The sequence below is a fragment of the Amycolatopsis sp. NPDC051716 genome (assembly GCF_040681595.1).
Classification (GTDB): domain Bacteria; phylum Actinomycetota; class Actinomycetes; order Mycobacteriales; family Pseudonocardiaceae; genus Amycolatopsis.
Window position 1 is genome coordinate 57,672 of sequence record NZ_JBFAZA010000038.1, and the last position, 50,655, is coordinate 108,326.

The 50,655-nt window shown below is 71.9% G+C and carries 51 protein-coding genes (1 of these 51 cut by a window edge); 26 read left to right on the forward strand and 25 right to left on the reverse strand.

The window, feature by feature from the left end:
- On the reverse strand, positions 1 to 405 hold the beginning of the coding sequence (locus AB0M30_RS38235; RefSeq protein ID WP_364594728.1) for a LacI family DNA-binding transcriptional regulator. 591 nt of this gene lie to the left of the window's left edge; 405 of the gene's 996 nt are visible here — the first part of the coding sequence; it begins with the start codon at positions 403 to 405; its stop codon lies off the left edge, out of view.
- A 249-nt stretch (positions 406 to 654) separates the two neighbouring features.
- Between AB0M30_RS38235 and AB0M30_RS38240 the strand changes: the two genes are divergently transcribed.
- The 6 genes from AB0M30_RS38240 to AB0M30_RS38265 all read left to right on the forward strand — a co-directional run bounded on the left by AB0M30_RS38240 (position 655) and on the right by AB0M30_RS38265 (position 7,458).
- Positions 655 to 1,959 carry an ABC transporter substrate-binding protein gene (locus tag AB0M30_RS38240; protein ID WP_364594604.1) on the forward strand — a complete coding sequence of 435 codons (1,305 nt, stop codon included), beginning with the start codon at positions 655 to 657 and terminating at the stop codon, positions 1,957 to 1,959.
- 4 nt (positions 1,960 to 1,963) lie between these two features.
- The gene (locus AB0M30_RS38245) at positions 1,964 to 2,959 is read left to right on the forward strand and encodes a sugar ABC transporter permease (protein WP_364594607.1); all 996 of its coding nucleotides are present in this window, start codon (positions 1,964 to 1,966) and stop codon (positions 2,957 to 2,959) included.
- On the forward strand, positions 2,956 to 3,828 hold the full coding sequence (locus tag AB0M30_RS38250; protein ID WP_364594610.1) for a carbohydrate ABC transporter permease: 873 nt from the start codon (positions 2,956 to 2,958) through the stop codon (positions 3,826 to 3,828). Before AB0M30_RS38245 ends, AB0M30_RS38250 begins: the two co-directional genes overlap by 4 nt.
- Positions 3,825 to 5,237: a GH1 family beta-glucosidase gene (locus AB0M30_RS38255; RefSeq protein WP_364594613.1), complete on the forward strand. Its 1,413-nt coding sequence runs from the start codon at positions 3,825 to 3,827 to the stop codon at positions 5,235 to 5,237. Before AB0M30_RS38250 ends, AB0M30_RS38255 begins: the two co-directional genes overlap by 4 nt.
- 87 nt (positions 5,238 to 5,324) lie before the next feature.
- Positions 5,325 to 7,091, forward strand: coding sequence for an IlvD/Edd family dehydratase (locus AB0M30_RS38260; RefSeq protein WP_364594616.1), 1,767 nt, complete (start codon positions 5,325 to 5,327; stop codon positions 7,089 to 7,091).
- A gap of 64 nt (positions 7,092 to 7,155) precedes the next feature.
- Positions 7,156 to 7,458, forward strand: coding sequence for a DUF3040 domain-containing protein (locus AB0M30_RS38265; RefSeq protein ID WP_364594619.1), 303 nt, complete (start codon positions 7,156 to 7,158; stop codon positions 7,456 to 7,458).
- A gap of 87 nt (positions 7,459 to 7,545) precedes the next feature.
- On the opposite strand, the gene AB0M30_RS38270 is transcribed toward AB0M30_RS38265, so the two are convergent.
- Positions 7,546 to 7,962: a CBS domain-containing protein gene (locus AB0M30_RS38270; RefSeq protein ID WP_364594622.1), complete on the reverse strand. Its 417-nt coding sequence runs from the start codon at positions 7,960 to 7,962 to the stop codon at positions 7,546 to 7,548.
- Positions 7,963 to 8,049: 87 nt separating this feature from the next.
- Here AB0M30_RS38270 and AB0M30_RS38275 point away from each other — a divergent pair, with 87 nt between their 5' ends.
- Positions 8,050 to 8,682 (forward strand): UdgX family uracil-DNA binding protein, encoded by a 633-nt coding sequence (locus AB0M30_RS38275; RefSeq protein ID WP_364594625.1) that lies wholly within the window; start codon positions 8,050 to 8,052, stop codon positions 8,680 to 8,682.
- Positions 8,683 to 8,689: 7 nt separating this feature from the next.
- Here the strand turns inward: AB0M30_RS38275 and ligD (AB0M30_RS38280) are convergent, their stop codons facing one another.
- The 4 genes from ligD (AB0M30_RS38280) to AB0M30_RS38295 are packed head-to-tail and all read right to left on the reverse strand — an operon-like array spanning position 8,690 to position 11,638.
- Positions 8,690 to 9,553 carry a non-homologous end-joining DNA ligase gene (gene ligD, locus AB0M30_RS38280; protein WP_364594628.1) on the reverse strand — a complete coding sequence of 288 codons (864 nt, stop codon included), beginning with the start codon at positions 9,551 to 9,553 and terminating at the stop codon, positions 8,690 to 8,692.
- Positions 9,550 to 10,494, reverse strand: coding sequence for a non-homologous end-joining DNA ligase (gene ligD / locus AB0M30_RS38285; protein WP_364594631.1), 945 nt, complete (start codon positions 10,492 to 10,494; stop codon positions 9,550 to 9,552). Before ligD (AB0M30_RS38285) ends, ligD (AB0M30_RS38280) begins: the two co-directional genes overlap by 4 nt.
- Complete coding sequence (locus AB0M30_RS38290; protein WP_364594634.1) at positions 10,491 to 11,423, reverse strand: Ku protein; 933 nt, start codon at positions 11,421 to 11,423, stop codon at positions 10,491 to 10,493. Before AB0M30_RS38290 ends, ligD (AB0M30_RS38285) begins: the two co-directional genes overlap by 4 nt.
- A 17-nt stretch (positions 11,424 to 11,440) precedes the next feature.
- Positions 11,441 to 11,638 carry a hypothetical protein gene (locus tag AB0M30_RS38295; protein ID WP_364594637.1) on the reverse strand — a complete coding sequence of 66 codons (198 nt, stop codon included), beginning with the start codon at positions 11,636 to 11,638 and terminating at the stop codon, positions 11,441 to 11,443.
- A 179-nt stretch (positions 11,639 to 11,817) separates the two neighbouring features.
- Here AB0M30_RS38295 and AB0M30_RS38300 point away from each other — a divergent pair, with 179 nt between their 5' ends.
- Positions 11,818 to 12,030 carry a hypothetical protein gene (locus AB0M30_RS38300; RefSeq protein ID WP_103343933.1) on the forward strand — a complete coding sequence of 71 codons (213 nt, stop codon included), beginning with the start codon at positions 11,818 to 11,820 and terminating at the stop codon, positions 12,028 to 12,030.
- Between the two features lie 40 nt (positions 12,031 to 12,070).
- Here AB0M30_RS38300 and AB0M30_RS38305 read toward each other — a convergent pair whose 3' ends face one another.
- Positions 12,071 to 12,802, reverse strand: a complete 732-nt coding sequence (locus tag AB0M30_RS38305; RefSeq protein ID WP_364594639.1) for a GAF and ANTAR domain-containing protein — start codon at positions 12,800 to 12,802, stop codon at positions 12,071 to 12,073.
- A gap of 292 nt (positions 12,803 to 13,094) precedes the next feature.
- Between AB0M30_RS38305 and AB0M30_RS38310 the strand changes: the two genes are divergently transcribed.
- The gene (locus AB0M30_RS38310; RefSeq protein WP_364594641.1) at positions 13,095 to 13,460 is read left to right on the forward strand and encodes an STAS domain-containing protein; all 366 of its coding nucleotides are present in this window, start codon (positions 13,095 to 13,097) and stop codon (positions 13,458 to 13,460) included.
- Positions 13,461 to 13,489: 29 nt separating this feature from the next.
- Here AB0M30_RS38310 and AB0M30_RS38315 read toward each other — a convergent pair whose 3' ends face one another.
- Positions 13,490 to 14,455: a TIGR03557 family F420-dependent LLM class oxidoreductase gene (locus tag AB0M30_RS38315; protein WP_364594643.1), complete on the reverse strand. Its 966-nt coding sequence runs from the start codon at positions 14,453 to 14,455 to the stop codon at positions 13,490 to 13,492.
- A gap of 180 nt (positions 14,456 to 14,635) precedes the next feature.
- Here AB0M30_RS38315 and AB0M30_RS38320 point away from each other — a divergent pair, with 180 nt between their 5' ends.
- The 3 genes from AB0M30_RS38320 to AB0M30_RS38330 all read left to right on the forward strand — a co-directional run bounded on the left by AB0M30_RS38320 (position 14,636) and on the right by AB0M30_RS38330 (position 16,265).
- Positions 14,636 to 14,965, forward strand: coding sequence for a plasmid stabilization protein (locus AB0M30_RS38320; protein WP_364594646.1), 330 nt, complete (start codon positions 14,636 to 14,638; stop codon positions 14,963 to 14,965).
- A gap of 62 nt (positions 14,966 to 15,027) precedes the next feature.
- On the forward strand, positions 15,028 to 15,477 hold the full coding sequence (locus AB0M30_RS38325; protein WP_103343929.1) for an ATP-binding protein: 450 nt from the start codon (positions 15,028 to 15,030) through the stop codon (positions 15,475 to 15,477).
- Positions 15,474 to 16,265, forward strand: coding sequence for a SigB/SigF/SigG family RNA polymerase sigma factor (locus tag AB0M30_RS38330; protein ID WP_360181009.1), 792 nt, complete (start codon positions 15,474 to 15,476; stop codon positions 16,263 to 16,265). The genes AB0M30_RS38325 and AB0M30_RS38330 overlap by 4 nt, the downstream gene beginning before the upstream one ends.
- A gap of 225 nt (positions 16,266 to 16,490) precedes the next feature.
- Here the strand turns inward: AB0M30_RS38330 and AB0M30_RS38335 are convergent, their stop codons facing one another.
- Complete coding sequence (locus AB0M30_RS38335) at positions 16,491 to 18,008, reverse strand: CYTH and CHAD domain-containing protein (protein ID WP_364594650.1); 1,518 nt, start codon at positions 18,006 to 18,008, stop codon at positions 16,491 to 16,493.
- Positions 18,009 to 18,132: 124 nt separating this feature from the next.
- Between AB0M30_RS38335 and AB0M30_RS38340 the strand changes: the two genes are divergently transcribed.
- Both AB0M30_RS38340 and AB0M30_RS38345 read left to right on the forward strand, forming a co-directional pair.
- Entirely contained in the window at positions 18,133 to 18,654 is a 522-nt protein-coding gene (locus AB0M30_RS38340; RefSeq protein WP_364594653.1) for a hemerythrin domain-containing protein, read from the forward strand.
- Positions 18,655 to 18,695: 41 nt separating this feature from the next.
- Positions 18,696 to 19,496 carry a GAF and ANTAR domain-containing protein gene (locus tag AB0M30_RS38345; RefSeq protein ID WP_364594656.1) on the forward strand — a complete coding sequence of 267 codons (801 nt, stop codon included), beginning with the start codon at positions 18,696 to 18,698 and terminating at the stop codon, positions 19,494 to 19,496.
- 57 nt (positions 19,497 to 19,553) lie between these two features.
- On the opposite strand, the gene AB0M30_RS38350 is transcribed toward AB0M30_RS38345, so the two are convergent.
- The 3 genes from AB0M30_RS38350 to AB0M30_RS38360 all read right to left on the reverse strand — a co-directional run bounded on the left by AB0M30_RS38350 (position 19,554) and on the right by AB0M30_RS38360 (position 21,491).
- Positions 19,554 to 20,021, reverse strand: a complete 468-nt coding sequence (locus tag AB0M30_RS38350) for a hypothetical protein (RefSeq protein WP_364594659.1) — start codon at positions 20,019 to 20,021, stop codon at positions 19,554 to 19,556.
- A gap of 69 nt (positions 20,022 to 20,090) precedes the next feature.
- A complete protein-coding gene (locus tag AB0M30_RS38355) occupies positions 20,091 to 20,930 on the reverse strand; it encodes an aldo/keto reductase (protein ID WP_364594662.1) in 840 nt (279 codons plus the stop codon).
- A gap of 99 nt (positions 20,931 to 21,029) precedes the next feature.
- Complete coding sequence (locus AB0M30_RS38360; RefSeq protein ID WP_364594665.1) at positions 21,030 to 21,491, reverse strand: SRPBCC family protein; 462 nt, start codon at positions 21,489 to 21,491, stop codon at positions 21,030 to 21,032.
- Between the two features lie 121 nt (positions 21,492 to 21,612).
- On the opposite strand from AB0M30_RS38360, the gene AB0M30_RS38365 reads away from it, so the two are divergent.
- The 3 genes from AB0M30_RS38365 to AB0M30_RS38375 are packed head-to-tail and all read left to right on the forward strand — an operon-like array spanning position 21,613 to position 22,591.
- Entirely contained in the window at positions 21,613 to 22,026 is a 414-nt protein-coding gene (locus tag AB0M30_RS38365) for a phage holin family protein (protein WP_360180995.1), read from the forward strand.
- A complete protein-coding gene (locus AB0M30_RS38370; protein WP_013227044.1) occupies positions 22,023 to 22,328 on the forward strand; it encodes a DUF3618 domain-containing protein in 306 nt (101 codons plus the stop codon). Before AB0M30_RS38365 ends, AB0M30_RS38370 begins: the two co-directional genes overlap by 4 nt.
- Entirely contained in the window at positions 22,325 to 22,591 is a 267-nt protein-coding gene (locus tag AB0M30_RS38375) for a DUF4235 domain-containing protein (protein WP_086853791.1), read from the forward strand. The genes AB0M30_RS38370 and AB0M30_RS38375 overlap by 4 nt, the downstream gene beginning before the upstream one ends.
- Before the next feature lie 64 nt (positions 22,592 to 22,655).
- On the opposite strand, the gene AB0M30_RS38380 is transcribed toward AB0M30_RS38375, so the two are convergent.
- Positions 22,656 to 23,024, reverse strand: coding sequence for an STAS domain-containing protein (locus tag AB0M30_RS38380; protein WP_364594668.1), 369 nt, complete (start codon positions 23,022 to 23,024; stop codon positions 22,656 to 22,658).
- A 168-nt stretch (positions 23,025 to 23,192) separates the two neighbouring features.
- Here AB0M30_RS38380 and AB0M30_RS38385 point away from each other — a divergent pair, with 168 nt between their 5' ends.
- Both AB0M30_RS38385 and AB0M30_RS38390 read left to right on the forward strand, forming a co-directional pair.
- Positions 23,193 to 24,482 carry an NAD(P)/FAD-dependent oxidoreductase gene (locus AB0M30_RS38385; protein WP_364594671.1) on the forward strand — a complete coding sequence of 430 codons (1,290 nt, stop codon included), beginning with the start codon at positions 23,193 to 23,195 and terminating at the stop codon, positions 24,480 to 24,482.
- 26 nt (positions 24,483 to 24,508) lie between these two features.
- Entirely contained in the window at positions 24,509 to 25,063 is a 555-nt protein-coding gene (locus tag AB0M30_RS38390) for a hypothetical protein (RefSeq protein WP_364594674.1), read from the forward strand.
- Here AB0M30_RS38390 and AB0M30_RS38395 read toward each other — a convergent pair.
- Positions 25,060 to 25,938, reverse strand: a complete 879-nt coding sequence (locus AB0M30_RS38395) for a LysR substrate-binding domain-containing protein (protein WP_364594677.1) — start codon at positions 25,936 to 25,938, stop codon at positions 25,060 to 25,062. The genes AB0M30_RS38390 and AB0M30_RS38395 overlap by 4 nt on opposite strands.
- A gap of 82 nt (positions 25,939 to 26,020) precedes the next feature.
- Here AB0M30_RS38395 and AB0M30_RS38400 point away from each other — a divergent pair, with 82 nt between their 5' ends.
- The 4 genes from AB0M30_RS38400 to AB0M30_RS38415 all read left to right on the forward strand — a co-directional run bounded on the left by AB0M30_RS38400 (position 26,021) and on the right by AB0M30_RS38415 (position 32,152).
- The gene (locus tag AB0M30_RS38400; RefSeq protein WP_364594680.1) at positions 26,021 to 27,349 is read left to right on the forward strand and encodes a diaminopimelate decarboxylase; all 1,329 of its coding nucleotides are present in this window, start codon (positions 26,021 to 26,023) and stop codon (positions 27,347 to 27,349) included.
- Positions 27,350 to 27,390: 41 nt separating this feature from the next.
- The gene (locus AB0M30_RS38405; protein ID WP_364594683.1) at positions 27,391 to 28,884 is read left to right on the forward strand and encodes a glycosyltransferase family 39 protein; all 1,494 of its coding nucleotides are present in this window, start codon (positions 27,391 to 27,393) and stop codon (positions 28,882 to 28,884) included.
- 33 nt (positions 28,885 to 28,917) lie between these two features.
- Positions 28,918 to 30,102: a 4-hydroxybenzoate 3-monooxygenase gene (locus AB0M30_RS38410; RefSeq protein WP_364594686.1), complete on the forward strand. Its 1,185-nt coding sequence runs from the start codon at positions 28,918 to 28,920 to the stop codon at positions 30,100 to 30,102.
- Positions 30,103 to 30,169: 67 nt separating this feature from the next.
- On the forward strand, positions 30,170 to 32,152 hold the full coding sequence (locus tag AB0M30_RS38415) for a UvrD-helicase domain-containing protein (RefSeq protein WP_364594689.1): 1,983 nt from the start codon (positions 30,170 to 30,172) through the stop codon (positions 32,150 to 32,152).
- Here AB0M30_RS38415 and AB0M30_RS38420 read toward each other — a convergent pair.
- Positions 32,133 to 34,484: an alpha-L-fucosidase gene (locus AB0M30_RS38420; RefSeq protein ID WP_364594692.1), complete on the reverse strand. Its 2,352-nt coding sequence runs from the start codon at positions 34,482 to 34,484 to the stop codon at positions 32,133 to 32,135. The two genes, AB0M30_RS38415 and AB0M30_RS38420, sit on opposite strands and share 20 nt — an antisense overlap.
- A gap of 237 nt (positions 34,485 to 34,721) precedes the next feature.
- Here AB0M30_RS38420 and AB0M30_RS38425 point away from each other — a divergent pair, with 237 nt between their 5' ends.
- The gene (locus AB0M30_RS38425) at positions 34,722 to 34,988 is read left to right on the forward strand and encodes a hypothetical protein (RefSeq protein WP_013227053.1); all 267 of its coding nucleotides are present in this window, start codon (positions 34,722 to 34,724) and stop codon (positions 34,986 to 34,988) included.
- Between the two features lie 395 nt (positions 34,989 to 35,383).
- Positions 35,384 to 36,604, forward strand: a complete 1,221-nt coding sequence (locus AB0M30_RS38430; protein ID WP_364594695.1) for an SGNH/GDSL hydrolase family protein — start codon at positions 35,384 to 35,386, stop codon at positions 36,602 to 36,604.
- On the opposite strand, the gene AB0M30_RS38435 is transcribed toward AB0M30_RS38430, so the two are convergent.
- The 9 genes from AB0M30_RS38435 to AB0M30_RS38475 are packed head-to-tail and all read right to left on the reverse strand — an operon-like array spanning position 36,562 to position 48,051.
- On the reverse strand, positions 36,562 to 37,869 hold the full coding sequence (locus AB0M30_RS38435; protein ID WP_364594698.1) for an MFS transporter: 1,308 nt from the start codon (positions 37,867 to 37,869) through the stop codon (positions 36,562 to 36,564). The genes AB0M30_RS38430 and AB0M30_RS38435 overlap by 43 nt on opposite strands.
- Positions 37,866 to 38,408 (reverse strand): GNAT family protein, encoded by a 543-nt coding sequence (locus AB0M30_RS38440; RefSeq protein ID WP_103343908.1) that lies wholly within the window; start codon positions 38,406 to 38,408, stop codon positions 37,866 to 37,868. Before AB0M30_RS38440 ends, AB0M30_RS38435 begins: the two co-directional genes overlap by 4 nt.
- Before the next feature lie 53 nt (positions 38,409 to 38,461).
- Complete coding sequence (locus tag AB0M30_RS38445) at positions 38,462 to 38,938, reverse strand: hypothetical protein (RefSeq protein WP_364594701.1); 477 nt, start codon at positions 38,936 to 38,938, stop codon at positions 38,462 to 38,464.
- 3 nt (positions 38,939 to 38,941) lie between these two features.
- Positions 38,942 to 43,810 (reverse strand): RHS repeat-associated core domain-containing protein, encoded by a 4,869-nt coding sequence (locus AB0M30_RS38450; protein WP_364594704.1) that lies wholly within the window; start codon positions 43,808 to 43,810, stop codon positions 38,942 to 38,944.
- Positions 43,804 to 44,352: a YbaB/EbfC family nucleoid-associated protein gene (locus tag AB0M30_RS38455; RefSeq protein ID WP_364594707.1), complete on the reverse strand. Its 549-nt coding sequence runs from the start codon at positions 44,350 to 44,352 to the stop codon at positions 43,804 to 43,806. Before AB0M30_RS38455 ends, AB0M30_RS38450 begins: the two co-directional genes overlap by 7 nt.
- A complete protein-coding gene (locus AB0M30_RS38460) occupies positions 44,349 to 44,693 on the reverse strand; it encodes a type VII secretion target (protein WP_364594710.1) in 345 nt (114 codons plus the stop codon). Before AB0M30_RS38460 ends, AB0M30_RS38455 begins: the two co-directional genes overlap by 4 nt.
- A gap of 4 nt (positions 44,694 to 44,697) precedes the next feature.
- The gene (locus AB0M30_RS38465) at positions 44,698 to 46,713 is read right to left on the reverse strand and encodes a hypothetical protein (RefSeq protein ID WP_364594713.1); all 2,016 of its coding nucleotides are present in this window, start codon (positions 46,711 to 46,713) and stop codon (positions 44,698 to 44,700) included.
- An 8-nt stretch (positions 46,714 to 46,721) separates the two neighbouring features.
- Entirely contained in the window at positions 46,722 to 47,189 is a 468-nt protein-coding gene (locus AB0M30_RS38470) for a hypothetical protein (RefSeq protein ID WP_103338234.1), read from the reverse strand.
- Positions 47,190 to 47,208: 19 nt separating this feature from the next.
- On the reverse strand, positions 47,209 to 48,051 hold the full coding sequence (locus AB0M30_RS38475; protein ID WP_103338233.1) for an ESX secretion-associated protein EspG: 843 nt from the start codon (positions 48,049 to 48,051) through the stop codon (positions 47,209 to 47,211).
- A 187-nt stretch (positions 48,052 to 48,238) separates the two neighbouring features.
- On the opposite strand from AB0M30_RS38475, the gene AB0M30_RS38480 reads away from it, so the two are divergent.
- Complete coding sequence (locus AB0M30_RS38480) at positions 48,239 to 48,667, forward strand: hypothetical protein (protein WP_364594717.1); 429 nt, start codon at positions 48,239 to 48,241, stop codon at positions 48,665 to 48,667.
- A 619-nt stretch (positions 48,668 to 49,286) separates the two neighbouring features.
- Here the strand turns inward: AB0M30_RS38480 and AB0M30_RS38485 are convergent.
- The gene (locus AB0M30_RS38485; protein ID WP_364594719.1) at positions 49,287 to 50,516 is read right to left on the reverse strand and encodes a DUF222 domain-containing protein; all 1,230 of its coding nucleotides are present in this window, start codon (positions 50,514 to 50,516) and stop codon (positions 49,287 to 49,289) included.
- Between the last annotated feature and the right edge of the window lie 139 nt (positions 50,517 to 50,655).

A 50,655-nucleotide genomic window follows, 5' to 3' on the forward strand; every position in this document is an offset into this window, starting at 1 on the left:
CAGCGCCTTGGGCAGCGGGTCGGCCCGGTGCGGCGCGAACACCAGCGCGCCGTCGACGTGGCCGCCTTCGAGGAACCGGACCGTCCGGCTCAGGTCCTCGCGGATGTCGCTGAAGATCAGCACCATCTGCCGGCCGACGTCGGCGAGCTCCCGGTATCCGGCGCGCATGACGGCCGCCCGGTACGGGTCGTCGAGCAGCCGCGACTCCGGCTCCGACAGCACCACCGCGATCGCGCCGGTGCGGCGCGTGACCAGCGACCGCGCCGCCTGGTTCGGGGAATAGCCCAGGTCACGGGCGGCGGCCAGCACCTTCTCCCGCGCCGCCGCACTGACGTACGCGTCGTCGTTCAACGCACGTGACGCCGTCGACCGCGACACGCCGGCGAACGCCGCGACGTCCTCCAGTGTCGGCCGTTCTTCATCCCCTGCTCGAGGCCCCACGGCACCGCCCTCGCTCACCACAACCACCCGGACCTGGACAGCTTAACGGTCACGCTGGGCAATGTCCGGGAGCGCTCCTCGCAGGAAACACTCCGGTTACGACCTCTTGACACCGGTGAAGGGCCCCAGCAGACTCTGCCACACCTGGGAGCGCTCCCAGATCGGCTCCCAGCAGTGAGAGCGCTCATTCCCGTCAACAAGGTGGTTGGACACGTGAGAACGATCCGGAACGGCCTGGTCCTGGCACTGGGCATCACGATGACGGCGCTCGGCGCCTCGGCCTGCAGCGGGGGCGGTGAACAGCAGCCTCCGGCCGCGGCGAACCCGAACGAGCACGTCGACCTGACGCTGGCGACGTTCACCGAGTTCGGCTACGAGGACCTCATCCCGGAATACGAGCGGCTGCACCCCAACATCAAGATCACCCACCGCAAGACCGGCCAGGGCGGCCCCTACCACGAGGACCTGGTCACCAAGCTGGCCGCGGGCTCGGGCCTCGCCGACGTGACGGCGCTCGAAGAGGGCCACCTCTCGGACTTCCTCGACAAGGGTTCGAAGTTCAACGACCTGACCAAGATCGGGCCGGCCGACGTCACCCCCGACCGCTGGCTCAGCTGGAAGTACGACGCCGCCAAGACCAAGGACGGCAAGCTCATCGGCTACGGCACCGACATCGGGCCGCTCGCCATGTGCTACCGCAAGGACATGTTCAAGGACGCCGGCCTGCCGGACGACCCCGAAGCGGTCAAGCCGCTGTTCGCCACCTGGGACAGCTACTTCGCCGCCGGCGCGGACTTCGTGAAGAAGAGCAACGGCAAGGCGTGGTTCGACTCGGCCTCGCAGAACTTCAACGCCATGGTCAACCAGCTGCCCGAGGGCTACATCGGCACCGACGACAAGCTGGCCGTCGAGAAGAACCAGGGCCTCAAGGACGCGTGGACCAAGGTCACCGACGCGGTCGCCAAGGGCGAGTCGGCGAAGCTCACGGCGTTCAGCCCCGAGTGGGAAGCCAGCTTCAAGCAGAGCGCGTTCGCCACGAAGGTGTGCCCGGCCTGGATGCTCGGCGTGATCAAGGAGCACGCCGGCCCGGAGCTCCAGGGCAAGTGGGCGGTCACCGCGGCGTTCCCCGGCGGCGGCGGCAACTGGGGCGGCTCGTACCTGACCGTCCCGACGCAGTCGAAGCACCCGAGGGAGGCCGCCGAACTCGCGGCCTGGCTGACCGCGCCCGAGCAGCAGATCAAGGCGTTCCAGGCCAAGGGCACCTTCCCCAGCCAGGTCAAGGCGCTCACGGACCCGGCGCTGCTGAGCTACACCAACCCCTACTTCGGCGACACGAAGGTCGGCCAGCTGTACGCCGAGCAGGCCAAGAAGGTCCAGAAGCCGCAGTACAAGGGTCCCGGCGACGGCCAGATCCAGGAAAACGCGTCCAGCCCGGCCCTGCAGGCGGTCGAACAGGGCAAGCCGGCAGCGGACGCGTGGAACCAGATGGTCGAAGCCGCGAAGAAGATCACGCGCTGAGCCGATGACCGTCCTCGACAAGGTCGCGCCAGAAGGGAGTAAGGCCGGGGAGCGCGTGTCTCCCCGGCCCACCTTCCGTCACCGGTTGAGCCGGTGGGACGTCAAGGTCTCGCCGTACCTCTACATCGCGCCGTTCTTCGTCCTCTTCGGGATCGTCGGCCTGTTCCCGCTGCTCTACACCGCGTACGTCTCGATGTTCAAGTGGGAGGCCGGGGCCGACCACCCCGACTTCCTCGGCATCGGCAACTACACGGAGCTGTTCGCCGACACGCAGTTCTGGAACGCGCTGGTCAACACGATCAGCATCTTCCTGCTCTCCAGCATCCCGCAGCTCGTCATCGCGATCCTGCTGGCGGCACTGCTCGGCGCCCGGCTGCGCGGCGCGACCGGCTGGCGCGTGGGCATCCTGCTCCCGTACGCGGCCAGTCTCGTCGCCATCGGCATCATCTTCGCCAACCTGTTCGGCCCGAAGTACGGGCTGATCAACGGCGTGCTGCAGACCTTGGGGCTGGACCCGATCCAATGGCAGGCCAACCGGTTCGCCAGCCACGTCGCGATCGCGATCATGGTGAACTGGCGCTGGACCGGCTACAACGCCCTGATCGTGCTGGCGGCCATGCAGGCCATTCCGAAGGAACTGCACGAGGCGGCGGTGATCGACGGGGCCGGCACGTGGCGCCGCTTCTGGAACGTCACCCTGCCGCTGCTCCGGCCGACGCTGATCTTCATCACCATCACCTCGACGATCGGTGGCCTGCAGATCTTCACCGAGCCGAAGCTGTTCGACGCCATGCCGGGGTCGAACAACGGCGGTTCCACCAACCAGTTCCAGACCGTGACGCTGTACCTCTACCAGACGGCGTTCCAGAACGCCGACCTCGGCTACGCCTCGGCGATCGCCTGGGTGCTGTTCCTGATCATCGTGCTCATCGCGCTGGCGAACTACTTCCTCACCAGCCGGATCGCCAGCACCCCGGCGGTGAAGGTGAAGAAGAAATGACGACACTCCAGAGTAACTCCCCGAAAACGGGACTGCGCAAGAGCGTCGCCACGCTCGGCAAGCCGCGCAAGGCGACCTACGTCGTGCTGGCGATCTTCGTGCTCGGTTCGCTGTTCCCGTTCTACTGGTCGTTCCTGGTGGCCAGCCGCGACAACGGGATGCTCACCGAGCGCATCCCGCCGTTCTTGCCCGGCGGCAACTTCTTCGCCAACGCCGCGCGGGTGTTCGACTCCGTGCCGTTCTGGAAGGCGCTGGCCAACAGCGTCATCGTGTCCGGCACGGTGACGCTGACGACGGTGCTGTTCTCCTCACTGGCCGGGTTCGCCTTCGCGAAACTGCGGTTCCGGGGGCGCAACAAGGCATTCGTGTTCATCGTCGTCACGCTCGCGGTGCCCACCCAGCTGGGCATCATCCCGCTGTTCATCGCCATGTCCGAACTGGGCTGGACGGGAAGCCTGGCGGCGGTGATCGTGCCCAACCTGGTCACCGCCTTCGGCGTGTTCTGGATGCGGCAGTACACGCTGGACGCGCTGCCGTACGAGCTCGTCGAGGCCGCGCGCGTCGACGGCTGCAGCATGATCCGGATCTTCTGGAACGTCTGCATGCCCGCGGTGCGCCCGGCCGCGGCGATCCTCGCGATGTTCACGTTCATGATGTCGTGGAACGACTTCCTGTGGCCGCTCGTCGTGCTGGACGCCGGCAACCCCACCGTCCAGGTGGCCCTGGAAAAGCTGCAGAGCGGCTACTACGTCGACTATTCGCTCGTCCTGGCCGGCACGACCCTGGCCACCATTCCCATCCTCATCGTCTTCGTCCTCCTCGGCCGCCAGATCGTGGCCGGGATCATGCAAGGTGCCGTGAAAGGGTGAACATGTCCGTACATCCCGACAGCGTTCGGGCGGAGACCGCGTTGATGTTCCCGCCTGGCTTCGTCTGGGGCGCCGCCACCGCGGCGTTCCAGGTGGAAGGAGCCACGACGGCCGACGGGCGCACCGACTCGGTCTGGGACGTCTTCGCCCGCCGCCCGGGTGCGGTCCGGGGCGGCGACAACGGCGAACCGGCGGCCGACCACTACCGGCGGTACTCCGAAGACGTCGGGCTGATGCGCCGGCTCAACCTCGGTGCCTACCGCTTCTCGCTGGCCTGGCCGCGGGTGCGGCCGGACGGCGGCGAGGCGAACACCGCCGGGCTCGGCTTCTACGACCGGCTGGTCGACTGCCTGCTCGAGTCCGGGATCCAGCCGTGGGCCACGCTGTACCACTGGGACCTGCCGCAGGCCCTGGAGGAGCAGGGCGGCTGGACCAACCGGGACACGGCCTACCGGTTCGCCGAGTACGCCGAGACCGTGCTGGAGAGGCTGGGCGACCGGGTCGCCAGCTGGTCGACGCTCAACGAGCCGTGGTGCGCGGCGATGCTCGGCTACGCGGGCGGCATCCACGCGCCCGGCCGCGCCGACCACCCGGCGGCCGTGGCGGCCACGCACCACCTGCTGCTGGGCCACGGCCTGGCGATGGACGTCATCCGGCGGCACGCCCCGGAGACCGCCGCCGGCATCACGCTGAACCTGTACCCGGTCGTCCCGCACGACCCGGCGAACGTCGCCGACGTCGCCGCGGCCCGGCGGATCGACGGCCTGCAGAACCGGTTGTTCCTCGACCCGGTGCTGCGCGGCGGCTACCCGGACGACCTGGTCGCCGACCTCGAGCCGTTCGGGCTCGGCTCGGTCGTGCGCGACGAAGACGCCGCGGTCATCGCCGCGCACGTCGACTGGCTGGGCGTGAACTACTACCGCGACTACCGGGTCGCGGGCCGTCCGGTGGCGGGCAGCGAGCCGGCGGGGCCCGAGTGGGTCGGCGCCGCCGACGTGCACTTCGTCCCGGACCCGGCGGCGCCCCGCACCGACTCCGGCTGGGAGGTCCAGCCGGCCGGGCTGACCGAGTCGCTGCTGCAGGTGCACCGCGGTTACCGGCCGGTGCCGCTGTACATCACGGAGAACGGCGCGGCCTACCCCGACGTCGTCTCCGACGGCGGTGACATCGTCGACACCGACCGCGTCGCGTTCCTCGACTCGCACCTGCGGGCCGCGCACGAGGCCATCGAAGCCGGCGTCGACCTGCGCGGGTACTTCTACTGGTCGCTGCTGGACAACTTCGAGTGGGCCGAGGGCTACGCGAAGCGGTTCGGCCTGGTCCACGTCGACTACGAGACGCAGCGGCGGACGCCGAAGCAGAGTGCCCACTGGTACTCCCGCGTGATCGGCCTGAACGGGCTCGGCTGAGCGAAGTCCGTGAGGGCCACCGGCGCGGGTGGCCCTCACGGACTTCGGGGCGTGCATTCCGCGGGGCGCGTTGCCAGACTGGCCGGTATGGGACTGCGCAGCGAAGCTTGGTTCGACAACCCCGCCGACCCCGGGATGACCGCCCTCTACCTCGAGCGGTACATGAACTGGGGCATCACCCGGGAGGAACTGCAGTCCGGCAAGCCGGTGATCGGCATCGCGCAGACCGGCTCCGACCTCACGCCCTGCAACCGCCACCACCTGCAGCTGGCCGACCGGACGCGGGAGGGCATCCGCGAGGCCGGCGGGATCGCGATCGAGTTCCCGGTGCACCCGATCCAGGAGACCGGCAAGCGCCCGACCGCCGCCCTCGACCGGAACCTCGCCTACCTCGGCCTGGTCGAGACGCTCTACGGCTACCCCATCGACGGTGTCGTGCTCACCACCGGCTGTGACAAGACCACCCCGGCGTGCCTGATGGCCGCCGCGACCGTCGACATCCCCGCGATCGTGCTCTCCGGCGGCCCGATGCTCAACGGCTGGTTCAACGGCGAGCGCACCGGGTCCGGCACGATCATCTGGAAGGCGCGTGAGCTGCTCGCCGCCGGCGAGATCGACGACGCCGGGTTCATGGAACTCGTCGCGTCGTCCGCGCCGTCGCCGGGGCACTGCAACACGATGGGCACGGCGTCCACGATGAACGCGCTCGCCGAGACGCTCGGGATGAGCCTGCCCGGCTGCGCGGCCATCCCGGCCCCGCACCGCGACCGGGCGCGGATGGCCTACCGGACCGGGCTGCGGATCGTCGAACTGGTCCGCGAGGACCTCAAGCCGTCGGACATCCTGACGCGCGAGGCGTTCGAGAACGCCATCGTGGTGAGCTCCGCGATCGGCGGCTCGACCAACGCCCCCATCCACATCGGCGCGATCGCCCTCCACATCGGCGTCGACCTGCCCCTCGACGACTGGCAGCGGCTCGGCCACGGCGTCCCGCTGCTGGTCGACCTGCAGCCGGCGGGCAAGTACCTCGGCGAGGAGTTCCACCGCGCGGGCGGTGTCCCGGCCGTGGTGCACGAGCTGATGCGCCACGGGCTGATCCACGAGGACGCGCCCACCGTCAACGGCCGCACCCTCGGCGACAACTGCCGCGACGCCGAAGCCGGCGACCGGGACGTCATCCGCACCTTCGACACCGCCCTCACCCCCGACGCCGGGTTCCTGGTGCTGAAGGGCAACCTCTTCGACGCGGCCATCATGAAGTCCAGCGTCATCTCGCCGGAGTTCCGGCAGCGGTACCTGGCCGGGGGCGTCTACGAAGGCACCGCGGTCGTCTTCGACGGCCCCGAGGACTACCACGCCCGCATCGACGAACCGGACCTCGGCGTCGACGAGCACTCGCTGCTGGTGATGCGCGGCACCGGCCCGCTCGGCTACCCCGGGTCGGCGGAGGTGGTCAACATGCGCCCGCCCGCGGAGCTGATCAAGCGGGGCGTGCACGAGCTGCCGTGCCTCGGCGACGGCCGCCAGTCGGGCACGTCCGGGTTGCCGTCGATCCTCAACGCCTCCCCCGAAGCCGCGGCGGGCGGCGGTCTCGCCGTGCTGCGGACCGGGGACCGGGTCCGGATCGACCTGGGCGCCGGCACCGCGGACGTGCTGATCTCCGACGAGGAACTCGCGCGGCGCCACCGGGCGCTGGCCGAGGCCGGCGGCTACCCGGTTCCGGAGTCGCAGACGCCGTGGCAGGAGATCCAGCGGTCGATGGTCGACCAGCTGTGCGACGGCATGGTGCTGCGCCCCGCCGTGGCGTACCAGCGCATCGCGGCGACCAAGGGAATCCCCCGCGACAACCACTGATTCCGGCGCTTCGCCCGGGTGGAAAACGGGTATCCCCAGCGGTAGCCGAGGCGAGGAGGCCCCCATGCTCCCGGATCGAGAACGCCACGCCCTACGCGAAATCGAGGCGGAGCTGCGCGCGAGTGACCCCGCGTTCGCCGCCGCCTTCAGCGGCCGCGAATTACGCTCGCCCAAGCGCTGGAGCCTGCTGCTGGTGCTCTGCGACGTCACCGCGCTGGTGATGCTGTTCGTCGGGCTGTTCGCCCGCGACGCGGCGCTCGTGCTCTGGGGCACGGTGAGCGCGGGCGCGCTGGTGGCCTGGCACATCGCCCGCGCCGAATCGATCCGCGAGTCCACTGAGGACGGTGCAACGGCCGGCTCGTCCTGATCCCCCCGACGCGGTACGGCCGCCCCCGGAACTCGCGCCGGGGGCGGCCGTACCGCGTCGGAGCGTCACTCGGTCGTAGGACAGGGCTCAATCGTAGGACAGGGCCTCGACCAGCTCGCCGGCGCTCGGGTTCGACAGCGCCCGGGCCACGTCGGCCTGGGCGACGATCCCGACCAGGTCGTGCCCGTCGATCACCGGCAGCCGGCGGACGCGGTGCTCGGACATCGTGCGCAGGATCTCCTGGGCGTCGTCGTCCGCGCCGATCGTCACCACCTCGCCCCGGGCGAGCTCGCCGACGTGGACCGCCCGGGGGTCCTTGCCCTCGGCCAGGACCTTCACCACGATGTCGCGGTCGGTGATCATGCCCTTCAGCCGGTTGTCCTCGCCGCAGATCGGCAGGGCACCGACGCCCTTGCGCGCCATGATGACCGCGGCGTCGTGCACGGTGTCGGACTCCCGCGCGCAGGTCGCGTCCGACGTCATGATGTCGCGTGCGGTGGTCATCGTGAACTCCTTTCTCCGGTTGGTGGCGTCTCGGCTACCCGCCCGGGGCAGGTTTACCCGTGCCCCGGGCGGGGAATTTCCGGGCACATGCCGGATTCCCGCGGTGCCGAGCCGCCGGACACCACCGACCTCGACCGGTTGCGGTCGGCGGCGTCCGGCTGCCAGGGCTGCCACCTCCACCAGGACGCCACCCGGACCGTCTTCGGCGAGGGCTCGGCCGGGGCGAAGGTCTTCGTCGTCGGCGAGCAGCCGGGCGACAAGGAGGACCTCGCGGGCGAGCCGTTCGTGGGGCCCGCCGGGAAGCTCTTGGACCGCGCCTTCGAAGAAGCGGGCTTCGACCGGCGGTCGCTGTACGTCACCAACGCGGTCAAGCACTTCAAGTTCAAGCGCGACGAACGCGGGAAGCGCCGGATCCACCAGAAACCCGGCCGCACCGAGGTGGTCGCCTGCCGCCCGTGGCTGCTGGCGGAACTGCGCGCCGTGCGCCCGGAGCTGGTGCTGCTGCTGGGCGCGACGGCCGCGCAGTCGTTGCTGGGCCCGAAGTTCCGGCTGACCGCGCACCGGGGCGAACCGCTCGAACCGCCGGCGGAGCTGGCCGAGCTGGTGCCCTCGGCGATGGCGACGGTGCACCCGTCGGCCGTGCTGCGCGCGCCGGACCGGGACGACGCCTACGCCGGCTTCGTCGCCGATCTGCGGGCCGCGGCGAAGCTGCTCGGCTGAAGCCCGCTCAACTCAGCTGCTTCAGCGCCGCCTCGGCCGAACCCGCGTGCTCGTCCAGCTCGCGCCAGGGATCCTGCTTGCGGGCCAGCCGCTGCTTTTCCTTGCGCGGCCCCCAGCCGGCCGGCTCCGCCTTCCCCAGCTCGCGCCAGTCCAGCGGGGTCGCGGCGGCCGCACCCGGGCGGGCGCGCAGCGAGTACGGCGCCACGAACGTCTGCGCGTACCCGTTGCGGTTGGCGTCCAGGAAGATCCGGTCGCCGCGCTTGTCCTTGCGCTGGGCCGTGGTCAGCCGATCCGGGTCGTCGCCGGCGACCCGGTCGGCGAGGGCGCGCGACAGCTCCAGCACCACCTCCGTGTCCGACTTCGCGTCCAGCGGCGCGAGCACGTGGAAGCCGCGGCCGCCGGTGGCCTGGACGAACGCCGTCAAGCCCACCCGCTCGTAGTGGTCGCGGATGCGCCGGGCGACCGCCCGCAGCTCGGCGACCGGGGTGCCGTCCGGCGGATCGAGGTCGAGCACCAGCCGGTCCGGCCGCTCGGGGGCGTCTACGGTGGACAGCCAGACGTGGAACTCCACCGTTCCCTGGTTCGCCAGGTATTCGAGCGTCGCGGCGTCCTCGCAGACGACGTAGTCGTCCGTGCCGCCGTCGCGGCGGGGAACGCGCTCGACGCGGATCGAGTCCGGGAAGTGCTCCCCCGGGTGCTTCTGGAACCAGCCCGGCTTCCCGATGCCGTCGGGGAAGCGCCGCAGCGTCAGCGGGCGGCCGCGCAGGTGCGGCAGCATGACGTCCGCGACAGCGCGGTAGTACTCGACGACGTCGCCCTTGGTGAGCCCGTCTTCGGGGTAGAACACCTTGTCCGGGTGGGAAGTCTTCACGCGCGCTCCCGTACGACGTCCGCGGCCTTCTTGTCCTCGCGCAGCCCGGCGAACCGCGGGTGCCGCAGCCGCCCGTCGCGCGTCCACTCGGAGAAGCCGATCTGCGCCACCAGCTCCGGCCGCACCCAGTGCGCGCCGGGTTCCCGCACCGGTCCGGCGAACGGCGACCGGGCCGTCTCCCGCTCCCGCAGCCGCGCGTGCAGCGACGTCAGCAGCTGCTCGCCGAAGCCGGTGCCGACCTTGCCGGCGTACTTCAGCACGCCGTCTTCGTGGTAGCCGAGCAGGAGCGCGCCGAAGCCGTGGCGGGCGCCCTGGGGATCGGTGAAGCCGCCGATGACGAGCTCCTGGCCCTGCGCGCACTTGAACTTCAGCCAGTCGGGTGACCGGCCGTGGTGGTACGGCGCGTCCGCCCGCTTGGCGATGACGCCCTCCCAGCCGCGCCGGCACGCCTCCTCGAAGAACTTCTCCCCTTCGGCGTTGCGGTGCGACGACAGCCGGAGCGGGTCCGCGAAGCCGAACGCCTCCCGCAGCAACGCCTTCCGCCGCCGCAGCGGCAGCCCGGTCGTGTCCTGGTCGCCGAGGTACAGCAGGTCGAACAGGTAGTAGTAGACGCGCACGCCGGTCGCGCGGGCCCGATCCGGGTCGCTGACGTGGATCCGGGGCTGCAACGCGGCGAAGCTGGTTTGGGCGCCGTCGAACGCCACGATCTCGCCGTCCGCGACGAACCGCGGGCCGCCCTGGGCGGCGAGGGCCTCGACGATCTCCGGGTAGGCGGCGTCCATCACCTTGTGGTTGCGCGAGTACAGCGTCGGCGGGCCGGCGTCGCGCACGCAGATCGCGCGGACGCCGTCCAGCTTGCGCTCGAAGATCCAGTCCTCGTCGGAGAACCGGCGGCCGGTGAGCGTGGCCAGGGTCGGCTCGCGCCAGCCGGGGCCGGTCACGACGCCTTCAGGGCCTTCTCGAGTTCGGCGCGCGTCATCTTCGACCGGCCCTTCACGCCCTGCTCGCGGGCCAGCTTGTCGAGGTCCGCCTTCGGGAGCTCGGACAGGTCGGGCTTCTTCGCGGCCTTCTTCTTAGGCTGCTTGCCGCCGCTCTTGCGGCTCTTCACGCTGCGCGAGAGCGCCTCGAACAGGTCCACCACGTCGGCCGAGGGCGCCGGCTCCTCTTCGTGGGCGATCTCCTTGCCAGCCTCCTTGGCCTTGATCAGCTCTTCGACGCGCTTCGAGTACTCGTCGCGGTAGTCCTCGGGCTTCCACGGGGCGGTCATCTCGTCGACCAGCGCGAGCGCCATGTCGAGTTCCTTGGGCCGCGGTTTCGGCAGGGCCGGCAGCTTGCCCATGACGTCCTTGGGCTTGCGCAGGTCCGCGACGAAGTGCAGCGTGTTGAGCACCATGACGTCCTCGCCGGCGCGAACGGCGGCGAGGTACTCCTTGCCGCGCAGCACGAACTTCGCGACGCCGGCCTTCTCGCTGCGGTCCATCGCCCGCAGCAGCAGCCCGTACGCCTTGGCGAAGTCCTCTTTGGCGGGTTTGAGCCAGTAGGTCTTGTCGAAGAACCACGGGTCGATCTCGTCGAGCTCCACGAACTGCTCGATGTCGATCCGGCGCGACCGCTCGGGCGCGATCTCGTCTAGTTCGTCCGGTTCCACCAGCACGTGGTCGCCGCCGCCGACGTCGTAGCCCTTGACGATCTCGTCCTGGGTGACCTCGTCGCCGGTCCGCTCGTTGACGCGGCGGTTGCGGATCCGGTCCGACGTGCCGCGTTCGAACTGGTGGAAGTGGATCGTGTGGTCCGCCACCGCGGGGTACAGCTCCACCGGCACGGTGACCAGCCCCAGGCTCAGCGCGCCGCTCCACACCGGTCGTGCCATGTCGTCCTCCCCGGCCTTCAGGCGACGTCGCTGCTGCGCCGGCCGGCCCGGTGCAGCCCCAGCATGTCCAGCAGCCGCGCGCAGTCCTCGGGGTCCTTGGCCCGCGCCGCCACGGCCAGTGCCGCCTTGTGCCGCGTGCGCTCCAGCTCCGCCGAGTCCCCGCCGTCGACGAGGAGGTCCGCCACCGGCCGCAGGTCGTTCCGCTTGTCTCGCATGTTCGCTCCCCTCCGGCAATCCCGTTCGCGGGCGGGTTACCCAGGATCACCGCGCGCGACACAGCCGGCACCGAGAGAGCCACGGACAACCCGCTCCACTGCGCCGAACGAGTGAATTCAGCGGGCATCGGCCGGGAACACGGCAAGGTGGTGAGACTCACGTCACAGCAGGAGGCCGGATGGGCACCCAGATCCGCATCAGCCGGGAGGACGGCTCACTGCCCTGCGAGGTCTGCGGCTTCCCGACGATGCACGTGGCCCAGGTCGTCGCCGACGACGGCACGGTGCTGGGCCGCACGCTGGTCTGCACGACGTGCCAGCGCAGCAAGCACCGCCCGGAACCGGCGCCCGTCGAGTCCCAGGCGCCCCCGGACGAAGTCCCGGCCGGCTGAGCCACGGCCACTGGAACACCCCGGCCGGGAGACGGCCGGCTCACGCTTTCGTCGTCGCCACCGCCGCCACGAACTCCGCCGCCACCTCGTGGAGCTTCCGGTTGCCGTCCTGCGACCGCTTGACCAGGCGCTGGAAGGCTTCCTCCGCGGTGATCCGGTGCGCCGCCATCAGGATGCCCTTGGCCTGGTCGATCACCGCGCGGGTCTCCAGCGCGCGGTTGAGCTGGTCGACCAGTTCGCGGGCCGCGAAATACCGCCGCGCGCTGCGCAGGCCGATGACCACCGTCGCCGTGTACAGCTCGAGGATCTTGGTGCCCAGCTCGCTGAAGCCGTGCTCGCCGAACCCGAAGAGGTTCACCGCACCGGACATGTCCTCGTCCACCGTCAGCGGCGCGGCGAGGAAACTGGCCACGCCCAGCTGCTCGGCCGCCGTGACGAACTGCGGCCAGATGTCCCCGACCGCGCCGACGCCGACGCGCACCGGCTGGCCCGTCTCGGCGGCGCGCAGGCACGGCCCGTCCCCGATGCGGTACTGCTCGCGGTCGAAGTTCACCGCCCGCTGGTCGGTGCTGGCCACCGTCTCCGGCACCCCCTCGCGCACCAGGGTGATGCTGGCCATGTCGGCCCCCGGCACCACCTGCACGGCGTGGTCGCACACCGCTTGGAGCATCTGCCCGAGGTCGAGTTCGCTGTCCAGCATCGCGGTCAGCGACTCCATCGCGAGCGTGACTTCGTCCAGCCGCGCGGTCAGCTGCTCATGGCCGCCCGTCATCCTGGTGACGCCCCTCCTTCTTCCGACAGGGCGCTCTCAACCAGGGAGGACCCGGGCGCGCGCCACTAGTGGGCCGCTAGCGCTTTAACGGGTCCAGCGCGAGATTACTGCATCCCGCCGGGGCCGGGCACGAGCGGTCACCGCGGCGGCGTGCCGCACGCCCGTTCGGAGCAACGGCGGTTGCGAGCCGTGGGCACGGGGTTAGGCTCGGTGCCACGGTTCAACCAGCAGCCGCTCGAACCCCCAGGGCGCGGCGCTGCGGCCGCGCCGCACCAGGACGGCGGCGAACGGCATGAACCTTCCCCGGCCACGGCACCCCAACCTCCGGCTGCGCACGGCGTGGCCCGCCCCGCACGCGGTCCTCGTCACCGCGCGCGGTGACCTCGACAGCGCGACGGCGGCCGACCTGGCCTCGCTGCTCTCCGACCGCCTGTGGGCGACGCCGGAGCAGCTGGTCGTCGACTTGTCCGAAGTGGACTTCCTCGGCGTGGCCGGGGTCCGGGTGCTGCTGCACGCGGCCCTGCAGGCCGGCCACGGCGGCACCGAGCTGCTCGTGGTCACCGGGGCCAACGCGGGGGTGCGGCGGGCCCTGCGGGTGACCGGGGCGGACCGGAGCCTCGCGCTGGCCGAACGCCGGCCCGCCCCCGCACCGGCCTGACCGGCGTCGTGCCGTCAGCCGTGCGGCACTTATCCGCGCAGGGCCGGGAGCAGCTCCTTCTCGGCGAAGTCGAGGAAGTCCTCCTGCTGGTCACCGCCGATCTGCACCAGCGCCACGTCGGTGAAGCCCGCCTTCTCGAACTCCCGCACCGCCTCGGCGATCGGCTCGGCGTCCGGGCCGCACGGGATCGAGCCGGCGACGTCGTCCTCGCGGACGAACTGCGTCGCCCCGGCGAACCCGGCCGGCCCCGGCAGCTCGGCGTTGACCTTCCAGCCGCCGGCGAACCACCGGAACTGCTCGTGCGCGCGCTTCACGGCGGCGTCGCGGTCGGTGCCCCATGACACGGGCAGCTGCCCGATCTTGCGGCTCGGCGCCCCGCCCAGCTTCGTCGCGTCCCACTCCTGGGAGAGCTCCGCCTTCGGCTCGACGGCGATCATCGCGTCGGCGACCGGGGCGAACCGCCGGACCGACTGCGAGCCGGACACCGCTACGCCGATCGGCGTGCGCTTCTCCGGCAGGTCCCACAGCTTCGCCGAGTCGACGCGGAAGTGCTTGCCGTCGTAGTCGAAGTAGCCGCCGTCGAACAGGCCGCTGATGATCTGCACGGCCTCGGAGAGCATCTCGTGCCGGACGTTGGCCGGCGGCCAGCCGCGGCCGATGACGTGCTCGTTGAGGTTCTCCCCCGCACCGAGGCCGAGGGTGAACCGGCCGCCGGAGAGCGCCTGCACGGTCGCCGCCTTCTGCGCCACCACCGCCGGGTGGTAGCGCATGGTCGGGCAGGTCACGTAGGTCATCAGCTCGGCGCGCTCGGTCACCTGGGTGACCGCGCCCAGCACGGCCCAGGCGTAGGGCGCGTGGCCCTGTTCGTCCAGCCAGGGCGAGTAGTGGTCGCTCATGACCTCGAAGTCGAAGCCGGCCCGTTCCGCTCCGGCGGCGAACCGGACCAGGTCGTTCGGGCCGGCCTGCTCGGTCATCAAGGTGTAGCCGATCCGCATCGGCGCCTCCTCTCGCTCGGCTGCACGGGGGTTCCGGGTGGCGGAGCCCCCGGCCCGGGGCGGAGCCCCGGTTGTCACAGCTCTCCGCGTACCCGGGGGCCGCGGCGGGTAACCACCCCGACCGGGACGTTTACCCCGTGATCAACCGGGTACCCACCGCGCGAGACGAAGGGAGCGGGTATGCCTCAGTCGTGGAGCGGAAAGCGCGAACGCCAGTACGAGCACGTCAAGGACTCGGCCGAGGACCGCGGTGCGAGCACTAAACGGGCCAAGGAGATCGCGGCCCGCACGGTGAACAAGAACCGCGCCCAGGCGGGTGAGTCCCGGCAGGCGAGCAAGACGTCGCTGAAGGACAAGTCGCCGCAGCAGCGCGGTGGCGAACGGTCCGGCAACCGCAAGGGCCCGGGCGGCCCGACGAAGGACCAGCTCTACAACGAAGCGAAGAAGAAGAACATCGACGGGCGCTCGAAGATGACCAAGAAGGAACTCGAACGGGCGCTGGGCCGGTGACGAAACCCGAAATCCCTGATCACGAAGTGTCAGCATTACACCGGATGGGTAGTACCTCCCGCATGGAAGAAACTCGAAGCGACAGCTCGTTCGGCGGCAAGCCGACCGTCGACGAGCTGCTCGACGAACTCGTCGAGCTGCGGCTCCCCGCCATGGCGGAGCAGATCCCCCTGGTCCGGATGCTCACGCACGGCGTGGTCTCGCGCGCGGACTTCGGGCTGGACGCCATCGCCGACGCCAAGATGGCCGTCGACGAGGCGTGCGCGCAGCTCGTCCAGCTGGCCGAACTGGGCTCGCAGCTGCAGTGCCGCTTCCGGCTCGCCCCCGACGGCTTGCACGTCATCGTTTCGACCCGGTCGAGTGACCCGCGACCCCCGAGCGATCGCACGTTCGGGTGGCACGTCTTGACGACCCTGAGCAAGTCGGTGACCGCGCACTGCGACGCGCTTCCCGGTGGGGGTGCGGGCATCGTCACGATCGAGCTGGTGCTCAACCCGGGAACGAGCGCGTGAGCAGCGAGCGGAAAACCCTCCTCCACCGCCCGGACGAATATGCCCACTGCGAACCGCTGTTCAAGGAACTGGACGGCCTCGAAGCCGACGACCCGCGCCGGGAGGGCATCCGGAGCAAGCTCGTCACCGAGCTGCTCCCGCTGGCCGAGCACATCGCGACCCGGTTCTCCGGCCGCGGGGAGCCGCGGGAGGACCTGGTCCAGGTGGCGCGGATCGGCCTGATCAACGCCGTCGACCGGTTCGACCCCGCCCGGGGGCACGACTTCCTGTCCTTCGCGGTGCCGACGATCATGGGCGAGGTCCGCCGGCACTTCCGCGACACCGGCTGGTCCGTCCGCGTCCCCCGGCGGCTCAAGGAGCTGCACCTTTCACTGAGCCAGGGCTCGGCGGTGCTCTCCCAGCGCCTGGGCCGCGCCCCCACGCCGACCGAGCTGGCGGAGCACCTGAACCTCGACATCGACGAGGTCCGCGAAGGTCTGCTCGCGGGCAACGCCTACCAGGCGCTCTCGGTCGACAAGCCGGTGCACGACGACGCCGAGGCGTTGTCGCTGGCGGACACCATGGGGGAACCGGACCACGAGATGGCCATGGTCGAGAACCACGAGGCCCTCCAGCCCCTGCTGCAGGAACTGCCGAAGCGCGAGCGCGCGATCCTGGTGATGCGGTTCTTCGGCGGGCTCACGCAGACCCAGATCGCCGACCGCGTCGGGATCTCCCAGATGCACGTCTCCCGGCTGCTGTCGCAGACCTTGGAGCAGTTGCGCGGGAAGCTGACCGGCGAAGGCTAGCCGGCCCGGCCCCGAGGACGAACCGCCGGGGCCCGCGGCCTCGACCGCCACCTCCTGGCCCATCCGGATCGAGGGCGGCACTGCCCAGGCGAGGTGCGCCGGCCGGCCGGAGTGAGCCGGGCCGGCGCCCGAGACCGGCGAAGAACCGCGCCACGCGGGCTGCCGAGGCCGTCCCGCCCCGGCTGCCCGCGAGCGCAGCTCCCGGAAGTTGGTGCGGGGGCGGGCTCAGGCCAGCCAGCCGGGACGCCCGCCCTTCCGCAGCCGCCGCCACTCCCGCGCGAACGTCTCGCGCAGCTGCGCCGCCCGCGCCGCGTCCTGGGCGTGGAGCAGCCCGAAGGTGAAGGTGTTCTGCCCCTCGCCGTGGCCGGCGATGGCGAGGTGGTGCAGGACGTCCCGGCCGACCACGGTGTCCTGGTGCTCGCCCAGCGTGCTCTGGACGGCCTTGACGTTCTTGCGCCACTCCCGCAGCTTCTTCCCGTACACCGGCTTCACGGTGTCGGCCGCGTAGCGGGCCCGCTTGGCCTTCTTGCGGACGTCGTGCAGGGCTGTCTCCAGCTCGTCGCCCGTCAGGCCGCGGGCTGCCGCTCGGGCGCGGCTGAGCTTCTTCGCGGCCTTTCGCAGCGGCTTGCGCAGACCGGCCTTCGCGGGCTTGCGTGCCTTCGCGGTCAGCGGCGGCTCGTCCAGCAGGGCGTCCAGTTCGCGCAGCAGCTGCAGGTAGCGCTTGCCGGTCAGCACGGCCAGCGCGCGAGTCCGCCCTTCCTCGGCCTCCCGGGCGAAATGGCGGGTGAGGAACTGGCGCAGCGGTCCGAACACGAGCTCCGAAGGCACTTCGCCGAGCTGTTCGCGCAGCCGCTCCTCGGTGACCTCGGTGTCCCTGGCCGGCGACAACTGGCGGCCGAGCCACTGCAGCTCGGCCACGAGGGGCGCCGTCCGCTTCTCGTCGATGAGAGAGCCGAAGGTGCGGAACGTGCTTCGCAGCTTCCGGATCGCGACGCGCATCTGGTGCACCGAATCCTCGGCGTCGAGCCGCACCCCGACGTCCGCACGGCGCAACCGGCCGTAGTGCTCGCGCACGGCCGCCAGCACGACGTCGCCGGCGGACGGCTTCTTGCCGGGCCGACGCGGCGCCGAGACGCGGTCACCGACGAGGCGGCGCAGTTTCGACGGCCACGGCGCCACCGAGGCACCGGCCTCGGTCAGCGCGCGGTCGAACTCCCCGAGCAGCGCCGGTTCGGCCGCGGGGTCCAGCTCGAGTTCCAGTTCGCGCCATTCGTCGAGCCTTGCGGTCGCGCCGCCGGCTTCCCCGGTCACGTGGTCGTCGGTGAGGGTCGCGATGGTGCGGCCGCCCGGGCCGGCGAGCCGGTGGGCGAAGCGGTCGGTGCGCAGGTGCGCGATCGGCACCAGCTTCTCCCCCAGCGTGTACGCCCGCACCAGGCGCCGCAGCCGGCCGGGCACCTTGTGCGGGTCGCCGCCCAGCGGCAGCTGCAGCTCCTGCCGCTCGTCGGCCGACACCGGGAGCTTGAGGTGCCAGCCGGCGTCGGGGCCGCCGACGCGCCGCCGCAGCGTGATGCCGCCGCGGGCCAGCCGGAACGTCTCGGTGTCGTAGTAAGACGCGTCCAGGACGTGCTCGACGGGGTCGTCCTGCGTTTCGACACCTCCGACGCCGACCAGGCGGGGCACCCCGCTGCCGGCGACGATCTCGTACTTGCGTTCGCGCTCGGTCACGCGCGACGGCGCTGCCATGGTTCGTCCTCCTCGGGGGCCGGTTTCCCGGTGAATACCCGGGAGGCGCCCGGCCGACACGGGATTCGGCGCCGGAGCAGCGGGTATCCCATGCTGCGAACCCGAGCCCGGACCAGGAGAGTGCATGAACGGCAAGCAGTCCGCAACCGACCTGACGACCGTCCTCGCCGGCGACCACCGCGAGCTCGACCGGCTCTGCACCGAGCTCGAGCTCGGCCAGGGCAGTCCGGAGAACCGCAAGGACCTCGCCGATCACCTGATCGCGGAGCTGGTCCGGCACGCCGTCGCCGAAGAGCCCTACCTCGACGGCGACGGCGACCTCGCCGAAGCGGACCGCCTGATGCGGGAGCTCGAAGGCGCCGGGCCGCAGGAGACGCGGTTCGAACGCCTGCTGGGCGGGCTGATCCGCGCCGTCCGGCGGCACGTCCGCGAGGAGGGGCCCGCGGCCGTGCGCGAGATCCGGCGCACCTGCTCCGCCGACCGGCAGGCCGAACTGGGCCGCGAAGTTCTCGAGACCCGGGAAGCCGCGCCGCGGCTCCCGCATCCCGACCTCGCCGACCGGATGCCCCAGGCCGACCAGCTGTGGCCGGGGCTGGGCTTCGTCGACCGGGCCCGTGCCGCCCTGCGCGCCCCGGCATCGGGTTGAATGGGCAGCCTGTACCTCGATCCGGAAGACAGTGAGGACCCATGAGCGTCGGCGAAGAGGAGTGGGCCCGGGAACGGGCCTGGTTCGGGCGGGACGGTGAACCGGAGCCGGGGCCGCTGGCCCGGCAGTTCGCCGACCTCACGCGGACCCTGCTCGACGTGACGCCGACCGTCGCCGGCGTGCTCAAGCTCGTCGTCGGGGCGGCGATCGCGCTCATCCCGGACGCCCACCTGGTCAGCGTCACCCTGCGGGACACCGACGGGACGTTCCACACCCCCGTCGAGACGGACCCGGTCACCGAGCGGCTCGACCAGGTGCAGTACGACCACGGCGAGGGCCCGTGCGTGGAGTCGGCCCGCCCGGACGGCCCGGCCATCGGCTGGTCGCGGAACCTGGGCAGCGACCCCCGCTGGCCGGCGTTCGGCCCGGCCGCCGCCCGGCACGGCTACCACTCGGTGCTGGCCACCGCCCTGCTCCCGGACGCCCGCCCGCCCCGGCTGTCGGGCGCGCTCAACATCTATTCGCGGACGCCGGGCGCGTTCGACACCGCGGCGATCGACACCGCGCTGCTGCTGGCGACGCACGCTTCCCTCGCGCTGGCCCACACCGAAGCCGTGGCTTCGGCCGAGCTGGAGTCGGCGCACCTGCGCCGGGCCCTGGACAGCCGCGATGTCATCGGCCAGGCGAAGGGCATCCTGATGCAGCGCCGCGGCATCACCGCCGACGAGGCCTTCGACGTGCTGCGCCGCGCGTCGCAGGACCTCAACGTCAAGCTCGCCGATCTGGCGACGGCGCTCGCCTCGCGGCACACCGAAGTGGATCTGCCGGCCTCCGAAGCGTGACACACAGCGAGGGCGGCACCTTCCCGGGAAGGTGCCGCCCTCGCTGTGGTGCCGCCGTTACTGGGCGGAGTACGGGGACCGGTTCTCCAGCGTCGGGCTGGCGGCCGGGTACCGGCCGTCCTGGCCCGGCACCGGGGTGACCGTCGTGCCCTGCTGCTCCATGTCCGCCCGCGGCCGGGGGCCGCGCTGGACGACCGCCTCGACCTCCTGCTCACCGCGGATGCGGGCCAGGACGCCGAGGGTGATCGCGTGGGCCAGCGCGAGGATCAGCAGCAGCACGCCGATCCGCCCCACCACGCCGGGCAGGTCGCTGCCGCCCATCTCGATGGTCGAGATCAGCGCCAGCACCCCCAGCGTCGCGAGGTGGAACAGCACCGTGACCAGGCGGGTCATCGAAGCGCCGGCCGCCGGGTCGCCGTAGGAGTTCTCCAGGTAGCGGCGGCCGCTGCGGTAGATGATCTGCCCGTCTATCAGGACCAGCGCAACGCCGATCGCGAGGAACGACAGGTACGCGTTCGTGGTCATGCCGGACGCTCCTTCCTGGGGGACCTTGCGGGAGGAATACCCGGCAGGTCGCGCAGGGAAACGCCCCCGTCACGCGGTGAAGGTGTCCGGGTCCGGCCCGGTGCGGCGGCCTTCGTCCAGCCGGCCGATTTCCGCCATGTCCTCGTCGTCGAGTGCGAAGCCGAACACGTCGATGTTCCGGCGCATCCGGCCGGGTGACGCCGACTTGGGGAAGACGATGTTCCCGAGCTGGACGTGCCAGCGCAGCACGACCTGCGCCGGCGTCCGCCCGTGCTTCTCCGCCAGGCCGCGGAGCACCGGGTCGTCGAGCACGCCGGCCTGCGCCAGCGGGCTCCACGCCTGGGTGGCGATGCCGTGCGCCCGGTGGTACTCGCGCAGCTCCGCCTGCTGCAGTGCCGGGTGCAGCTCGATCTGGTTGACCGCGGGCACCAGGGACGTCTCCTCGATCAGGCGGTCGAGGTGGGCGGGCTGGAAGTTCGACACGCCGACGGCGCGGGCCTTGCCCGCCCGGAGGATGTCTTCGAAGCCCTGCCACGTCCGGACGAACGTGTCCTTGGCCGGCAACGGCCAGTGGATCAGGTAGAGGTCGACGTAGTCGAAGCCGAGCCGGCGCAGGCTGCCTTCGAGCGCGGTGATCGCGTTGTCGTGCCCGTGCGCGTCGTTCGCCAGCTTCGTCGTGACGAACACGTCCTCGCGCGCCACCCCGGACTCCGCGATCCCGGCGGCGACACCGGCCTCGTTGCGGTAGGCCTGCGCGGTGTCGATGTGGCGGTACCCCGTTTCCAGGGCCGTCCGCACGGCTTGGGCCGTTTCCTCGGGCGGGATCCGGAAAACGCCGAACCCGACCTGCGGGATCCGCACGCCGTTGTTCAATTCCAAGGTGGGAACGCCGGCTGTGGTGGTCGTCATGAGTCCGGCCTACCCGGCGGTCCCCGGACGTGAAACGCGGCGGGGCGGATGATCCCGCCCCGCCGCGACAACTCACCCCGAACGGGTGACTCGCGGGTCTTACTGCCCCGGGCGGTCCACGTCACCGCGCCAGCCGCCGGTCTCCCGGCCGCGCTGCTCGATGAACTCCTTGAACCGCTTCAGATCGCCCTTCACGCGGCGGCCGAGCACGCCGAGCTTGTCGGCGACGTTCTCGGCGAAGCCCTCCGGGTCGATGTCCATCTGCGCGGTCACCCGGGTGTGCGAGTCGTCCAGCCGGTGGAAGGTGATGACGCCGGCGTGGTCCGGCCCGGAGTCCGAGGTCCAGGCGACCCGCTCGTCGGGGTGCTGCTCGGTGATCGTCGCGTCGAATTCGCGCGTCACGCCACCGAACCGCGTCACCCAGTGGGTGTGGGTGGCGTCGACCTGGCGGATTTCCTCGACGCCCTCCATGAACTGCGGGAATTCCTCGAACTGCGTCCACTGGTTGTACGCGGTCGAAACGGGGACTTCCACGTCCACGATTTCGGTGATCGTGCTCATGCACTCCTCCTCCTCGTCGATGGTGGGTACAAATCGGCTACCCGGTGCACCGGAGGTCAAACGCGGCGCGATTGACGCACGGCCGAGCCGGGTATACGGCGACCAGGCAAGGAGGTGTTCGGTGATCGAAGAGGTGAACAAGAAGCCGGCTTCCGACCGCTCGGTCGGCGAACTGGTGACGGACCTGACCGACGAGGTCAAGCGGCTCGTCCGGGACGAGATGCGGCTCGCGGCCTTCGAGCTGCAGCGCAAGGGCAAGAAGATGGGCCTCGGCGCCGGGTTGTTCGGCGCGGCGGGCCTGTTCGCGTTCCTCGGCGCCGGCACGCTGGTCGCGGCGGCCGTGCTGGCGCTCGCGCTGGTCGTGCCCGGCTGGCTGGCGGCGGTGATCGTCGCGGTCGCGCTGTTCGTCGTGGCCGGGATCGCGGCGCTGGTCGGGAAGAAGGAAGTGGCGCAAGGGGTGCCGCCGGTGCCCGAGGAAGCGATCAGCGGCGTCCGCGAAGACGTGGACACCGTGAAGCAGGGAGTGCGGACATGAGCGGGGACTTCCCGAAGAACGCCGAAGAGGCGCGCCTCGACCGGGACGCCACCCGGGAGGAGCTCACCGAAACCCTGGAGGCGCTCGGCCAGAAGCTCGACGTCAAGGCCAGGGTCAAGGAAAACGTCGACGAGAAGCTCGACCAGGCGACCGCGAAGGTCGCCGACGTCACGAACGAGCCGACCGCGGTCAAGTTCCGCCAGGGCGCCGACGCCGTCCGCGCCAACCCGCTGCCGGTCTTCGCCGGCGTGCTGGGCCTGCTGATCCTGATCCGCCTGATCCTGCGCCGGAGGAACTCGTGAACAAAGCGCTCTACAAGCCGCTGAGCTGGGTGGTGGGTGCCCTGGGCGGCATCCTCGCCGGCCAGGTGTTCAAGCAGGTCTGGAGCCGCGTGGCCGGGGAGGACGACGCCCCCGACGCCACCGACCGCGACTACACCTGGCGTCAGGTGGTCATCGCGGCGGCGGTGCAGGGGGCGATCTTCGGTGCCGTCAAGGCCGCCACCGAACGAGCCGGCGCCGTCGGTTACCGCAAGGCGACCGGCGACTGGCCCGGAGACGACTGAACAGCAAGCGTTGTCGAAGACCTGAAGTACACAGTGGACGGCGGGAGGCGTGTCCGGCGAGCGGTCACGCCTCCCGGCCGGGCTCGAGGGCCAAGCCGGCGAGCGCGGCACCGACGCGGGGGTGGATCTTCAGCAGCAGGTCGGCGCCGGTGGCTTCGAGCGAACGGGTGACCGCGTGGCCGCCGAGCACGAGGGCGAGTTCGGTGCGGGCGTTCGCCTGCAGGAGCGCGCGGACCCCGGCGCAGCTCAGGAAGGCGACCCGGGTCAGGTCGACGACCAGCCGCTCGCCGGTGACGAGGGCTTCGTCGAGGATGCCGACCGTGGCGGCGTCGATGTCGCCGACCAGGGTGAGGACGGTGATCCCACCCGGTCGTTCGGTTGTGGTGACGGTCAGGCCGGACGGTTCGTAGAGCGTGCGGAAACAGTCGTACATGGCGCTCCCTATTTCAAGCGGTGCAGGGGCGCTGACCGGAGCACGTGTCTGAACAACAGCCAACCCCCTGACCGTACGCCCCTGGGCGGTGAGGTCAACCCCGCGGGTTTCCCGGCTCCGACCTCGGGTAATCCGTTCGGGACGGATATCCGCCCCGGAAGGAGCTCCATGCGTGTCGTGATCGTCGGCGGCGGTTTCGCCGGTTACCACGCGGCGAAGAGCCTGCGGAAGGAAGCCGGCGAAGACGTCGAAGTGGTCGTCCTGAATCCCACGGATTATTTCCTCTACCTGCCGTTGCTGCCCGAAGTGGCGGCCGGGATCCTCGACCCGCGGCGCGTCGCGGTGTCGATCCCCGAGACGCTGCGCGGAGTCCGGCTGGTGCTCGGGGTGGCCACCGGTGTCGACTTCGATGCCCGCCACGTCACCTACACCGATCCCGAAGACAACGAACACCGGATCGGGTACGACCGGCTGGTGCTGGCCGCGGGCAGCGTCAACAAGCTGTTGCCGATCCCGGGCGTCCCCGAGTACGCGCACGGCTTCCGCGGTGTGCCGGAAGCGCTGTACCTGCGCGACCACATCACCCGGCAGATCGAACTGGCCGCCGCGGCCGACGACCCGGCCGAACGCGACGCGCGCTGCACGTTCGTGGTGGTCGGGGCCGGCTACACCGGCACCGAGGTCGCCGCGCAGGGTCCCGCGTTCACCGCGGCGCTCGCCAAGCGCCACCCCGAACTGGCCGGGCAGCGGATCCGCTGGCTGCTGCTCGACGTCGCCGAGCGGGTGCTGCCCGAGCTCGCCGGGCGGCTCGGCCGGACCGCCGACCAGGTGCTGCGCTCGCGCGGGGTCGAGGTGCTCATGAAGACCTCGGTCGAGCACGCCGACGCCAAGGGCGTCACGCTGACCAACGGCGACGCCGTGCCGGCCCGCACCCTCGTGTGGTGCGTCGGCGTGCGGCCGGACCCGCTGGTGGCCGGCCTCGGGCTCGAGACCGCGAAGGGCCGGCTGGTGGTCAGCGAGCAGCTGACCGTGCCGGGCCGCGACGACGTGTTCGCCTGCGGCGACGCGGCCGCGGTGCCCGACCTCACGCGTCCCGGCCAGTACACCGCGATGACCGCGCAGCACGCCGAGCGCCAAGGCCGGCTCGCCGGACGCAACGTGGCGGCGTCGCTCGGGTACGGCCGGCGGGGTACCTACCGGCACCACGACCTCGGCTTCGTCGTCGACCTCGGGGCCGGCGCCGCCGCGGCGAACCCCTTGCACATCCCGCTGTCCGGGCGCCCGGCGAAGGCCGTGACGCGCGCCTACCACCTGATGGCGATGCCGGGCAACCGCGTGCGCACGGCCGTCGACTGGGTCCTGGAGGCGCTGACCGGCCGCCAGACCGTCCAATTGGGACTCGTCCGCTCCGGGGCCGTGCCGCTCGACACGGACAGCCCGGAACTCCCCCGCCGCTGAACTCCCTTTCGGTGAAAGGAACGCCCATGCCCGCCGAACCCGAACCCGTCCGCTCCGAAGGCCCCGCCGTGGTGACCGCCGGGGACCCGTCGGGGCCCAAGGTGATCGTCCTCGACCCGGCGGGCGCCGCGAAGCACGACGAGCTGCCCGCGACCTGGCGGCCGCTGGCGGAACAGCGCGCCGTGTTCTGGTGCCGGATGCCCGCCGGCGGCGCGCTGACCGAAGCCGACGACCTGCTCGGCGACGCCGGCCCGCACGATCCCGAGATCGCCGTCGTGGCGAGCGGCCCGTTCGCGGCGGAGGCGCTGCAGCTGGTCGAGCGGCACCCGGGTGCGGCGACGCACCTGCTGCTGGTCGACCCGGCCTCGGACGCGTTCCTCGCCTCCGACGACGCCCTCCAGGCCAATGACGCCTGGCTGGCCGAACACGACGACGTGGTCGCCAAGCTGCTCGAGACGGGCACGGAGGTGCGGGTGGTCGCGTCGAGCGCGGTGAGCCCGGAAGACCGCGTGCCGCCGCCGCTGCCGCTCGGCCACCCCGCCGTCGTCTCGGCGGTGCGCAGGGCGCTCGGCGAGAACTAGCCCGCGGAAGCGAGCGCGACGAAGGCCCGCACCACCGGGGACGCCGAGCCGGCCCGCCAGGCCAGGCCCAGGTCGATCCTCGGGGGCGGGTCTTCGAGGCGCCGCAGCACCACCCCGCGGCGCCGCAGCGCCCGGGCCCGGTGTTCCGGGACCGCCGCGACGCCCGCCCCTTCGGCGACCGCGCGCATGAGCTGCTCGTCCTCCGGTTCTTCGCGGACGATCGGCGGCAGCCCGCCGGGCCAGACCTGGCCGCTGATCGCGTCGTACTGGCCGGGGCCGTTCTCCCGCGGCCAGAACACCACCGGCTCGGCGGCGATCGCGGCGCGCCGGACCCGGCCGCGGCGGTGGGCGAGCGGGTGCCCGGACGGCAGCGCGAGCAGGACCTCCTCGGAGCCGACCACGGCGACCTCGATGCCCGGCACGGTGACCGGCGGCCGCACGAAGCCGACGTCGATTTCGCCCGCCGCCAGCCGGGCCAGGTTCAGCTTGGTCCAGCCGGTTTCCAGGGCGAGTTCGACGGCCGGGTGCCGCTCGCGGTACAACGCGACCAGGTCGCCGGCCAGCGGGCCGGGCGCCGAACGCGTGTAGGCGATCCGCAGCCGCCCGGCGTCACCGCGGCCGGCCGCGGTGATCGCGCCCCGGGCGCGGTCCAGCCGATCGAGCAGGTCGCGGGCCTCGGCGGCGGCCACCCGGCCGGCGTCGGTCAACGCGAAGCGCGGGCCCGTGCGGTCGAGCAGCGCGACTCCCAGGTCCGCCTCGAAGGCGCGGATCTGCTGGCTCAGCGACGGCTGGGACACGAACAGCCGGGCGGCCGCCTTCGTGAAGTGCATTTCTTCGGCGAGCACGGCGAAGTAGTGCCATCGGCGCAGGTCCACCCAGCGATTATAAGGTGCTCCTATGATTTGATCGGGACGAAGTCTTGGACGGCCCGCCCCGCCCGCTGCTGTCCTGGATCCCGTGACCACGACCAGCGCGCCCCTGACCCGCACCGACCGCAAGCTGCTCGCCCTGGCCGCCGCGGCGGACCGGCGGCTCGCCGCCCCGATGGCCGGGTTCGTCGACCTGGCCGCCGTCCGGGAAGCCGCCGAAGACCTGACGAAGGCGTTCGCGCCGCTCGGGCGGGTCCAGCACACGGTCGCCGCCAAGGCGTGCGGCCTGGCGCCCCTCCTGCGGTTCCTCGGCGACCTCGGGATCGACGCCGAGGTCGCGAGCCCGGGCGAGACGGCGGTCGCGGAGGCCGCGGGCCTGCGCGGCCCGCGGCTGGTGCTCGACTCCCCCGCCAAGACGACCGCCGAGCTCGCCCACGCACTGGCCGAGGGCACGGCGGTCAACGCCGACAACTTCCAGGAGCTCGCCCGGCTCGACCGGCTGGTCGGCGCGACACCGCCGCGGTCGGTGCTGGGCCTGCGGATCAACCCGCAGGTCGGGGCCGGCCGGATCGGCGACACGAGCACCGCCACGGCGGCGTCGAAGTTCGGCATTCCGTTGCGGGACCCCGGAAACCGGGGATTGCTGCTGGAGTCCTTCGCGCACCGGCCGTGGCTGACCCGGCTGCACGTCCACGTCGGCTCGCAGGGCTGCCCGCCGGAGCTGATGGCCGACGGCGTCGCGGCGGTGCACGAACTCGCCGAGGAGATCAACGCCGAGGCCGGGTACCGGCAGGTCACCAGCCTCGACCTCGGCGGCGGCCTGCCGGTGGACTTCACCTCCGAGGAGCCGGGTCCGACGTACGCGGGGTACGTCGCGACGCTGCTGGCCCGGGTCCCGGCCCTGGCCGACGGGCGCTACGCGTTCGTCACCGAGTTCGGCCGGTCCCTGCTGGCGAAGAGCGGCTTTCTCGTGAGCACGGTGGAGTACACGAAGGTCGCCGGCGGACGGCACATCGCCGTGACGCACGTGGGTGCGCAGGTGGCGGCGCGCACGGTGCTCCAGCCGGAGCACTGGCCGCTGCGGATCGGCGCGTTCGGCCCGGCCGGCACGCCGAAGACCGGACCCGAAGTACCGCAGGACATCGCCGGGCCCCTGTGCTTCGCCGGGGACCTCCTCGCCCGCGAGCGGCCGCTGCCGCTGCTCGAACCGGGCGACCTCGTCGTCGCCCACGACACCGGCGCGTACTACTTCGGCGCGCACTACGCGTACAACACGCTGCCGCGCCCGGCGGTGTACGGGTTCACCGTGTCGCCCCGCGGTGACGTCCGGTTCACGCCGCTGCGCCGCGCGCAGACCCTCGCCGAGCTGGTCGCCGACGCCGGCGGCGAATTCCTCGGAGTGGTCCCGGCGGCCTGATCCCCGGCGTACGATCCTCCGCACGCCGAGGGGAGACTGCCATGGGGGCCGGTCGGGACTTGCCGCGGTTCGCCGCGCTGCCAGTCGGGATTGTCGTCGCCGTCCAGGCCGTCGTGCTGACGGCATTGTCCGGGCGCTACGGCTTCCACCGCGACGAGCTGTACTTCGTCGCCGCGGGCCGCCGGCCGGACTGGGGGTACGTCGACAACCCGCCGATCACCCCGTGGCTCGCCCGGGCGTCGACGGCGTTGTTCGGCGAGACACCCACGGGCCTGCGGGTGATCGCGACCCTGCTCGGGATGGCGACGGTGGTGGTCGTCGCGCTGATCGCCCGCGAGTTCGGCGGCGGCCGCGGTGTCCAGCTGTTCACCGCGATCGCGACGGCGCTGTCGTCCTACGTCCTGGTCGTGTCGCACATGCTGGCGACCAACTCCGCGGACGTGCTGCTGTGGTCGCTGATCGCGTTCTTCGGCCTGCGGTTGCTGCGCACCGGCGACGGCCGGTGGTGGCTCGCCGCCGGTGCCGCCGCGGGTCTCGGCCTGGCGAACAAGTGGCTCGTCCTGCTCCTGCTGTCCGGGCTCGGCATCGGCGTCGCCATCGCCGGGCCGCGCCGGGTGCTGCGCACCTGGTGGCTCGCCGCCGGCGTCGGGATCGCCGCCGTCCTGGCGGCTCCGGTGGTGCTCTGGCAGGCGTCGCACGGCTGGCCGATGCTCACCGTCGCCGGCGGCATCAGCGAGGACGACGGCACCGAGAACCGCCTCCTGTTCGTGCCGATGCAGCTGCTCCTACTTTCGCCACTGCTGGTGCCGGTGTGGATCGCCGGGCTCGTGCGGCCGTGGCGTGACCCCGCCCTGCGCTGGGCCCGCCCGCTGGCCATCGCCTACCCGGTGGTCTGCGCCGAGCTCCTGGTGCTCGGCGGGAAGCCGTACTACTCGGTGCCGTTGCTGCTGCCGCTGGTCGCGCTGGGCGCGGAACCGGCGCTGCGGTGGCTGGGCCGGGGCGGGACGCTCCGGCGGGTGCTCACCGGCGCGGCCGCCGCGGTGTGCGTGGCCGTGTCCGTCCTCGTCGGACTCCCGGTCGTGCCGGCGTCGGCGCTGAACGGCCCACTGCTGGCGATGAACAAGGAGCCGGGCGAGCAGGTCGGCTGGCCGGACTTCGCCGGCAGCGTCGCGGGTGCGTGGCGGCGGATCCCGGACGCCGAGCGCGACACCGCGGTGATCCTCGCCGGCAACTACGGCGAAGCCGGCGCGATCGAGCGCTACGGACCCGAATTCGGGCTACCCCAGCCGTATTCGGCGCACATGTCGTACGCGGACTGGGGGCCGCCGCCGGACCGGCTGGTCGGCCCGGTGCTGCTCGTCGGGCGGGTACCGCCCGGCTCGCCCGCGTCCCGGCTGATCACCGGGTGCCGCGCGGTCGCCAAGCACCACAACGCCGAAGGCGTCGACAACGACGAGGAAGGTGTCGTGCTTTCGCTGTGCACGCTGACGCGGCCGTGGTCGCAGGCTTGGCCCCAGCTGCGGCACTACTACTGAGCGGTTCGTCCGGTTCGCGCTACCCTCGGGCGCATGGTGGCGAGGCGCACGGCGGTGGCCGTGGTGGGGGCGGGCCCGGCCGGACTCACGGTGGCGAACCTCCTGCGGCGCGCGGGGATCGGCTGCGTGCTGCTGGAGGCCCAGAGCCGGGCGTTCATCGAACAGCGGCCACGGGCCGGGTTCATCGAGGAGTGGGCGGTCCGCGGGCTCGAACAGCGGGGCCTCGGCGAGCAGCTCGTCGCGAAGGCGCCGCGGCACGAGGAGTTCGAGTTCCGGTTCGCCGGGCAGCGGCACGTCTTCCGCTACGGCGACGTCACCGGGCAGCGGCATTTCGTGTACCCGCAACAGCTTCTGGTGACCGATCTGGTCGCGCGGTACACCGGCTCCGGCGGTGACGCGGTCTTCGAGGTCTCGGACGTGGAGCTCCACGACCTGACTTCGGACTCCCCCGCCGTCACGTTCCGGGCCGGCGGCGGCGAGCACCGGATCGACTGCGACTTCGTGGCGGGCTGCGACGGCGCCCGCGGCGTCAGCCAGGGCTACCTGCCGGCGGAATCGACGGTGAAGGCCCACCACGACTACGGAATCGGCTGGCTGGCGCTGCTCGCGGAGGCTCCGCCGTCGGCCGACGGCGTGCTGTTCGGCATCCACCCGCGCGGGTTCGCCGCGCACATGGCACGCACGCCGGCGGTGACGCGGTTCTACCTGCAGACCGCACCGGGTGAGACAGAGGCGGACTGGCCCGACGAGCGTGTGTGGCGGGAACTGCACGCGCGGCTGGCGGTGCCCGGCGGCGAGATCATCGAGGGAAAGCTGTTCGAGAAGCGGATCCTCGACATGCACAACTCCGTCGTCGAGCCGATGTCGCACGGCCGGCTGCACCTCGCGGGCGAGGCGGCGCACCTGGTCGCCCCGATCGCGGCGAAGGGCATGAACCTCGCCCTGCACGACGCGTTCCTGCTCACCGACGCGTTCGAGGCGTACTACGCGGGCGATCCGGCGCCGCTGGCCGGCTACTCCGCCGCGTGCCTGCCGCTGGTGTGGCAGTACCAGGAGTTTTCGCTGTGGCTGTCCGACATCTTCCACCACACCGCGGCCGCGGGCGAGAACCCGTTCGCGGCGCGCATCGCGGAAGCCCGGATGCGCCGCCTGCTCGGTTCGCCCGCGGCCGCGGCGGCGTTCGCGGAGCTCTACATCGGCAAGAACGCGGACTTCTGAGGCGCGCTGACGCTGTCAAGAAGAACAAGACTGCACTTTCCGCGAGATCCCGGGCACGCTCTCCGGCATGCACGAAATCGCCGCTGAGCAGGACCACGTGAACGTTCTCTACGCCCGCCTCGACGCGTTGCGGGAGGAGGCGGCCGCCGCCCTCGCCCGCGGCCACGCTTCGGACGTGTGGCGGGCCGAGGTGGCGCGGCTCGCGGCGGTCGAGGACGGGCTGTGCTTCGGCCGGCTGGACCTGACCGGCGGCCGGCGTGTCCACATCGGGCGGCTCGGGCTGTTCGAGAAGGACCGGCCTCTGCTGGTGGACTGGCGTGCGCCCGCCGCCCGGCCCTTCTACACCGCGACCGCCGCCGAGCCGGGCGAGGTCGTGCGCCGGCGGCGGATCACCACCCGCGGCCGGACCGTTGTCGCCGTGGACGACGAACTGCTCGACCCGGCCGGGCCGCGCGACGGGCTGGTCGGCGAGGCCGCGTTGCTGGCCGCGGTCACGGCCGAGCGCACCGGGCGCATGAGCAACATCGTCACGACGCTCCAGGCCGAGCAGGACCGCATTATCCGGGACGACGCCCAGGGCGTGCTCGTCGTGGAGGGCGGCCCGGGCACGGGCAAGACGGCCGTCGCCCTGCACCGGGTCGCGTACCTGCTCTACACGCACGAGCACCTGCGCACCCGCGGCGTGCTCGTCATCGGCCCCAGCCGGGTGTTCCTCGACTACATCGGCCAGGTGCTTCCCGGGCTCGGCGAGAACCGGGTGGTGACGGCGACCGTGCCCGATCTTCGTCCCGGCGTCGCCGTCACCCGGGTGGACTCGGCGGCGGAAGCCGCCCGTAAGGGCCGGGCGGACATGGCGTCCCGGCTGGCCGAGGCGGTGCGGGCCACCGTCCGGGTACCCGAGGAGCCGGTGGACGTCGAGTTCGAACAGCAGGTCCTGCGGCTGGACCCGGCGGTGGTGCGCCGGGCCGTCCGGCAGGCCAGGGAGACCGGGCTGCCGCACAACCAGGCCCGGGACGTGTTCCACCGGGCGGTCGTGGCCACGCTGACCGGGGAGCTGGTCGACCGGATGGAGGCGGTCGCGTTCACCGACGCCGGCGAGGCGCTCGACGGCGGCAGTGCCGACGGCCGCCTCGGCGAAGCCGAGCTGCGCTCGCTGGCCGCCGCGGGCGTGGTGCTCGACCCGGCCGAAGACGACGGCCCGCGAGTCCTCCTGGACGAGCCGGACCGGGAAGCCTTGCGGACCACCCTGCTCGGCGACGCCGGCGTCCGGGACGTGCTCGACGAGCTGTGGCCCTCCCTGACTCCCGCGGAGGTGGTCGAGGGACCGTGGAGCGCCGCGGACGTCCCGTTGCTGGACGAGGCCGCCGCACTGGTCGGCGAGAGCGTGCCGGTGTTCGGGCACGTGGTGGTCGACGAGGCCCAGGAACTGTCCGAAATGGACTGGCGCGTCCTGGTGCGCCGCTGCCCGTCCCGGTCGATGACCGTCGTGGGGGACCCGGCCCAGACCGGGAGCGCGGCGGGCGCGGCGTCGTGGGACCGGGTGCCGCGGCCGCACCGGCTCGCGCAGCTGACCGTCGGCTACCGCACGCCGGCGGAGATCATGGAGGTCGCGGCGGAGCTGCTCGCGGCGCACCATCCGGAGTTGCGGCCGCCGACGTCGGTCCGCGCGAGCGGAAATCCGCCGTGGCGCCAGGCGGCCACCGACCTGCCCGGTGTGCTCGCCGAACTCGTCGACGAGCACACCGAGGGGCAGCTGGCGATCATCGCGCCGGAGACCGGCGAGCTGGCGGTCGCGCTGTCGCTGAGCGTGCCGCCGGACCTGACCGCCGAAGTGGTGCTGGTGACCCCGGCCGAGGCGAAGGGTCTCGAGTTCGACTCGGTCGTGATCGCCGACCCCGCCGCCGTCCTCGCGGCCGGCCCGTGCGGACCCAACGACCTCTACGTGGCCATGACGCGCGCCACCCAGCGGCTGGGCGTGGTCCACCCCGGGCCGGTCCCGCGGGAACTGCGTTCGCTGACCGAACGACGGGTCAGCTCCAGGCGATCTTGAACACCCACGTGTAGCGGCCCGCCTGCCGGGCCGCGGCCGGGACGTCGATCACCAGGGAGCCGTTCTCGACCGTCCAGTGCAGGTTCCCGCGGTAGCCCAGCATGGTCACCCGGTCGCCGGCGCGGATCGGCACCGGGGCGTCCACGACCACGCGGCTGCCCGGCGCGGTCAGCGAGTGCACGTAGAACGCCTCGTTCTGCTTCACCGTGAACCGCAGGTCGCCGAGCTGGGCCATCCTCGACCAGTACGTCGTCCCGTAGATCGCCTCGCCGTTGACCTTCAGCCACGCGCCCGCGTCCCGCAGGTGCGTCCGCATGACGTCCGGGATCGTGCCGTCGAAGTCCGGGCCGATGTCGAGCAGGAAGTTGCCGTTCTTCGAGACGATGTCGACGAGCGTCCGGACCACCTCCTCCGCCGTCATGTACCGGTCGTCGGGGGTCGCGCGGTTGTAGCCGTAGGAGAACGGGTCGAGGCCCCGGCTCGCCTCCCACTTCGCCACCACGGTGTTCGGGTACGTCGTGTACTCCGGCGTCGTGAAGTCGTGGTCCGGGATGCCGCCGCGGTCGTTGTAGGTGACGTCCTTGGGGCGCTTGCGGTTCTTCGCGTGGTTGAAGTACTCCGAGATCACCGCGCGGGTGTCGTTGACGCCGCCGATGTCGAACCACAGCACGTCCGGGTCGAACTCGGAGATCAGCTCGAGCACCTGCGGCGCCTGGTAGTCGCGGACGAAGTCCTTCCCCGCGGTGTAGCCGGTGTAGGGCAGTGACGCGCCGGTGTAGGGGTTGCGCGGCGCGTGGCCCATCCACGGGTTGTCCGGGTTGAACCATTCCGGCAGCGAGAAGTACAGGCCGTTGCGCAGCTGCGGGGTGTACTTCCGCGAGGCTGTGAAGAGTTCGTTGACGATGTTGCGCTTCGGGCCGAGCTTCACGGAGTTGCGGTCGCTGACCTTCGTGTCCCACAACGCGAAGCCGTCGTGGTGCTTGGACGTCAGGACGTAGTACTCCGCGCCCGCGTCCGCGATGAGGTTCAGCCAGCCGCGGGGGTCGAACTTCGCCGCGGTGAAGTGCGGGATGAAGTCGTCGTAGGTGAAGTTTTCGCCGTACTTCTGCCGGTGGTAGGCGTAGGTCGCGCCGTTCGGGTCCTGCTGGTTCTGCCAGTACCACTCCGCGTACTGCTGCCCCACCGGCGCCCAGGCGGGCACGGCGTACACGCCCCAGTGGATGAAGATGCCGAACTTGCTGTCGGTGAACCAGTAGGGCGCGCGGTGCGTCGAGAGCGACGCGTCGGCCGGCCGGAAGTCCGGGATGCCGAGAGTGATCGGGACCTGCTGGGTGGCGAGCGTGCCGCGGCCGGCGGTGACCCGGATCTGGCCGTTCGTGGTGGTGCCGGGCGGCACGGACGCGTTGGGGGCGAGGCCGAGCCGGACCGTCGCCTGTTCCCCCGGCGCGAGCGCCCGGACGGTCGCGGGCACGACCGTCCGGCCGCCGGGGACGTCGACGGTGACGCTCACCCGGTCGCCCGCGCCGAGCCACACGGTCCCGGCGTTGACGATGGTCGCTTCGGCGGCCTGCGGCCCGCCGTCGGTCAGCAGGTTCGCCGACGAGCGGCCGTCGAGGATCAGCGCCGAGCGGCCCACCGCGACCGGCTGGAGGGTGAGCGCGAAGACGTGCAGGCTGGCGACGTTCGGCGCGGGGTTCGCCGTCGTGGGCAGGGTCAGCGCGACGGCTTCGCGGGCCGGGTCGATCCAGACCTGGCCGGTGGCCACGGAAACCGGGTTGTCGTCGACGACACCGCCGGGCGCGTAGCGGAACGGCGAGACGAGCGCGCCGCTGCCGGTGTACCAGTCGGGGCCGGACAGGGAGCCGGCGCTCGTGCTGCCGTCGGCGTAGTGCACGGTCGCCGGGCCGCCGGCCGCGCCGTAGCTGCCGGCGACCAGGAAGTACGCGACGAAGTAGCGGCCCTTCGGCAGGTCGATCCGCTGTCCGATGGCGGCGATGTTGTTCTTCGCCCCGGCGGCCGCGGATCCGAGCTTGAACGGGACGCCGCCGGCGGTGACGGTCTGCCCGGCCGGCAGGTGCTCGGCGGGGAAGGTGTAGCCGGACCCGTCGAAGTCGCCGCCGGTGGCCGACGCGCTGTCGATGCCATCGTTGGTGAACCAGGGGTCGAGGGCCACCGGGACCGGCGGCGGGGGCGGGACGATCGGGGTGTCGGCGTGGTCCGGGGCGGCGTCCACGGGGATGGCGGCGCCGGCGGGGGTACGGCCGGCCGCGCTGAGCGCGACGGCACCACCCAGGGCGATGCCCAGAGCTTGGCGGCGGGGGAAGGTCGGCACTGAGCCTCCAGGGATCGGATGACTACGGCGGAATTTCGACAGAGTTCGTCCTCAAGACGCACATCTGTCGCTGGCGGAACTGATTCATCCGATGAATGAGCCTGCTTGCTGGCCTCCGCCGTGTCAAGGGGCCAACTGGCCCGATCGTGGTGAACCGTGCTCGTGTTCGCCGCGTATCCCTAGGTAACGAGCTGCAGCCCTCGCGCCAGAACCCAGCCGCACCGAAAGGCCAGACCGATGTCCACCGACCCGAACGCGCTGAGCCGCCGCGCGATCGCCATGCTCAAGGCGATCGCCGACGGACGCGCCGAGCTCCGCTGCAGCTGCGAACCCGACCTCCGCGTGGACGGCCTCTCGTGCTGCGACCAGAACACCGCCCACGACCTCGCCCGCGCCGGGCTGGTCAGAGCCACCCGGCTCGTCGCGCCCGGCCAGTGGGCCCCCGCCGAACTGACCGACGCGGGCCACCGCGCCCTGACCGGATTTCCCGCCGCCGCTGCTTGAGCCTCCCGCTCGACGCCGTGAAGGCCACCTCCAGGACACCGCGTCCCTCGAGGTGGCCTTCACGGCTTTTCGCGGCCGGACGGAAGAGAAACCTTCGGAATGCGCTGAACCGGGCCGGGCCGGCGGCCGTGCTTGGGGTGAGGGCGTCTCGCACACGCCCTCCGGGGTCACCACGACGCAACGATCCGGGCCAGCCTCCGCCCGATCGGGACCGGGTAACCCCGGCGAGCGGCCGTCGCGGCAACGGCCACCTCGCGCGGGCCCGTCCGGCATCCCCAGAATCCCGGACGGGCCCGCCCCGGCCCCTTCCCCGAAGGAACTGTCCCGGATCTTGTCCGGTGTCCTCACCTGATCAGCGGTCGCCGCCCCGCGGACTCGCGCGCGACCGTGGGATCATGCGACGTTTCGTGGCCGTGAGCGCGGCCGTCCTGGCGGGTATCGGTCTCCTCACGACGCCGGGCAGCGCCAACCCGGAAAGCGCTGTCCCGGTGCTCGAGCAGCACGCGGTCGGTGGCTGGGTCGGCACCTGGGCCGCGGCGCCCGCGGCCGCCGTCGCGAACACGCCGGACGGCTACCCGGGCTACTCGATCCGCAACGTCGTGCACACCAGCGCGGGCGGCGGGCGCACCCGCGTCCACCTGTCGAACGCCTTCGGCGCCGCTCCCCTGACCTTCGGGCACGTCACCGTCGCGGTGCAGGGCACCGGGCCGGACGCCGTGCCGGGCACCCTGCGATCGCTCACCTTCGGCGGCGGCGCGAGCGTCGTCGTCCCCGCCGGCGCCGAGGCGTTGAGCGACCCGGTGAACCTCCGGATCCCCGCCGACACCAACCTGCTCGTGACGACGTACGTGCCGGCGAAGTCCGGGCCGGTGACCTACCACCCGGCCGCGGCGCAGACGTCGTACTTCACCCGCAACGGCGACTTCGCCGCCAGCGAGTCCGGGGCGCCCTACACCGAGCAGACGTCGGTGTGGCACTACGTTTCCGGTGTCGACGTCCAAGGTGGTGCCGAAGCGGCGATCGTGACGCTCGGCGACTCGATCACCGACGGCGTCGGCTCGGCCTCCGGAGCCAACCACCGCTGGCCGGACTACCTCGCCGACCGCCTGCACGGCCGCTTCGGCGTGCTCAACGCCGGCATCAGCGCCAACCGGCTGCTGCTCGACGTGCCCGGCTCCGGCGCCGGCCAGAACGCGCTCTCCCGCTTCGACCGGGACGTCCTGAGCGTCGGCGGCGTGCGGACGCTGATCGTGCTGGAGGGCATCAACGACATCCAGCAGGACCCGCACCAGACCGACCCGGCCGCGATCGCCTCGGCGTACCGCCAGCTGGTCACGCAGGCGCACGCCCGCGGTATCCGGGTGCTCGGCGGCACGCTCACGCCGTTCAAGGGCTGGCGGGTCTACGACGACACCCTCGAAGCGACCCGCCAGGCGGTGAACACGTTCATCCGCACCGGCGGGGTCTTCGACGGCGTCGTCGACTTCGACGCGGCGGTCCGCGACCCGGCCGACCCGCTCCGGCTGCTCCCGGCCTACGACTCCGGCGACCACCTCCACCCGGGCGACGCGGGCTACGAGCGGATGGCCGCCGCCGTCCGGCTCGACCGGCTCTGATCCCGGGGGATGAACAGCACCGCGACCAGGCTCACCACCGCCACCGCCACGAGGTAGAGCGACACCGAAAGCGAAGTGCCGGTGGCCGCCTGCAGCGACACCGCGATCGACGGCGCGAAGGCGCCGCCCAGCACCGCGCCCACGGCGTAGGAGAACGAGGCGCCGCTGTAGCGGTAGCGCGGCTCGAACAGCTCCGCGAACAACGCCGACTGCGGCCCGTAGGTGGCACCGAGGCCGATGTTGAGCACGATCACCGCCACGAGCAGCCACACCGTCGCCCGCGTGTCCACCAGCAGGAAGAACGGGATCGGCCAGACCACCAGGAGCACCGATCCGGCCAGGTACACCGGTTTGCGGCCCACGCGATCGGACCACGCGGCCGCGACGAGGATGCTGACCAGCCACGTCACGCTGCCGACGATGACCACGACGAGCAGGGTGGTGCGGTTGATCTTGAGCACCGAGGTGCCGTAGGACAGCAGGTAGGCCAGGAAGATGTAGCCGATGGCGGTGTTGGCGATGAAGCTGCCGGACGCCACCAGCAGCGCCCGCGGCCGTTCGCGCAGCACGTCGAGCATCGGCCGGCTGCTGCGCTCCTCCGCTTCCCGCAACCGCGAGAACACCGGGCTTTCCTCGATCCGCAGCCGGATCACCAGGCCGATGCCGACGAGCACGATGCTCGCCAGGAACGGCACCCGCCAGCCCCAAGCGGCGAACTGCGCGTCGGTCAGCGCCTTGCCGAGCACGAAGAACATCAGCTGCGCCAGGATCAACCCGGCCGGAACGCCGATCTGCGAGAACGCGCCGTACCGGCCGCGGCGGTCCTCGGGCGCGTGCTCGACCGCCATCAGCGCCGCGCCGCCCCATTCGCCGCCCGCGCTCAGGCCCTGCAGCAGCCGCAGGACGAGCAGCAGGACGGGCGCCCAGACCCCGATCGCGGAGTACGTCGGCAGCAGCCCGACGCCGACGGTGGCGAAGCCCATCAGCAGCAGCGACAGCACCAGCATCGCCTTGCGGCCGACGCGGTCGCCGAAGTGGCCCCAGAGGATTCCGCCGACCGGGCGGGCCAGGAATCCGACGCCGAGCGTCGCGAAGGCCGCGAGAGTCCCGGAAGCGGGTGACAGCGTCGTGAAGAAGAGCTTGCCGAACACGAGCGCCGTCGCCGTGCTGTAGATGAAGTAGTCGTACCACTCGATGGTGGTCCCCACCGCGCTCGCCACGGCGACCCGCCGCAAGGGCCGGGCCACGACCGCGCGGCCGCTCACGAGCCGGCTAGTGCGGCTGCCGGGACCAGGTCGTCCACGAGCAGGTCCATCAGCAACCCGTCGTGCCAGTTGCCGTCCGGACCGCGCTCGTAGGACCGCATCGTGCCGACCGGCCGGAAGCCGAGCGACCGGTAGAGCCGGATCGCCGCCTCGTTGCCGGCCGCGGGGTCGATCACCAGCCGGTGGTGCCCCCGCTGGGTGAACAGGTATCCGGCCAGCGTGCGGATGGCGTCCGCACCGAGGCCGCGGCCCTGGAAGTCCGGGTGCACCGCGATGTCGATCCCGGCGTGGCGGTACTGCGGATCGGCCTCCTCGAAGGCCAGTTCGATGCCGATTACGTCGTCATCGTGTTCGATGGCGTAGGTCGTGGTGCCTTCGTCGGGGTCCAGCAGATAGGACACCTGGGCGGCCACCGGCTCCTCGGCGTCGGCCCACCAGCGGGCGACTTCGGGGTGCGACAGGATCTCCTCGAACCGGGCGGCGTCCGGGGCGGCAGCTGGCCGCAGCCGGACACGGCTTCCGGTGATCAGGCCGGTCATCGGCTCAGTGTCGCCCGCCCGGGCGCCCGCTGTCGACCCCCCGAACGGACCGCTCAGGCGTACACCGTGATGACGTCCTGCCCGGCGCCGGCCACCTTGCGCAGGGCGGTGAGCACGGCGTCGACCACCTCGGCGTCGTCCTCGTCCAGGTCGCCGGGCCGCTCGTCCCCCGCCTTCGCGAGGGCTTCGGCGAGCTCGTCGGCGAGCACGAACCCGACCATCGGGTAGTCGGTCCAGACGATCCCTTCGAGGTTGCGCGAGAGCAGGTGGTCGGCCACGTCGGCGCCCAGCAGCCCGGCGAGCACGCCGTCGAACAGCTCCTCGCGGAACCGGTCGCCGCCCGCGGAGGTGTGGCCGGTGCGGCCGGCCTCCTCGCCCATCGCCAGCGCCGTGCGCACGACGGCGTCCGCCACCTCCGGCGTGGGTTCGCCGCCGCCCGCTTCGCGGAACGCCGCCACCACCGGGTCGGCGGCCACCCGCGCCCGGAATTCGGCCGCCGACGCGGCGCGGAAGACCAGCTCGTAACCCATGCCCTACTCCCCGTACCCCGGCGTCACCTTGACGACCGCCTTGCCGTCCGGGCCGACCGTCGTGTTGACCGGAACGTACTTCACCGGCGGATGGCCGTTGTGGATGGCGTTCCAGATCGAGGTCCCGACCTCGCCCCGGCCGTCGTAGGTCGCGTTCTCCGGCTTGCTGTTCTTCATGTTCGCGGCGACGTCCTTGAGGTATTCCGTGCTGCCCTGGTCCATCCGGTGTTCGTTGGGCCGGTTCGCGGGCGGCACCGGGGCGCCGGTGTCCGGGTCGAACTTCTGCACGCGGCCGTGCATCGGGCCGCCGGTCAGCGTCGACCCGTTGCCCTTCGCCTCGACGACGTGCATGGTCTTGCCGTCCCAGTAGGCGACGTCGGCGACGTTGTTGCCGTTGAAGGCGACCGCGTTCGGCCACGGCTCGCCCGGCTTGGTGCCGTACTTGCCCGCCGGCAGCGGGTTGGCCTTCGTCGGCGTGATCATGTCGAGGTCGTCCTTGCCGGTGACCTTCTTCAGGTAGTCGTGGGCACCGGCTTCGCCGACGTCCTCCGACCGCTTGACCTTCGTCTTGCCCTCGGAGTCCTTCAGGCGCCTGCCGAGCGGGTTGTCCGGGTCGTCCTTCGGGAAGTTCTTGTACTTGTCGATCGCCGGGTCCTTGAGGTCGTCGTTGACGATGTCCCCGGGCTTGAAGTCCTGGCCGGTCTTCGGCTTCTTGTTCGAGCCGGAGCCGGACGCGTTCGTCGAGTCGTCCTCGGACCGCTGGCGCTTCGGGGGCGCCTTGTCGCTGACCTTCCCGCACGGGGACACCGTCGCCGTGAGCCCCAGCGGGTCGGCCGCGAGGAGCGGGTTCGCCACGTAGGCGACCGGGTTCGGGGCGGGCTCGAGACCCAGCGGGTCCGGGCTCAGGTACCGCCCGGTCGCCGGGTCGTAGTAGCGGTAGACGTTGTAGTGCAGCCCGGTTTCCGCGTCGCGGTACTGGCCGGGGAACCGCAGCGGCGTGCCGGCCGGATCCGCCGGCTCTTGCGGCGTCACCGGCGCGCCCCACAGGTCCGCCTGGCCGCGCCACAGCAGCGTGCCGGCCGCGTCGACCAGCTCGATCGGCGTGCCCACCTGGTCGGTGACGACCGTGGCCAGCCGGCCGGAAGCCAGCTGCGCCAAGGGCTTCCCGTCGTCCGGGTGGTATTCCCAGGTGGTGACCCGGGTGCCGGCCTGCTCCTCGACGAGGGTGGTGCCGTCCCAGGCGAACAGCACCTGCTCGGCCACCACCGGGGCACCGCCCGGGCCCGCGACGATCCGCTGCTTCGCGGTCCGCCGGCCGAGCGGGTCGTAGCGGTAGCGCCACTGGCCGCCGTCCGGCGTGACGACACCGGTGAGCCGGCCCAGGGCGCTCCACGTGTAGTGCCAGACCGCGCCCGCGGCGTCGCGGCGGGAAACGAGCCTGCCGTGGGCGTCGTATTCGTACGCGGCCCGCTGGTGATCGGCGCTGTCGGACGCCGTCAGCCGGGTGCCGGTGTAGAAGCGGCGTTCCCGCGCGGTGCCGGTGATGTTGCCCGCGCCGTCGTAGCGGTAGTGCTCGGCGCGGTTCGGGCCGGTGACCGCGGTGACCCGGCCGGCGGCGTCGAGCTGGTAGCGCACCGGGCCGGTCACGTCGTCGTCGACGCCGGTGAGTTCGCCGTCGGGCCGGTAGTCGTAGCCGCGGGAATGCACGCGCCGCCCGGCGACCGTCACGGCCTGGCCGGTGAGGCGCTCCCCCGCGTAGGCCTGTTCGAGCACGACGTCGCCGAAGACGCGCCGGGTTTCGGCGCCGCCCTCGTGCCCGAAGCGGATCGACTGGCCGGCCGTCTCCAGCGCGACCGGGACGCCGTCCGGGTCGAACCGCCACAGACTGTCCACTCCGGACGGTGTGCGACGGTGCACGAGGTGGTTTTCGTCGTCGTAGCCGAAGGAGACGGTCCGGCCGTCGACGGTGTGGGCGAGCACGCGGCCCTGGTCGTCGCGCTCGATGTCCACCCGGGACTCGGCGTTCGCCGCGCCGGCGAGCCGGCCGACCGGATCGTGCGCGAACGTCGTGAGCTCGTCGGCCGTGCGGCGCGAGACCACGTTGCCGAGCACGTCGTAGGCGTACTCGACGACCAGGCCGCCGGACTCCGACCGCACGAGCCGGCCCGCGGCGTCGTGGGTATAGCGGGTCACCCGGCCGTCGAAGTCGGACTCGGCGGCGAGGCGCCCGGCCGGGTCGTAGGTGTAGTGCCAGGTCAGCCCGGCCGGGTTGGTCACCGCGACCGGCCGCAGCTCGGTGTCGTAGGTGTACACCGTGCGCGCGCCGGTCGGGTCGGTCACCGCGGTCAGCAGGTCGAACGGGCCGTACTCGCGGGCTTCGGCCTGGCCGAGCAGGCCGGTGTGGCCGAGCTCGTTGCCCTGCCGGTCGTAGCGCCAGGCCTCCTGGGCGCCGGACGGCGTGGTCCGGGCCAGCAGCTTCCCTTCGACGCTCCAGCGCAGCGCGGAGCGGCCGCCGGCGGCGTCGACGACGGCCTTCGGGCGGCCGAACAGGTCGGTGCCGTCCCCGCGCTCGCGCAGCTCGGCGGCGGTGGCCGCCGCGGTGCCGGGCTCATCGGTGCCCGGTGCTTCTTCGGCGGAACCGTCGGCGATGCCGGGCAGCGTGGTGTACGGATCGGGCGCGCCGCCGGCCGGGTAATGGCGCCGCCAGACGCGGCCGGCGGCCTCGACCGCGATGTCGAGAGCGCCGTCGAGGTGCCGGGTGACGGCGACGCGGCTGCCGTCGGGCCGCACGACCGCCCGCAGCTCGCCGGCTTCGCCGTGCTCGAACAGCGTCGTGTGGCCGAGCGGGTCGGTCCGGCTCAGCATGCGGTCGTAGCGGTCCCAGGTGTAGGCGGTGACCGCGCCGAGCGGGTCGACATCGCGCACGAGCTGACCCAGCTCGTTGAAGTGGTGTTCGCTGGTGTGGCCGAGGGAGTCGGTGAACCTCGTGACGCGCTGCGCCGGGTCGTAGGCGAACCGGCCGTCGAGGAAACCGCCGTCCCCGACGGTGACCACGCAGCGCCCGGTGGCGTCGTAGACGTAGCGGTACCAGACGCCGTTGCGGTCGTGCCAGCCGGTGATCCGGCCGGCGTCGTCGTATTCGAACCGGACCGGGGTGTCCGACGAGTCGACCACGGCGACCAGCCGCCCGCGCGCGTCGTAGTCGTAGCGCACGGCGCGGACGCGGTAGCCGGTGTCGCCGTCGACAACGTCCACCGCGACCACGCGGCCGCGGTCGGTGGTGAGCGCCACCTCGTAGCCCGCCGAGTGCGTCAGGCGCGACGGCTCGCCGGAAGGTGTGTAGGCACACGAAAGCACGGCGCCGCCGGCGTCTTCGACCTGCTGCAGCGGCTGCAGCGCGCCGCCGCGGCCGGGCAGCGGCGCGAAGGTGAGCGTGCGCCGGGCCAGGGGGTCGTGCAGCGTGTAGCCGGTCGCCGTCCGGGTCAGCGGCCGCCGCGGTCCTGCCAGCGGCAGCACCGGCACGCCGGGCTCGGCGTGCGGGTACACCAGGATCAGGCCGTCGGCGGAGAAGTAACAGACGTGCTCGTCGTCGAGCTCGAGCCGCTGGTCCACAGTGGACGTCCACGTCGGACCGAACCACAGCCCGGCCCGGTAGGACGAGACGTGCGTGCGGTCGAGCACGAGCGGGAGGGGATCCGGCAGCTCGAGATCGCGCTGCTCCAGCACGACGTCACCGTTCGCGACGTCGACCGGGTCGGACTTGCAGACGCGGTCGTCCGGGCCGACGCCGCGGTCGCGCGGGTTGTCCGGCTTGTTCGACGAGCCCCCGCCTTTGCCGCCGTCGCCCTTGCCCGCGCCCGAGGGCGTGGTCGAGCCGCCGCCGGGGGCCGGGTTGTCATCGGGGCCCTTCGACGCCGGCGGCGGATCGGTCTTCGGCGGTGGGTCGGTCTTGGGCGGCGGGTCGCCCTTCGCGCCCGCCGCGCTGGTGCTGTCGCCGCCCTTCGGTGGCGGGTCGGTCTTCGGGGGAGGTCCGTCCGGGCCGCCCTTGCCCTTGGGACCACCGATGTCCTTCGGACCGCCCTTGATGTCCGCGTGCTTCGGCGGCGGCGCGGCCTTGCCCGGCTTGATCTTCCGCAACGCCTTCGCCGCATCCGCGAACAAATCCCCGGCCCGCTTCAGCAGCGGAATCAGCGCCTTGAGCGCCGTCACCAACCGCTTCACCAGGTCCGCGATCTTCGACGCCGTCTTCGCCACCGCGTTGATCACCTGGGGGACGACCCAGGTCAGGCCGATGCCGAGGGTGAACAGCACCTGCAGCGCCCAGCTGATCAGGTGGCCGACCAGCTCCGCGATGATGTCCCGGACCAGGGCGCGCACCGCGGCGACGACCTCGCCCGCGGTCTTCACCCCACTGGACGCGCCTTCACAGCCCTTCTGCGCCGTCTCCAGCAACGTCACGGTGTCCTGGGCACGCTGCCGGTAGGTGTCCGCGGCGTTCCCGGTCCAGGACACGGTGTCGGCCTTGACCATGCCGGTCAGGTCCTCGCCGATGCTGCCCAGCTCGGCGGCGACGTTCTTCCACGTCTCGGATTGCGCGGCGATCTCGTCGGCGTTGCCGGTGAGACCGTTCAGGGCTTCCTTGAGCGGGCCGACGTGTTCCATGAGCCAGCCGACCCCGGCGGCGAGGATCGCGCCGAAGGGGTCCATCGCCATCGACAACGCGTCCAGCGCCGTCCCGACGGCCCCGAGCGCCACCGACGCCCAGTCCCCGCTCTCGATGGCCGACTTCAGGTCGTTCGCCGACTCCAGCAGCGAAATGCCCGAATACGCCTTCGTGGAATCCTTCGTCTCCGCGACCAGCGGATTCACCACGGATTGTTGTCCTCATCGTCGGCAGTGGCCGGCCGCCGCGGCGGCGTCGGCGGGGTTCCGGGAGCGGGCGGGACGGCCGCCGCGCCGCCCGACGGGGCCGGGGGCACCGGTGCGGGCGGGACGGGCGGCTGCTCGTCCGGTTCGTCCGGGTCCGGGAACCGGCCGCGCAGGGAGTCGAGCAGCGCGCCGCGGGTCTCGGGGTCCTCGTCGCCGAGCCGCTCGGCCATCACGCCGGCGACCCGGTCGGCGATGCCGGACTGCGCCCGGCGCATCGTCGTCAGGATCTGCCGCGACAGCTCTTCCAGGGGGAACGACTTGACCTTGTTCGAGAACGTCAGGTCGGTGACCGTGCCGTCCGCGCCGACGGTCACGCTGACGGCGCCGTCGGAGCTGGTCGCGGTCAGCCGCAGCCGTTCGGTCTCCTCCTGCGCCGCCTGGTAGCGCTCGGCCTTCGCCGCGAACCCGGCCGCCCAGTCGTCCATCCGGCGGATCGTCTCGTCGGGGTCCCGCATCAGGTCCCCCAGCCCGTTGGGCCCCGTCATGACCGCACCTTCTCCGAAACCGTGCGCGAAGACGACGCGAGCTGACGCTCGAACGGCTGCGCGTTGCCCTCTTCGCCTTCCCGGTAGGACTTCGCGGCCGACGTGACGTTGTCGGCCAGCCCGCGCACGCCTTCGATCGACGCCGTCAGCGCGTCCTTCGCCTCCTCACCCGTCGGCCGGATGATCGGCGGGAGGAACGCGCACAGCAGTCCGTAGGCGTGGTCCGACATCGCCGTGTCCGCCGCCGAGCTCGCCGTGTTGAGCCGGTCCACCAGGCTCTCGACGTGACTCGCGTGCGCGACCAGGTCATCCGGTTCGACCTCGAATCCGGGGGCCGTCATGCCGTCACTTCCAATCCTGGTTCTTCCAGTCCCCGATCACCGGCGGCGCGACCGCCTCTTCGCCGGCGAAGAAGTTCGGGTCGTCGCTTTCGAGGTAGTCGGCCGCCTTGTGTTCCTTGTCGTCTTCCTTCTTGCCGCCCTTGCCGGCGCCCATGCCGCCCATGCCCGGCGATCCCGCGGCGCCGGCCGCACCGCGGCCCGACATCGCGTTGCGCGCGGCCGCCGCTTCGGCTTCCGCGGCCGCGCCCGAGGCGGCACCACCGCTCAGGTTGCCCGCACCCGTGCCGCGCACACCGCCGCCGGCACCGGCTCCCCCGGCCCCGGAGCCGCCGCCGATCCCGCCGAGCGAGCCGCCGCCGGCGCCCCCGCCGCCGCCCAGGCCACCGAGCCGGCTGGCGATGCTTTCGCCGTTGATCCCGCCGCCGCGCCCGATGGTCGGCATCTTGGCGCCGCCGGGCGTGTTGAGGCCGCCGGTGCCGGTGGGCAGGCCGGTGATCGGGTCGATGCCGGGCGGGGTGAAGCCGGGGATCGGGCCGCCACCGCGGACGGTGCCGCCGCCCCCGCCGGAGATGTCCGGGATGTTCGGGATCGACGGCGGGGTGTACCCGCTGCCCCCGGTGCCCCCGCCCCCGCCGATGCCCGACGGCGTGAAGCCCGACGACGTCGTCGAGTCGTCGAAGTGCGGCAGCGACGAGCCGGGGATGCCGGCGCCGCTGAAGTTGCCGCCGGTGGGCGTGCCGGGGGCGTCGAGGTTCGGCGGGGTGAAGCCCGCCCCGCCCCCGCCGCTGCCGGGGATGCCACTGCCGGAGAAGCCGGAGCCACCGCCCGGAATGCCGCTTCCGGGGGTGCCGCTGCCCGGGATACCACTGCCCGGAATGCCACTGCCCGGGATGCCACTGCCGGAGAAGCCGCTGCCGCCCGAGCCGTCGCCGGCACCCGGGATGCCGCTGCCGGAGAAGCCGGAGCCGCCGGCGCCCGAGCCGTCGCCGGGGATGCCCGCACCGCTGCCGCCCGCGCCGCCGCCGAGGGCCGCGGCGTTGGCGTCGAGCGGGGTCTGCGGGGTCACGCCGTCCAGCGCGGTCCGCGCCATCAGCGGCTGGTCGGCGCCACCGCCTGCCCCGGAGCCGCCGCGCGCGACGACGTTCTGCCTGGTCGCCGTGGCCATCGGCAGCTTCGGCGGGGCCGGGAACCGCGGGGTGGCGACCGCGCTGCCGATGGTCTCGTCGTACTGCGTCATGATCTGCGCGGCGTGCTCCCGCGCGGCCTGCTGCGCCCGGTAGGTCTGCATCGCTTCGCCCGCGGCCGACGCGTACTGCACCGGGTCGGTCATCGACATCAGGCGCTGGTTGGTCGACTGCAGGTCGAACTGCACCGGCGGGTTCGCGACCATCTGCCGCTGGGTCTCGTTGAGCGCCTGGGAGTGGATCTCCTGCTGCCGGCCGGCGAGCGTGGCGCCCTGCGCGGTCGCGCCCAGCCACTTGCCGACGCCGGCGAGGTGCTCGCGGACGGCGTCCCCGGCATCGCCCTGCCAGTTGTCGGTGCTGGCGTTGATGGCGTCGGCGAGGGTCTTCTGGTGGGTGCCGAGGTCGTTGCCGACGCTCACCCATTCTTCCGAAGTTTCCGCGACGGTCGCCGGGTTGGCGTCCAGCGTGATGGCTTCGTTCATCTGTTCGTGGCTGGCGTTGTTCCACAGCGTGCGCGGCGCCCCGCCGGTCTCGCGCATGGCGAGGCCCTCGTCGAGGCCGTGTTTGGCGTCGGCGAGGTGCTGCTGGTAGAGCTCCTGGATCTTCCGGTCGCGCAGCACGGGATCGACGACGGGGCCGAGCCAGCCGCGCCGGATCTCGTCGTCGACCTGCCTGGTGGCCATCTCGCGGATCTGGTCGCCCGACGGCGAGTGGTCCGTGGTCAGCGGCCCGACGTAGTACTTCGACGACGAATCGGCGGTCACGTCGTAGAGCGGACTGCGCGGGTTGTAGTCCGGGGACGACGGGTCCGAGACGGACTCGGCGGTGGGTGCCACGGTCTCCCTCAGCTCTGGTCGGCGGTCGGGAGCGAGGTCAGCGTCGTGCGCGTGGTCTCTTCCCGGGACTTGTAGTTCTTCTTGGCCAGCCGGATGGCTTCGATGTAGGTCGGGAACTCCTGCCGCGCGGCCTGCAGCTGGGTGACGAGGCCGTGTTCGTCGGCGGCGGTGCTGACCATGTGCGCGGACACCCACTGGCCGGTGGCGGTCCGGCTCATCGCCGGCGCGTCATGCAACCGCTGCAGGTTCGCCCAGCGCTGCTCGAGCGACTCGAGCACGCCTTCGAGCGCCTCGATCAGCTGGTTGCCCGTGGTGTCGTCGATGGCGAAGCCACCGCTCTGGGCAAGCCGCTTCAGCTGCGCCCCGGCGAGCCCGACCCGCACGGCGGCCATCGTCTTGGCCTCGGGGGTCGCGGCGTTCTGCAGCTGCACGGCGGCCTGGAGAGCCTGCGTCGTGGCCGCGGTCTCTTCGGTCATCAGGACTGTTCCTCCCCGATCAGTAGACAGCGGCGATCGCGTCGCGGATGGCGCGCGCGAGGTCGGCCCGCCCGGCGGGCAGGTATTCCGCGGTGAGTTCCCCGCCCTCGCCCGTCCGGGTGTGCACGAGGTACCGGCCATCGGCGGTGTCGAGCCAGCTCAGCGGCTCATTGGCGAGCCGTTCACCCCGCCGCCCCTGCGCACTGACGGCAATGTGCCCCCCACCCAGCCGAGGTTCGGCGAGCACCCGTTCGAGCACGGCGACATCGGACGGTTTCGGAGCCGGCGGCCGCCGCCCGGGCCGCACGACGGCCTTGACCTCGATCATCCCGAAGGCATCGGTCTCTTCTTCGTCGAACTCGGCGTCCGCGATCCGCTTCGCGGTCATGGCGGAAACCTCCCGCCCGGCCGCCCGGTGTACGACGTGTTTCCCGGTACTGGCGGCGGGAGCCGGCGGCAGCACCCCGGTGACGACCTCGACGAGGTCTTCGTCGGCGAACAGCGAGAAAAGCAGGTCATCGGTGTCCGGGGCCTGCGTGATCCCGAGCGCCTGAGCACCGTCACTGACGACGAGAACGGCCACATCGGCCCCCAGCCCATCGATCCCGCTGACGGCGACTGAAACCCGCGGTTCGGCGAGCAGTTCGAAGGCGGCCCGGACCCCGGGGTGCAGCTCACCGGAGACGGACAGCCGCCGCTCCTCGAGCGCGTCGTAGACCTGCCGCGCCACGCGCACGAACCGCACGGGATCGGTGGGCAGATTCCCGGCCCGAAGCGGGTACCGCCGGACATCGCCCCCGGTAGCCCGCCCGACGACGAGTGCTTCGAAGACCTCGAGGACGAACTCGAACCGCTCCGCCATTTCCCCTCGCCGGATCCTTTTCGTCAAACCTTCAAGCAAGTTCCGTGATGAACATTAGCAGTGCGGCCGGGACGGGCGTCGGCACCGCCACCCGGATGCCCGAAAGACCACGATCCCCTGGACCAGGCGGGCAAACAAGCGGATCGCCCGACGGAGTGACCGGGGTTGCGGTGGGCGGGGAGGTCCGTTGGGCGAGGTCATGACGGTCTGGCTGGTGGGCGGGTCCGGGGTGCGGGCGTATGGGCGTGTGGGCTGGAAGCGGTGGGCTGGCCGGGCCGGGTTCGCACTGCCGCTTCGCTGCTCGCTCGGCTCGCGCACTCCCACTGCGGATTCCGCAGCAGAGGCGGGGGCGGCAACGGCGGCGGTGATCACGGCGGTCGCGGAGGAGGAGTCGGCAGCAGCGGCGATGGCGCCGGTCAGCACGGCAACGACCGCAGCCTTGATTTCCGCTGGTAGCAGCATGGGCAGCCGCGGCAAGCAAGGCGCGGTCACGGCAGCCGCGACCGGCGGCGGCAATCGTGGCGGGTCGCGGCGGAGAGGAGCCGGCAGCAGCGGCAATCGCGGCCCGGAGGCAGCAGCGATGCCACCGGCAGGACGGCAACAACCGCTGCGCTGATTTCCGCTGGCAGCAAGAGAGCAACCGCGGCAAGCCCACGATCGCGATGGCGGCGGCAATCGTGGCGGGTCGCGGCGGAGATCACGGCGGAGAGGAGCCAGCAGCAGCGGCAATCGCGACCCGGAAGCCGCAGCGATGCCACCGGCAGCACGACAACGACAGCGGCGGTGATTCCCGCTGGCAGCAGCAGCGGCAACCGCGGCAAGACCTACGATCGCGACAGCGGCGGCGACCGTGGCAGTGGCGGAGGAGGAGTCGGCAGCAGTGGCGAACGCGGCCCGGAAGCTGCAGCACTGATTTCCCCTGGTAGCAGCATGGCGACCGGGGCGACGACGACACGGTCACGGCGGCGAGTGCGATTCTGGCGATCACGGTGGTGGCATGAACCACCGCAGCGAGGATGGCAGTCCGGGACGCACCTTTGATGTGAGATCCAGCGAGTTCGGTGAGCTTTCTGGCGGCGGGTCAATTCCAGCGGGGCCATTGCCGGCCATCCGGTGGTGAGTCGCGGTCCGTGCCGGGGCCATCGACTTCCGCTGCCGACTGCGAGGACCAGGTCGACCATTGCGCGGGCGCGGGTGTAAGCCCGTAGCCGTGTGGCTGCGGGCCTTTCCCGTGTTCAGGCTGCGAATGGGAGTGGTTCGTGGATGTTGTTGCGTCTGGGTTTTCGGCGCCGGTCGATGAAGACCGGTGGGAGGAATTCGGGGAGGCCGTCGGGGGCGATGCGGACTTCCCAGCCGGAGCGGTGCAGGAGTCGGTGGTGGTGGGCGCACATCAGGACGAGGTTGGTGAGGTTGGTGGGGCCTCCGTCGGCCCAGTGGTGGATGTGGTGGCCTTGGCAGTGGCGGGGTGGTCGGTGGCAGCCGGGGAAGGCGCAGCCGCGGTCGCGTAGGTATAGGGCGCGGCGGAGTCCGGCGGAGATGAGGCGGCGGAGGCGGCCGAGGTTGAGGGGTTCGTTCTTGTCGCCGAGGACGGCGGGGATGATCATGCTGTCGCAGGCGTGGATGCGGGCTTCGGCGGCGGTCATTTCGCCGGTGTCGCCGAGGGTGGCTGTCCCGACGCCGGTTTTGAGGTCGGTGAGGGATACCGCGACCATGACGTGGGCTCGTTCTCCGGCCTGCATGGGTAGATCCGGGGAGTTGAGGGCGAGGTCGACCGCGTCGGAGAAGGCATCGCCGTAGCGTTGAGGCAAAGTGCGGTGGTCGGGGCCCTCGTCGCCCGTGCGGCGTTCAGCCAGCGCATCGAGCAAAGCGCTGGCGCGAGTACCGGTCTCATCATCGAACCTGCCGTTCAACTCCCAGACCCCGGAGCGCTTGCGCCGCAAGAAGAGTTCCCGAGTCGGCGCGGCGGGTTCGGCGCCAGAGGGTTCGGCGCCGTCCGGAGCGAGGTGGGCGAGGATGCGGGCCCCGAGGGCCGCAACCTGTTTGTGCCCGGCATCGGCAGCAAAGGTCAGAAGGTCGACCTCCGCAGTCGCCTGATGCTCAGGCGGAACCTGCGTGAGAACCCCGGTGATCGCATCGATCATCGGGTTGCTCAACCGTCCAGCGCGCGCAGCAACACCCACAGCAGGCGCGAGAGCGGGAATCGGGCTGCCGTCGAGGTTCCGGCCCGGATTGAGAACCCGAGCCCGTCTCACCATCCGTTCGCCGGCCTGTGTCGGAACATCGCCGAGATGCTCCAACAGTCGAGCGACAGAGCGGTAACCGAACAGCTCCATCACTCCACGCTGTTCGATTTCCACAAGCAGGGCACCGAGTTCGGCTTCGGCGGAGCGCATGCACGCGAGCAGCTCACCGATGCGGTCGGCGATGGCCACCGCGTCGGAGGTGAGAGTCGCGTTGTCGGACATGACTCAAGATTACCGAGCATCGAACACAAGTTCGACACACGAACGGGGTAACTGTTCAGGCCATTTCGGTGTTCGTTGGCAGCCAAGGGTTTCCGGTGATGGCGTCACGCAGCGCGGTAATGATATGCAGGCCGTTTTT

Bases quoted from the DNA above. Each gene is read 5' to 3' on its own strand.
- AB0M30_RS38245 (WP_364594607.1), top strand. From the start codon at position 1,964: ATGACCGTCCTCGACAAGGTCGCGCCAGAAGGGAGTAAGGCCGGGGAG.
- AB0M30_RS38250 (WP_364594610.1), top strand. From the start codon at position 2,956: ATGACGACACTCCAGAGTAACTCCCCGAAAACGGGACTGCGCAAGAGC.
- AB0M30_RS38260 (WP_364594616.1), top strand. From the start codon at position 5,325: ATGGGACTGCGCAGCGAAGCTTGGTTCGACAACCCCGCCGACCCCGGG.
- AB0M30_RS38265 (WP_364594619.1), top strand. From the start codon at position 7,156: ATGCTCCCGGATCGAGAACGCCACGCCCTACGCGAAATCGAGGCGGAG.
- AB0M30_RS38270 (WP_364594622.1), bottom strand. From the start codon at position 7,962: ATGACCACCGCACGCGACATCATGACGTCGGACGCGACCTGCGCGCGG.
- AB0M30_RS38275 (WP_364594625.1), top strand. From the start codon at position 8,050: ATGCCGGATTCCCGCGGTGCCGAGCCGCCGGACACCACCGACCTCGAC.
- AB0M30_RS38290 (WP_364594634.1), bottom strand. From the start codon at position 11,423: ATGGCACGACCGGTGTGGAGCGGCGCGCTGAGCCTGGGGCTGGTCACC.
- AB0M30_RS38295 (WP_364594637.1), bottom strand. From the start codon at position 11,638: ATGCGAGACAAGCGGAACGACCTGCGGCCGGTGGCGGACCTCCTCGTC.
- AB0M30_RS38300 (WP_103343933.1), top strand. From the start codon at position 11,818: ATGGGCACCCAGATCCGCATCAGCCGGGAGGACGGCTCACTGCCCTGC.
- AB0M30_RS38305 (WP_364594639.1), bottom strand. From the start codon at position 12,802: ATGACGGGCGGCCATGAGCAGCTGACCGCGCGGCTGGACGAAGTCACG.
- AB0M30_RS38310 (WP_364594641.1), top strand. From the start codon at position 13,095: ATGAACCTTCCCCGGCCACGGCACCCCAACCTCCGGCTGCGCACGGCG.
- AB0M30_RS38315 (WP_364594643.1), bottom strand. From the start codon at position 14,455: ATGCGGATCGGCTACACCTTGATGACCGAGCAGGCCGGCCCGAACGAC.
- AB0M30_RS38320 (WP_364594646.1), top strand. From the start codon at position 14,636: ATGCCTCAGTCGTGGAGCGGAAAGCGCGAACGCCAGTACGAGCACGTC.
- AB0M30_RS38325 (WP_103343929.1), top strand. From the start codon at position 15,028: ATGGAAGAAACTCGAAGCGACAGCTCGTTCGGCGGCAAGCCGACCGTC.
- AB0M30_RS38335 (WP_364594650.1), bottom strand. From the start codon at position 18,008: ATGGCAGCGCCGTCGCGCGTGACCGAGCGCGAACGCAAGTACGAGATC.
- AB0M30_RS38340 (WP_364594653.1), top strand. From the start codon at position 18,133: ATGAACGGCAAGCAGTCCGCAACCGACCTGACGACCGTCCTCGCCGGC.
- AB0M30_RS38345 (WP_364594656.1), top strand. From the start codon at position 18,696: ATGAGCGTCGGCGAAGAGGAGTGGGCCCGGGAACGGGCCTGGTTCGGG.
- AB0M30_RS38350 (WP_364594659.1), bottom strand. From the start codon at position 20,021: ATGACCACGAACGCGTACCTGTCGTTCCTCGCGATCGGCGTTGCGCTG.
- AB0M30_RS38355 (WP_364594662.1), bottom strand. From the start codon at position 20,930: ATGACGACCACCACAGCCGGCGTTCCCACCTTGGAATTGAACAACGGC.
- AB0M30_RS38360 (WP_364594665.1), bottom strand. From the start codon at position 21,491: ATGAGCACGATCACCGAAATCGTGGACGTGGAAGTCCCCGTTTCGACC.
- AB0M30_RS38370 (WP_013227044.1), top strand. From the start codon at position 22,023: ATGAGCGGGGACTTCCCGAAGAACGCCGAAGAGGCGCGCCTCGACCGG.
- AB0M30_RS38380 (WP_364594668.1), bottom strand. From the start codon at position 23,024: ATGTACGACTGTTTCCGCACGCTCTACGAACCGTCCGGCCTGACCGTC.
- AB0M30_RS38385 (WP_364594671.1), top strand. From the start codon at position 23,193: ATGCGTGTCGTGATCGTCGGCGGCGGTTTCGCCGGTTACCACGCGGCG.
- AB0M30_RS38390 (WP_364594674.1), top strand. From the start codon at position 24,509: ATGCCCGCCGAACCCGAACCCGTCCGCTCCGAAGGCCCCGCCGTGGTG.
- AB0M30_RS38405 (WP_364594683.1), top strand. From the start codon at position 27,391: ATGGGGGCCGGTCGGGACTTGCCGCGGTTCGCCGCGCTGCCAGTCGGG.
- AB0M30_RS38410 (WP_364594686.1), top strand. From the start codon at position 28,918: ATGGTGGCGAGGCGCACGGCGGTGGCCGTGGTGGGGGCGGGCCCGGCC.
- AB0M30_RS38415 (WP_364594689.1), top strand. From the start codon at position 30,170: ATGCACGAAATCGCCGCTGAGCAGGACCACGTGAACGTTCTCTACGCC.
- AB0M30_RS38425 (WP_013227053.1), top strand. From the start codon at position 34,722: ATGTCCACCGACCCGAACGCGCTGAGCCGCCGCGCGATCGCCATGCTC.
- AB0M30_RS38430 (WP_364594695.1), top strand. From the start codon at position 35,384: ATGCGACGTTTCGTGGCCGTGAGCGCGGCCGTCCTGGCGGGTATCGGT.
- AB0M30_RS38440 (WP_103343908.1), bottom strand. From the start codon at position 38,408: ATGACCGGCCTGATCACCGGAAGCCGTGTCCGGCTGCGGCCAGCTGCC.
- AB0M30_RS38445 (WP_364594701.1), bottom strand. From the start codon at position 38,938: ATGGGTTACGAGCTGGTCTTCCGCGCCGCGTCGGCGGCCGAATTCCGG.
- AB0M30_RS38455 (WP_364594707.1), bottom strand. From the start codon at position 44,352: ATGACGGGGCCCAACGGGCTGGGGGACCTGATGCGGGACCCCGACGAG.
- AB0M30_RS38460 (WP_364594710.1), bottom strand. From the start codon at position 44,693: ATGACGGCCCCCGGATTCGAGGTCGAACCGGATGACCTGGTCGCGCAC.
- AB0M30_RS38470 (WP_103338234.1), bottom strand. From the start codon at position 47,189: ATGACCGAAGAGACCGCGGCCACGACGCAGGCTCTCCAGGCCGCCGTG.
- AB0M30_RS38475 (WP_103338233.1), bottom strand. From the start codon at position 48,051: ATGGCGGAGCGGTTCGAGTTCGTCCTCGAGGTCTTCGAAGCACTCGTC.
- AB0M30_RS38485 (WP_364594719.1), bottom strand. From the start codon at position 50,516: ATGTCCGACAACGCGACTCTCACCTCCGACGCGGTGGCCATCGCCGAC.